General features: G+C 39.8%; 49 protein-coding genes and 1 rRNA gene (1 of these 50 running past the window's edge). 30 read left to right on the top strand and 20 right to left on the bottom strand.

Annotated features, from left to right (window positions below; all coding sequences use genetic code 11):
- The 9 genes from IFO69_RS14450 to IFO69_RS14410 form a co-directional block, all read right to left on the bottom strand.
- Positions 1 to 141 carry the 5' portion of an MbnP family protein gene (locus IFO69_RS14450; RefSeq protein ID WP_192010840.1) on the bottom strand. The gene continues 657 nt to the left of window position 1, outside the view, so only the first 141 of its 798 coding nucleotides appear in the window; its start codon is at positions 139 to 141; its stop codon lies off the left edge, out of view.
- Positions 142 to 260: 119 nt separating this feature from the next.
- Entirely contained in the window at positions 261 to 644 is a 384-nt protein-coding gene (locus tag IFO69_RS14445; RefSeq protein ID WP_192010839.1) for a hypothetical protein, read from the bottom strand.
- A gap of 3 nt (positions 645 to 647) precedes the next feature.
- Complete coding sequence (locus IFO69_RS14440) at positions 648 to 1730, bottom strand: hypothetical protein (RefSeq protein ID WP_192010838.1); 1083 nt, start codon at positions 1728 to 1730, stop codon at positions 648 to 650.
- Between the two features lie 10 nt (positions 1731 to 1740).
- The gene (locus IFO69_RS14435) at positions 1741 to 2763 is read right to left on the bottom strand and encodes a cytochrome-c peroxidase (protein ID WP_225444151.1); all 1023 of its coding nucleotides are present in this window, start codon (positions 2761 to 2763) and stop codon (positions 1741 to 1743) included.
- A gap of 52 nt (positions 2764 to 2815) precedes the next feature.
- A complete protein-coding gene (locus IFO69_RS14430; protein ID WP_192010836.1) occupies positions 2816 to 3562 on the bottom strand; it encodes an MbnP family protein in 747 nt (248 codons plus the stop codon).
- A 7-nt stretch (positions 3563 to 3569) separates the two neighbouring features.
- Entirely contained in the window at positions 3570 to 4694 is a 1125-nt protein-coding gene (locus tag IFO69_RS14425; protein WP_192010835.1) for a cytochrome-c peroxidase, read from the bottom strand.
- A 237-nt stretch (positions 4695 to 4931) separates the two neighbouring features.
- The gene (locus tag IFO69_RS14420) at positions 4932 to 5312 is read right to left on the bottom strand and encodes a hypothetical protein (protein ID WP_192010834.1); all 381 of its coding nucleotides are present in this window, start codon (positions 5310 to 5312) and stop codon (positions 4932 to 4934) included.
- 139 nt (positions 5313 to 5451) lie between these two features.
- A complete protein-coding gene (hemN, locus tag IFO69_RS14415; RefSeq protein ID WP_225444163.1) occupies positions 5452 to 6801 on the bottom strand; it encodes an oxygen-independent coproporphyrinogen III oxidase in 1350 nt (449 codons plus the stop codon).
- Positions 6802 to 6941: 140 nt separating this feature from the next.
- The gene (locus tag IFO69_RS14410; protein ID WP_192010832.1) at positions 6942 to 7226 is read right to left on the bottom strand and encodes a hypothetical protein; all 285 of its coding nucleotides are present in this window, start codon (positions 7224 to 7226) and stop codon (positions 6942 to 6944) included.
- Positions 7227 to 7371: 145 nt separating this feature from the next.
- On the opposite strand from IFO69_RS14410, the gene IFO69_RS14405 reads away from it, so the two are divergent.
- The gene (locus IFO69_RS14405) at positions 7372 to 8745 is read left to right on the top strand and encodes a sulfatase family protein (RefSeq protein ID WP_192010831.1); all 1374 of its coding nucleotides are present in this window, start codon (positions 7372 to 7374) and stop codon (positions 8743 to 8745) included.
- A gap of 202 nt (positions 8746 to 8947) precedes the next feature.
- Here the strand turns inward: IFO69_RS14405 and IFO69_RS14400 are convergent, their stop codons facing one another.
- Positions 8948 to 10315, bottom strand: coding sequence for a Gfo/Idh/MocA family protein (locus tag IFO69_RS14400; RefSeq protein WP_192010830.1), 1368 nt, complete (start codon positions 10313 to 10315; stop codon positions 8948 to 8950).
- 390 nt (positions 10316 to 10705) lie between these two features.
- Between IFO69_RS14400 and kduI the strand changes: the two genes are divergently transcribed.
- The 5 genes from kduI (at position 10706) to IFO69_RS14375 (ending at position 15234) form a co-directional block, all read left to right on the top strand.
- Positions 10706 to 11545 (top strand): 5-dehydro-4-deoxy-D-glucuronate isomerase, encoded by an 840-nt coding sequence (gene kduI / locus IFO69_RS14395; RefSeq protein ID WP_192010829.1) that lies wholly within the window; start codon positions 10706 to 10708, stop codon positions 11543 to 11545.
- 34 nt (positions 11546 to 11579) lie between these two features.
- A complete protein-coding gene (locus tag IFO69_RS14390; protein WP_192010828.1) occupies positions 11580 to 12368 on the top strand; it encodes a gluconate 5-dehydrogenase in 789 nt (262 codons plus the stop codon).
- Positions 12369 to 12710: 342 nt separating this feature from the next.
- The gene (locus tag IFO69_RS14385) at positions 12711 to 13826 is read left to right on the top strand and encodes a hypothetical protein (protein WP_192010827.1); all 1116 of its coding nucleotides are present in this window, start codon (positions 12711 to 12713) and stop codon (positions 13824 to 13826) included.
- A complete protein-coding gene (locus IFO69_RS14380) occupies positions 13819 to 14409 on the top strand; it encodes a hypothetical protein (protein WP_192010826.1) in 591 nt (196 codons plus the stop codon). The genes IFO69_RS14385 and IFO69_RS14380 overlap by 8 nt, the downstream gene beginning before the upstream one ends.
- 69 nt (positions 14410 to 14478) lie before the next feature.
- A complete protein-coding gene (locus IFO69_RS14375; RefSeq protein ID WP_192010825.1) occupies positions 14479 to 15234 on the top strand; it encodes a hypothetical protein in 756 nt (251 codons plus the stop codon).
- An 11-nt stretch (positions 15235 to 15245) separates the two neighbouring features.
- Here IFO69_RS14375 and IFO69_RS14370 read toward each other — a convergent pair whose 3' ends face one another.
- A complete protein-coding gene (locus IFO69_RS14370) occupies positions 15246 to 16274 on the bottom strand; it encodes an endonuclease/exonuclease/phosphatase family protein (protein ID WP_192010824.1) in 1029 nt (342 codons plus the stop codon).
- Between the two features lie 247 nt (positions 16275 to 16521).
- Here IFO69_RS14370 and IFO69_RS14365 point away from each other — a divergent pair, with 247 nt between their 5' ends.
- A complete protein-coding gene (locus IFO69_RS14365; protein WP_192010823.1) occupies positions 16522 to 17943 on the top strand; it encodes a hypothetical protein in 1422 nt (473 codons plus the stop codon).
- A gap of 3 nt (positions 17944 to 17946) precedes the next feature.
- Here IFO69_RS14365 and IFO69_RS14360 read toward each other — a convergent pair whose 3' ends face one another.
- Entirely contained in the window at positions 17947 to 18627 is a 681-nt protein-coding gene (locus IFO69_RS14360) for a 2'-5' RNA ligase family protein (protein ID WP_192010822.1), read from the bottom strand.
- A 58-nt stretch (positions 18628 to 18685) separates the two neighbouring features.
- On the bottom strand, positions 18686 to 19732 hold the full coding sequence (locus tag IFO69_RS14355) for a hypothetical protein (protein ID WP_192010821.1): 1047 nt from the start codon (positions 19730 to 19732) through the stop codon (positions 18686 to 18688).
- 306 nt (positions 19733 to 20038) lie between these two features.
- On the opposite strand from IFO69_RS14355, the gene ygiD reads away from it, so the two are divergent.
- The 5 genes from ygiD to IFO69_RS14330 all read left to right on the top strand — a co-directional run bounded on the left by ygiD (position 20039) and on the right by IFO69_RS14330 (position 23333).
- Complete coding sequence (gene ygiD, locus IFO69_RS14350; protein ID WP_192010820.1) at positions 20039 to 20875, top strand: 4,5-DOPA-extradiol-dioxygenase; 837 nt, start codon at positions 20039 to 20041, stop codon at positions 20873 to 20875.
- 129 nt (positions 20876 to 21004) lie between these two features.
- Positions 21005 to 21508: a DinB family protein gene (locus IFO69_RS14345; protein WP_192010819.1), complete on the top strand. Its 504-nt coding sequence runs from the start codon at positions 21005 to 21007 to the stop codon at positions 21506 to 21508.
- 261 nt (positions 21509 to 21769) lie between these two features.
- Positions 21770 to 22297 carry a hypothetical protein gene (locus IFO69_RS14340; RefSeq protein ID WP_192010818.1) on the top strand — a complete coding sequence of 176 codons (528 nt, stop codon included), beginning with the start codon at positions 21770 to 21772 and terminating at the stop codon, positions 22295 to 22297.
- A gap of 66 nt (positions 22298 to 22363) precedes the next feature.
- Positions 22364 to 22858 carry a glycosyl-4,4'-diaponeurosporenoate acyltransferase CrtO family protein gene (locus IFO69_RS14335; protein ID WP_225444150.1) on the top strand — a complete coding sequence of 165 codons (495 nt, stop codon included), beginning with the start codon at positions 22364 to 22366 and terminating at the stop codon, positions 22856 to 22858.
- A 109-nt stretch (positions 22859 to 22967) separates the two neighbouring features.
- Positions 22968 to 23333, top strand: a complete 366-nt coding sequence (locus IFO69_RS14330; protein WP_192010817.1) for a lipocalin family protein — start codon at positions 22968 to 22970, stop codon at positions 23331 to 23333.
- 59 nt (positions 23334 to 23392) lie between these two features.
- On the opposite strand, the gene IFO69_RS14325 is transcribed toward IFO69_RS14330, so the two are convergent.
- The 5 genes from IFO69_RS14325 to IFO69_RS14305 all read right to left on the bottom strand — a co-directional run bounded on the left by IFO69_RS14325 (position 23393) and on the right by IFO69_RS14305 (position 28646).
- Entirely contained in the window at positions 23393 to 24256 is an 864-nt protein-coding gene (locus IFO69_RS14325) for an endonuclease/exonuclease/phosphatase family protein (RefSeq protein WP_225444149.1), read from the bottom strand.
- Positions 24257 to 24635: 379 nt separating this feature from the next.
- Positions 24636 to 25499 (bottom strand): transglutaminase family protein, encoded by an 864-nt coding sequence (locus IFO69_RS14320; RefSeq protein WP_192010816.1) that lies wholly within the window; start codon positions 25497 to 25499, stop codon positions 24636 to 24638.
- Positions 25489 to 26232 carry a peptidase gene (locus IFO69_RS14315; RefSeq protein WP_192010815.1) on the bottom strand — a complete coding sequence of 248 codons (744 nt, stop codon included), beginning with the start codon at positions 26230 to 26232 and terminating at the stop codon, positions 25489 to 25491. The genes IFO69_RS14320 and IFO69_RS14315 overlap by 11 nt, the downstream gene beginning before the upstream one ends.
- A complete protein-coding gene (locus tag IFO69_RS14310) occupies positions 26232 to 27212 on the bottom strand; it encodes an alpha-E domain-containing protein (protein ID WP_192010814.1) in 981 nt (326 codons plus the stop codon). Before IFO69_RS14310 ends, IFO69_RS14315 begins: the two co-directional genes overlap by 1 nt.
- Positions 27213 to 27218: 6 nt before the next feature.
- Positions 27219 to 28646 carry a circularly permuted type 2 ATP-grasp protein gene (locus tag IFO69_RS14305; protein ID WP_192010813.1) on the bottom strand — a complete coding sequence of 476 codons (1428 nt, stop codon included), beginning with the start codon at positions 28644 to 28646 and terminating at the stop codon, positions 27219 to 27221.
- Between the two features lie 345 nt (positions 28647 to 28991).
- Between IFO69_RS14305 and IFO69_RS14300 the strand changes: the two genes are divergently transcribed.
- The 12 genes from IFO69_RS14300 (at position 28992) to IFO69_RS14245 (ending at position 47989) form a co-directional block, all read left to right on the top strand.
- Entirely contained in the window at positions 28992 to 29672 is a 681-nt protein-coding gene (locus IFO69_RS14300; protein ID WP_225444148.1) for an RNA polymerase sigma factor, read from the top strand.
- A 348-nt stretch (positions 29673 to 30020) separates the two neighbouring features.
- Positions 30021 to 31064, top strand: coding sequence for a FecR family protein (locus IFO69_RS14295; RefSeq protein WP_192010812.1), 1044 nt, complete (start codon positions 30021 to 30023; stop codon positions 31062 to 31064).
- 43 nt (positions 31065 to 31107) lie between these two features.
- Positions 31108 to 34482 carry a SusC/RagA family TonB-linked outer membrane protein gene (locus IFO69_RS14290; RefSeq protein WP_192010811.1) on the top strand — a complete coding sequence of 1125 codons (3375 nt, stop codon included), beginning with the start codon at positions 31108 to 31110 and terminating at the stop codon, positions 34480 to 34482.
- A 12-nt stretch (positions 34483 to 34494) separates the two neighbouring features.
- Entirely contained in the window at positions 34495 to 36126 is a 1632-nt protein-coding gene (locus IFO69_RS14285; RefSeq protein WP_192010810.1) for a RagB/SusD family nutrient uptake outer membrane protein, read from the top strand.
- Positions 36127 to 36158: 32 nt separating this feature from the next.
- The gene (locus tag IFO69_RS14280) at positions 36159 to 37286 is read left to right on the top strand and encodes a SusE domain-containing protein (RefSeq protein WP_192010809.1); all 1128 of its coding nucleotides are present in this window, start codon (positions 36159 to 36161) and stop codon (positions 37284 to 37286) included.
- A 169-nt stretch (positions 37287 to 37455) separates the two neighbouring features.
- Entirely contained in the window at positions 37456 to 38610 is a 1155-nt protein-coding gene (locus tag IFO69_RS14275; protein WP_192010808.1) for a glycoside hydrolase family 76 protein, read from the top strand.
- A 236-nt stretch (positions 38611 to 38846) separates the two neighbouring features.
- Positions 38847 to 40265 (top strand): glycoside hydrolase family 125 protein, encoded by a 1419-nt coding sequence (locus IFO69_RS14270; protein ID WP_192010807.1) that lies wholly within the window; start codon positions 38847 to 38849, stop codon positions 40263 to 40265.
- A 120-nt stretch (positions 40266 to 40385) separates the two neighbouring features.
- Complete coding sequence (locus IFO69_RS14265) at positions 40386 to 42545, top strand: GH92 family glycosyl hydrolase (RefSeq protein WP_192010806.1); 2160 nt, start codon at positions 40386 to 40388, stop codon at positions 42543 to 42545.
- Between the two features lie 3 nt (positions 42546 to 42548).
- Positions 42549 to 43448: an ROK family protein gene (locus IFO69_RS14260; RefSeq protein ID WP_225444147.1), complete on the top strand. Its 900-nt coding sequence runs from the start codon at positions 42549 to 42551 to the stop codon at positions 43446 to 43448.
- Positions 43449 to 43508: 60 nt separating this feature from the next.
- Positions 43509 to 46190: an alpha-L-rhamnosidase gene (locus IFO69_RS14255; RefSeq protein WP_192010805.1), complete on the top strand. Its 2682-nt coding sequence runs from the start codon at positions 43509 to 43511 to the stop codon at positions 46188 to 46190.
- A gap of 206 nt (positions 46191 to 46396) precedes the next feature.
- Positions 46397 to 47008 carry an RNA polymerase sigma factor gene (locus IFO69_RS14250; RefSeq protein ID WP_192010804.1) on the top strand — a complete coding sequence of 204 codons (612 nt, stop codon included), beginning with the start codon at positions 46397 to 46399 and terminating at the stop codon, positions 47006 to 47008.
- Between the two features lie 60 nt (positions 47009 to 47068).
- Complete coding sequence (locus tag IFO69_RS14245; protein WP_192010803.1) at positions 47069 to 47989, top strand: serine hydrolase; 921 nt, start codon at positions 47069 to 47071, stop codon at positions 47987 to 47989.
- Positions 47990 to 48386: 397 nt separating this feature from the next.
- On the opposite strand, the gene IFO69_RS14240 is transcribed toward IFO69_RS14245, so the two are convergent.
- Positions 48387 to 48968 (bottom strand): TlpA family protein disulfide reductase, encoded by a 582-nt coding sequence (locus IFO69_RS14240; protein WP_192010802.1) that lies wholly within the window; start codon positions 48966 to 48968, stop codon positions 48387 to 48389.
- A gap of 238 nt (positions 48969 to 49206) precedes the next feature.
- Here IFO69_RS14240 and IFO69_RS14235 point away from each other — a divergent pair, with 238 nt between their 5' ends.
- Entirely contained in the window at positions 49207 to 51465 is a 2259-nt protein-coding gene (locus IFO69_RS14235; protein ID WP_192010801.1) for a Tex family protein, read from the top strand.
- Between the two features lie 46 nt (positions 51466 to 51511).
- Here IFO69_RS14235 and IFO69_RS14230 read toward each other — a convergent pair whose 3' ends face one another.
- Positions 51512 to 53839: an outer membrane beta-barrel family protein gene (locus tag IFO69_RS14230; RefSeq protein WP_225444146.1), complete on the bottom strand. Its 2328-nt coding sequence runs from the start codon at positions 53837 to 53839 to the stop codon at positions 51512 to 51514.
- 267 nt (positions 53840 to 54106) lie between these two features.
- Here IFO69_RS14230 and IFO69_RS14225 point away from each other — a divergent pair, with 267 nt between their 5' ends.
- The 5 genes from IFO69_RS14225 to IFO69_RS14205 all read left to right on the top strand — a co-directional run.
- Positions 54107 to 54364 carry a hypothetical protein gene (locus IFO69_RS14225; protein WP_192010800.1) on the top strand — a complete coding sequence of 86 codons (258 nt, stop codon included), beginning with the start codon at positions 54107 to 54109 and terminating at the stop codon, positions 54362 to 54364.
- Positions 54365 to 54376: 12 nt separating this feature from the next.
- Positions 54377 to 55144: an XRE family transcriptional regulator gene (locus IFO69_RS14220; RefSeq protein ID WP_192010799.1), complete on the top strand. Its 768-nt coding sequence runs from the start codon at positions 54377 to 54379 to the stop codon at positions 55142 to 55144.
- Positions 55145 to 55516: 372 nt separating this feature from the next.
- The gene (locus IFO69_RS14215) at positions 55517 to 56290 is read left to right on the top strand and encodes a 3-keto-disaccharide hydrolase (RefSeq protein WP_192010798.1); all 774 of its coding nucleotides are present in this window, start codon (positions 55517 to 55519) and stop codon (positions 56288 to 56290) included.
- Positions 56287 to 56895 (top strand): 3-keto-disaccharide hydrolase, encoded by a 609-nt coding sequence (locus IFO69_RS14210; protein ID WP_192010797.1) that lies wholly within the window; start codon positions 56287 to 56289, stop codon positions 56893 to 56895. The genes IFO69_RS14215 and IFO69_RS14210 overlap by 4 nt, the downstream gene beginning before the upstream one ends.
- 710 nt (positions 56896 to 57605) lie before the next feature.
- Positions 57606 to 57671 (top strand): 16S ribosomal RNA (locus IFO69_RS14205); the annotation flags it as partial.

Raw genomic sequence — 57671 nt, 5'->3', positions numbered from 1 at the left:
TTCTTCTCCGAAAGTATGGCTTATTTGAAGGCTTAGGTCTGCACTTCCTTCGATGTTCATTACATCATCTACATTTTCATCACATGATGCAAAACCTACCAGTGTAAAAAGTGCTAATAAAAGTTTATATGTATTTTTCATTTTTTTCTTACTTGTTTTTATGTTTTCCAACTTGTTTCAAATAATCACAAATTTGCAACGGCAACCCTATTCTGTAAAGGTAAAGCCAGAGGGGCTATGATCAAGTTGGGTTTTGTCCCCTAGGAATCCGATACGTTTACTTGAGGAGGCTCATCAATACCTTGTACAAAACCACGGCTTGGATCATGTTCCCTGAGATAACCTGATGATTTGCGCCTTGGTTTATAAAGCGAAAAACTGGGAATATCCTCAATAAAAATCCACTCTTGGTACTTGCTAGTTTTTACTGATTTCTTCTTTTCCTTGGTGTCAGTGGTAAGTTGGATTTTAGTTTTCAACACACAATTTGCGCGGCAAACCGTGATTGTTGCATATCGTTCTATGCATTCTTCTAAAGCCAAGCGTTCCTGCTGGATTTTGAAATCAATAAATACTATAGGAGCTGCCATGATTTTGATCCAAAGTACTGATAGCAGAATCAGTACTTTTAAATCCGTTTTCATTTTCTATAGTTTGAAAGCTTTTATGATACCGATACTCAACCTGCTTTGGTGATGGATTTGGTTGCCATTGAGATCCTGGGTAAGTGGAGTTTGCCAAAGAAAGCTTAAAGTCCACTCTTGCCTATTGATGTCCAGTCCTCCTTGCCCAAAAAGAACTTTTCCTCCTGTAAGGTTTTGTTTTTCACCTTCCCAGATGTCCTTTTTGGATTGTTCATAATAGGTGCCAATATTCGGAACTAAAAGCCAATCATCATTGAGCGAAAATTGGTGAAAACCAACCAAGGAACCATTAATGCTATTGCCAAATTGATAGTTTTGCGCCCCTTCTGTGGATTGCTTATAACTAAACCCGGCATTCAGGCCTGTTTTATTGTAAAAAAGCTGGTAGTTAAACCGAGCGACGTAACTCCATGAACCAGTCCCAGGTTGGATAATAGGATCCATAAGCGTACCGTTTTGGGCTATTCTTCTAGATTGTCCAGTAGGAGCAAGCAGTGCTAAACCTGGACGGAAAGTGTGGCGGGCCTTGGTGTTATAAACATAAAAAATTCGGTCTATGGCTAAGGTAAGGTCGCCCCAGCCATGCACCGAAAGTGTGGTGTCCTGAACAGGATTGGGCAAATCCAACATCTTCTCATAATGTACCCTGTTGGATTCGTAAGGGAGGAGAAAAGTAAAGTTCCATTTATTTTCGAACATAAAGTTACCCCGAAGCTCCACGGTTTCATAGGTTTCCCAGTCTTGGTCAGTTTTGTTAACATACAGACCTGTTCCTTCGGGCTCGTGCATGACGATAAAGTCCGGATTAAAATCCGGGGATGAAATGGTTCTTGCATTGCTGGAATAGGTGGCTGCAGTTCCATTTTTGAAGGCTCCACTCAGGTAAGTACTGGAAGTTTGGGGAGGTGAAGTATAGCCATATTGATCGTAACTTCCGAAAGATCGATGGCGGTAAAAAAGCCCAATATAACTTCTATTTTGGAGTAAGCTGTATTCAAAGAAATTACAACTGTCGCAAGCCTTGGCTTCTTTCGTCACTAAGGATATGGAAGTAATCAGGGATATTAAGAGAATAACTTTTTTCATATCTAATCACTTACTGTTGGTAAGCTTTGTTGTGGATAAATTCGTAATCTGTAAGGGTATTCAGAAAAGCCAAAAGATCACTTCTTTCTTTTTCGCTCAGTTGAATCCCATCTGTCAATTGTGGGGCTAAACTTTCATTGACCTGAACCCCATGGTCATAGTGGTCAAGGACTTCATCTAAAGTATTAAACCGACCATCATGCATATAGGGAGCAGTCAAAGCAATATTCCTTAATGAGGGAGTTTTATACGCTCCCCTATCTTTTTCCTCAAAGGAGATTCGATACCGCCCTAGGTAAATTCCTTCTAGCTCTGCAGGATTTGGGTAAGAAGCATCAAGGCCATTATTATGATAGGATAAATCTGTAAAAAGCCCTTCTGAGTGGCAACTGCTACAGTTTTTCTGATAGACTTGATAGCCTTGAATTTCAGGATCGTCTAGTTCTATTTCATTTCGCTTCCATTGATCGTATTTGCTGTCTTGAGAAATCAGGTTTCTCGTAAACTGAGCAAGAGACCTTCCCACCAAAGCACTGGTGATGCTGTCTGATTTAAATGCAGCCTTAAAAAGGGCTGGGTAGGTAGAGCTCCCTCTTAGGTAATGCAAAACTTCATTCAGGTCAGCTCCCATTTCATCTGGATGAGTCAGCGGGCCAAACACCAAGGATTCAAGGTTTACCGAGCCACCATCCCAAAAGAGACCCTTATGCCATGCTAGGTTGAACAGGGGAGGAGCATGACGGTGCAATGGTTTTCCGGATACTCCCTGATTGGACAAACCCAACCCATCAGTGAAAGACATAGATGGATCATGACAACTGGCACAGGAAACCTTGCCATTCTGAGAAAGTGCTGGATCATAGAAGAGGGTTTTCCCTAGAAGTACACCTTCTTTGCTCATAGGGTTGCGCTCCAATTGAGGAAAGTCATTTTGTCCCAAAGTAGAAGAGAGGACTGGGGTAAAGTACTCCGGCCCTGTCTCTTCATTTGGTGAAACATTGTCCAGGCATGAGGTCAAGATACCTATGCCCAAAAACAATATGTACTTATGTAAGCGCTGGGATTTCACTGGTGGTGACTGTATTTTATTTTAGGCTGAAAAGCCCTTCTTGGTAATTATTGGCAATTTGAATGGCTAGATCACCTCCCATGATACTGGTGCTTTCCAGTTCGTGGATATTCAAAGTATTGGGATTGATAAACAGTTCGCTAAGCTCCGCTTCAAATGAAAGGTTGGCAGTAGCTGAGCTCCCAAGTGATTTTCCAGCATCTTCTAAATCGAAGCTGATGGCTTTGAAATTTTGCTCACTTTCAGGGTCATTGTTTCCAATGTGAACAATCAATCCTTGGCGTTCGCTAGACTGGTACTCCCATTCTCCTTCCAAGACCAAGAATTTGTAGCCCGTGTTCCAGTTCCAAACCATGTCATTGTTGGGGTCTAGGTCTCCGACCTGATCTGTAGAGTGGTTTCTTGATTTGTCAATGCCCACATAAAAGGTCAATTGGTCGTATGCTGCTGTAGGGACTTCCACACTAAAAGAAGTTTTTCCAGCTTGGTCAATTAAGAAATACCCGTCCTCAACCTTATAGCTCGAATTATTGGTGCTATTGGCAAACGTGATATTGGAAATGTAATATTTGAATTTTCTTGGTGTAAAGCTTTCTCCTGATGGTAATGTATAAGCTTCATTTTCAAGCTCAAGAGCTTGTCCATTAAGGCTGTGGGCGAATGAAAAGTTGACTTCCATAGAAGCAGGAAGCTCATCTTTATCATTGTTGTTGCAGGCAGTAAAACCTAATATGGCTATTAATAGAATGGCTATGTTTTTCATTTTTTAATTAGTTAAAAGGATCAGAAAAACGCTGATCCGTAATAAATTTTTCATCTGTTAAGGTGTGGAGGAAAGCCACTATGGCTGTTTTCTCTTCCTCTGAAAGGTGGAGTTTTACAGGTTGACCGGGCACAATGGCTTCATTGCTGGCCTCCAGTATGAGGATGTCCAAATTGCTGTTGGTTTGAACATGATCATTATAATGATCCAACACTTCTTCCAAAGTTTGAAAACGGCCATCATGCATGTATGGCGCTGTTAAGGCAATATTCCTTAAAGTAGGTGCTTTAAACTTTCCTTTGTCGGTATCTTTTCCTGTTATGGAGGACAAGCCATTTTCCAAGTTTTCGTCGGTGTCCAGGCCATTGTTATGAAAACCCAGAAAATCATTGCGATCACCAGAGGTCAGGAAACCCAAATGACAGTCTCCACAGTTGCCTCCTCTGATCTGAAGGGAGGCATCCGGATGGGTAAAGAAAAGCTCCATACCCAACTGTTCTGTCGGTGTCAACTCTGTTTCTCCTTTGATCCAAAGATCAAATTTGGAATCTCCGGAAACCAAAGTCCTCATAAACTGGGCGATGGCTTTGCCAATCAAGTCTGGAGTGATTTGATCTGTACCAAAGGCAAGTTCAAATCGTTCAGGATAATCCTCATCTGCTTGGAGTCTGTCCACCGCCTCTTCAATGGCCAAGTTCATCTCCCTGGCATCAGAGATCGGTTCCAAGGCCTGTTCTTCTAATGTTGCCGCTCTTCCATCCCAGAAAAACCTTGATGTCCAATGCAGGTTGGCCAATGACATGGCGTTTTTGTCTCCCAATGTGCCATTAACCCCTTTACTGAACCGCAGCCCATCTGTAAAGGCTTTAGATTGTTGGTGACATGAGCCACAGGATAGGGTGCCATCTGAGGAAAGTTGCTTTTCATAAAAAAGCATTCTGCCCAGTTCTGTCCCTTTTTCTGTCAAAGGGTTATCCGCTGGCATTGGAATATCATTGGGAAAGTAATCAGGATGCTGCAATGTCAAGGTTGGGTTTTGTGGCTGGGGAATTTCTTCCGAGTCATTACCACAAGCACCTAGCGAAGCACATACCAATACCATCCCTATGTAATAGAGTTTTGAGTACCGCATGATAAGAGATACGCTATAGTTTAGCTTTTGCCAAAACGTAAAATAGAAATCTATGTAAAGCCTTTTGAGCTAGCTGTTTCCAGACTATTGATCACTTGATAGGTGTGACATCAATTGTCCAATTTGCTCAATCAAAGACTAAGAAGGACAAACCATTTCAATAGCTCTTGTCAATTACCTTGGTTGAAGGAAAGTAAGTCTCGAGCATCAATATGATTAATTCTTCACTAAGAAGGTTTAGGCGAAAGATTGAGGGGGATGAAAAATGTCGCTATGGTGAAAGCTTAGATTACGCTCTTTATAAATAGGCTTCCCTACAAAGTAAGGAGGGTAAATGCTGTTAAAAGCTATACTGTTTTCCAAAAGGATGAAGATTCCAAAGTCTCGGTTAAAGTTGATTCCTCCGTTTTTCTGTTCTTGCTGCTCTTTGGCATCTTGAAGCTGTTCTGAAAGAAAGCACTTGCCATCACAGTGCATTTCAGGTTTATCCTTATTGATACAGAAATTTTCAGTTATGTATTCCTTGTTCAGGGCATAATCCATTTGAATGACCGAAAAGATCATGCTGTTTAGCACAATGATCATGGAAAGCCATATATGGAGCAAGGATTTTAGCATTTCGCTGCAAATATAGTACAAAAAGATCGTGCCTTTTAATAAAATTGGTTCTTTCTTGAAAAGAATGAAGGGGCAAATAAATCAAATATTTTGCCCCTTCTGTTGGTGATTTTATGTCTAAATGGTATTTCAAAAGGCTTTAAATGGCTTTGCTGAAAACAAACTTTTTGGCTTCCTGGTTTTTCATCCTATGGTCAAATATTGCGCATATATTACGAATAAAGGCCATGCCCATATCAGTTACTTTGATGGTGCCATTGGTAAGTGTCAATAGTCCATCATTTTGCATTTCACTCATTTGATGGATGGTTTTCATGTCCCAAATAGTGTCTACCAACTTTGTTCTACCATTACAGATGAGTTCTAAAATTGTTTTTCTGGTTTTGATGTCTTCGATGGACATAAGGTGACCTTTGCTCAAAGGGAAATGATCCAGTGCCAATTGTTCCTTGTACAGTTCTATATCTTTGGTGTTTTGGGCATAGGCATAATAAATATCACTGATGGCACTGCTACCCAGGCCAATCAACATTTTGGAAGCCTGGGTGGTATAACCCATGAAGTTACGGTGGAGTTTTCCTGCTATCTTGGCTTGAAGAAGTGGGTCTTCCTTCAGGGCAAAATGATCCATTCCTATTTCTTCATACCCCATTTCCTGCAGGAGTATTTTACCTGCTTCATAGAGGATTCTTTTTCCTTCTTTTTGGGGAAGGTATTGTTCAAAACTCTTTTGAGCAGGGAAGACTGAAGGAACATGGGCATAACTGTAAAAGGCAATTCGCTCAGGCTGTAAACTGGCCACTTGTTTAAAGGTACTTTTAATGCTATCGACCGTCTGGTGAGGCAAACCATAGATGAGATCGAAGTTAATGGCTTCATAGCCTACCAGTCGGGCATTGTCGGTCGCTTTTTTTACTGTTTCAAAAGGTTGCACCCGGTGAATGGCCTTTTGAACATTTTCATCAAAATCCTGGATACCATAACTTACCCTATTAAATCCCAATAACCTCAAGGTTACCAGATGTTCAAACGTAGTATTGTTGGGATGTCCTTCAAAACTCATTTCAGCCTCAGGAAGCACTTCCGCACTATGGATGATGTAGTTGAGCATCTCAAACAAATTTTCAGGTGAGAAAAAGGTGGGGGTTCCTCCTCCTAAATGGATGCCTGCAATTTTTGGTTTTTCGGGTAGGACTTTTAAGTAGTGTTCCCACTCCTTGATGATTGCTTGGATGTAAGGTTTTTCTGTATCGTGATTTTTGGTGATCCGTTTATTACAGCCACAGTAGGTACATAGACTCTCACAATAGGGAAGGTGTAGGTAAAGATTGATTCCTTCATAATTTCCGAAATTCCGATAAGCTTTTTGAACAGTTCTCTTCCAGGTCAGCTCACCTACATTGTTTTCCCAAAGTGGTACGGTCGGATAGGAGGTATACCTTGGAACTGCCACATCATATTTTCGAATCAGGTCTGTAGTACTTGTCATCATCTATCAAAGGTTTATGACAAAACTATTTAACGCGATAGGAAAACTGTTTGACAGCTGTCAGTCCAAAGGCTGATAAAAGTCATGTCTGCCTTCTTCTATTGCTAATCAAGAAAACGGAATGTTGAGATAGAAAAAAATTATAAAAAATAGACTACCAAATCCTTCCATTCTTCCTCTAAACTACAAGAAGGTTTAGGTTTGTTGGCATTTCGGTACCAATAAGAAGCATTCCATTGGTCTCCTTCTTTACGATGGAGATAGGCATGGACATAGGCAGAGTCTTCATCTGTCAGGTCATTGACAAGGTCATGGGCATGTTCCCAATTTCCCTTTCCATCAAACCATAATGATTGAAGCTGAATGTTGAGTTCTTGAGGTGGATGATTGTGATTAAGGCTGTCTTTGAATTCTTCGAATGTCACGGTATAAAGGTGTTTTGTTTAATACCAAAGTTAAAAAATCCCTTGGAATTTGGCTTAAGGACTGAGATGATAAAGTGAAGCGAGAGGGCGGTTTTACTTTTTGATTTTTGTAATATTAGACTTTAACAATAAACCTACCCTTTTAATGTTGAGAAAAATAAAATGTTTTCTGTCCTTCGTTGTTTTGCTGATATTGTTTGATTTATCCGTATTTGCTCAAACCCCTTTTTCACAACCCAATATTATTGTCATTTTTGCAGATGATTTGGGATATGGTGACGTAGGCTGCTTTGGTCATCCTACCATACAAACTCCTTATTTGGATCAAATGGCCCATGAGGGGATTCGCTTTACCCAGTTTTATGTGGGCGCAAATGTATGTACGCCGAGCCGCGCTGCTTTGATGACGGGGAGACTACCTATCCGCTATGGGATGGCGGGACATAAGCGGGGGGTGCTTTTTCCAGACTCATCCAAGGGGTTGCCACATAATGAATTGACCATGGCAGAAATGCTCAAGGAGGCTGGCTATCAAACCGGGATAATCGGAAAGTGGCATTTGGGACATGTACCGGAATTTATGCCCAATCAGCATGGCTTTGATTTTTATTTTGGGATTCCCTATTCCAATGATATGCGCCCTACCCCTAAAAATAACCGGTATCCTCCTTTGCCTCTTTACAGAAATGAGGAGGTGATAGAAAGTGGAATTGATCAGACCACCCTGACTAAAAGGTATACCGCTGAAGCCATCCACTTTATCGAGGAGAATAAGGATAGGCCTTTTTTCTTGTACTACCCCAATAATTTCCCGCATGTGCCCCTATATGCCAGCAATGACTTTGAAGGTAAAAGCGAAAGGGGAATTTATGGAGATGTAGTAGAGGAACTGGATTGGAGTGTTGGACAGATTTTAAGTACACTGAAACAGTTGGGGTTGGATCAAAATACTTTGGTGATTTTCACAAGCGATAATGGTCCTTGGCTGACCCAAAAAGCTCATGGGGGATCAGCTGGTTTACTCTTTGAAGGAAAAGGATCCACCTATGAAGGAGGAATGAGGGTGCCTGCCATTGGTTGGTGGCCAGGAACTATAGAGTCAGGGCAGGTGAGCACATCATTGGTGACCAGTATGGATTTATTTCCCACTTTTGCCTCCTTGGCTGGAGGAAAGCTACCTGAGGGAAAAGTTATAGATGGCTACGATCTGAGTCCTCTATTTAAGGGAGAAGCGAAAGAAGTGAGGGAATTTGTTTACTACTATTTCAGGGATAAATTGCATGCTGTGAGGAAAGGGCCTTGGAAAGCGCATTTTACCACTAAACCATCCTATAGTTCAGAACCCGCCCAAGAACATAAGGTGCCGCTTTTGTACCAAATAGAAAATGATCCTTCAGAAAAATACAATGTGAATGAGGCATATCCGGAAATTGTAGCCGAACTGACCAGGGCCTATGAAGAGCATTTAAAGAGCTTTGAGCCTGCACCTTCTATCATGGAAGCAAGAATCGAAGAATAACATCTTTTAACATGAAAAGCAGTGAAGTTTCATACTTGTTAGATCCAGAATTTCGTTTTGAAAATGAAGGAACTCAGATGAGCTGAGCAAAGAAAGAAATTAAGTCCTACCTTGACTGCTTGAGGAAAACCGAGCTCGTCAAACAGCCAAAGTAGGCACCAACAAAAAGCGGAGATTTCTCAGAAATCTCCGCTTTGTTTTTTTAAACAAGATCATCAAAAGGATGCTTCCAGCCATTCTGGTAGGGACGTTGGAGCAATTGGGTGGCTTCAGGATCATCGAGGATGATTTTTTGTTCCGGATCATAAACCAATGGTCTTCCCAGATACATCGCCATATTGGCCAAGATACAGGAGGCAGAGCTGATATGGCCTTCTTCAATGTCAGCAACTGGCCTTTCATTATTTTCGATGGCACTGAGAAAGTCTCTAAGGTGGTTTCTGGTGGCTGGAGCAGCATGCAGCTCGATCCTTTCTTCTGTGACGTCTTCAGGGTATTTTTCCTTTTCATAAACCACATCGCCATGGATTTTCTCACCCTCTCCATGGGGGATAAAGTCATAGCGCATTACAGACGCCTCCAACGTACCTTTTTCTCCATACAGCTTGAATGCCCATGGATACGTTGAGTCAGCAGGATTTCCCCAAGAGCGGTGTTGCCAGATGCAGTTCAAATCATCGTATTCAAAAATAGCCGATTGTGTGTCCGCAATATTGGATTTGCCTTCTTTTTTCACGTAGATACCACCTGTAGATGATATTTTTGTGGGCCAGCCCAGATCCAACATCCACCTGACGGTATCGAGCATGTGGACGCACATATCTCCCATGATTCCATTACCATACTCCATAAAAGTTCTCCACCAGCTTCCATGGGGAAGTTTGTCGTAAGGCCTTAGAGGAGCTGGTCCTGTCCAGAATTCATAATCCAAATAGTCTGGTACAGGGATTACTTCGGGGCTGCCATTGGCTCGCATATGGTAATAGCAGCACATTTCCACATGAGAAATTTTGCCCAAGAGGCCTTTGTCTACTATTTCCTTTTTGGCTTCGATCAAATGCGGAGTGCTTTTCCTTTGTGTGCCTACTTGTACGACCCTATTGTACTTTCGGGCGACAGCCAATATCGCCTCACCTTCCAGTACATCCACACTAATGGGTTTTTGGAGATAGAGGTGGGCTCCTGATTTGATGGCTTCAATGGCCTGAAGGGCATGCCAATGATCGGGGGTGCCGATCATGACGATGTCCAACTCATTTTCCTTAAGTAACTTCCTGTAATCCTTATAAAGTTTAGGCACATTGCCGGAGACCTGTTTTTGACTGATGATTTTACCGGCTTCAGAAAGCCTGATCCGATCCACATCACATAAGGCCACCACTTCTACTGGGGCTATTTGGAGGAGTCGGTAAAGGTCACTTTTTCCATACCAACCAGTGCCTATCAACGCAACCTTATAGGCTTTTTTTGTAAGACCAATGCTGAAATTCATTGGTCCAAGTGAAGCCAAGGCCATGGTGGCAGCAGAATTTTTGATAAAGTGACGACGATTAATGGGGTTTTTGGGCATATTAGATGAATGGTTTTGCGTAAAAATAAATTGGCATTAATACCACATATTAAGATAGTTTTGATTTGAATAAATCAAAAGCTTCAAATGATCTTTGGTGAGAAATTCCTTTTGACGGTAATGCTTTTTTGATTTTAGGGAAAACGACCCTGTTTCCTGGTTTATTTTCTCGCTAATATTGTTAGTTTTGTTATTCCATAAGCCAATAGGGATAATCCCTTTCCCTGATCAAGCTCCAGCGCTTTGGAAAGCAATAGCAGTTGACTTTTGAAAAATGCCCAAGTGGTTTGTAAAAAGTATTGATCAGGTTTGATTTAGCATTTGGGTAATCGATTGCACAGCTAATTTTAGTAGATTTGAAATACATTCATTCACATAAATAAAACAAACATGCATACAAACATCGTAACGAGACATGCGTCGCATCCTGATGATGTAAAAGGGTATGATACCCAGAAATTGAGAGACCATTTTCTATTGGAAAATATATTTCAGGATGATCAGATTACGGGTGTTTACACGACTTTTGACAGACTTATTGTAGGTGGTATTGCACCGGTGAGCAAAGCTTTGGAGTTGGAAACAGTTGACCAGTTAAAAGCTGAGTACTTTTTGGAGCGAAGAGAATTGGGAATTATCAATGTGGGTGCTCCTACTTTGGTGACTGTAGATGGCACTGACCATAAGCTCAATACCAAAGAAGCCCTTTATGTAGGCAAAGGAGTGAAAGAGGTGATCTTCAACCCATCTGCAGAAGGAAAAGCCCTGCTTTATTTCAATTCAGCCCCAGCACACAAAGCTTACCCAACCAAAAAAGTAGGGTTGGAAGATGCCGAAAAGGTAGAGTTGGGATCATTGGAAAACTCCAATCACAGAATTATCAACAAGTTGATCGTCAACAGTGTGGTAGAATCATGCCAGCTTCAAATGGGGATGACAGAGTTGAAGCCAGGAAGTGTATGGAACACCATGCCAGCGCATACTCACGACAGAAGGATGGAAGCTTATTTTTACTTTGACTTAGCAGATGATGCTACTGTATGTCATTATATGGGCCAACCTCAGGAGACGCGTCATATTTGGATGACCAATCACCAAGCTGTGATTTCTCCAGCTTGGTCGATTCATGCCGGATCAGGTACTTCCAATTACACTTTCATATGGGGAATGGCGGGAGAAAACCTTGACTATGGTGATATGGACAAGGTGGCACCAGTAGATATGAAGTAATCAATCCACCAACAAAAACCACTAATTATATTTTATGAAAGAATTATTTGACCTGACAGGTAAAGTAGCCTTAGTAACCGGTGCTACCCATGGTCTTGGCATGGCTATGGCGAAAGCACTTGGCAAAAGTGGCGCTACCTTGATAGTAAATGGACATACTCCAGCTAAGATGGAATCGGCCATCAAGGCTTATAAAGAAGATGGAATCGAAGCTCATGGTTATCTTTTTGATGTGACCGATGAGGCTGCTGTGGACAAAAATATCTCTGAGATGGAAGCCAAGTTTGGTACTATTGATATTTTGGTCAACAATGCAGGCATGATCCAAAGAACGCCTGCTATGGAGATGGAGGTTGCGGATTTTGCCAAAGTGGTGAACATGGACTTGGTTTCTCCTTTCTTAATGGCGAAGCGGGTTTCCAAGGGAATGAAAGAAAAAGGCGGAGGAAAGATTATCAATATCTGTTCTATGATGAGTGAACTAGGAAGAAACACCGTTTCTGCTTACGCTGCTGCCAAAGGAGGCTTGAAAATGTTGACCAGAAATTTGGCTACAGAGTGGGCCAAGTACAATATTCAGGTGAACGGTATTGGTCCAGGGTATTTTGCCACTGAGCAAACTGCTCCCATCCGTGTGGATGGCCATCCATTCAACGATTTTATCGTCAACAGAACGCCTGCTGGACGGTGGGGAGATCCTGAGGACCTGCAAGGAACAACAATCTTCTTGGCCAGTAAAGCCAGTGACTTCGTCAATGGACAGATTGTCTATGTGGATGGAGGAATCTTGGCTACCATTGGTAAACCTTATGGTGAAGAATAATATTAATTATTAACTGATTGAAAAGCCCTCTTAGGATGAATCCTTTGGGGGCTTTTTGTTTGGTAATCATTTTTTAGCTGGTGTCAAAACTTTAATAAACAAATGCCAGAAATAAAACAAGGAATAAATTGGATATAAACAGTATTTTATTATATTTATTATTGTGCTGAATGCGTGTTTTACCTAAGTTAAAATGCGGTATGGAGGTAGTGATCAGCTACTTAAAAGATATGTGGATTTTTTGCATTACTGTTTATATCTGGACTAATGTTTCAACTGTCCCATCGATTGTTTTTATTCTTTCTGAGCTTTGTTATCTGTGTGAGCAGTAATTTTCAGGCAATGGCGCAACGTCCTCCAACAGGCGGTTCTGCACCAATAGAATCAGAAGATAAGGGGATCAACCCTGTGGTATTTATAGTTGGCGGAATCGCTGTTGGGGCGGCTTCTTATGCTATTGTCAAATCAAAAGGAGCAAAAATCCCTGTAGCGGCTTATCTACCAGAATATTTGCTGACCCATAATATTTTGCCTACTTCTGATGCCTTGAATTTAATGTACAAGCTCAATCCTTCTTTAAATAATCAGCAGGAAATCCCTAAGAAAAGTAAGTTGAAGCTGCCAGAATTTCCTGTTTTAGATGAAGAGATAAGGCCTGCTTTAATATCAGGAGATGAAGTAGCTTTGGCTACCGATCTGAATAGAGAAATGGATCAATTTGAAACTTCGAAGGAAGCTTTGGAAAAGTTAGAAGCTGCAGGGAATATGGCCAGCGTTCAGGTTATAACAAATCAGGTTAATCAGCAATTGACTACTGCAGGTTGGAAGGATTTGACTTCAAGAACCATTTTCGACCAAATGGTTTATGATCTCCTTCGTGTTTTCAACCAGACCCTGGATGAAGTGGTTTTAGCAAAAAGCGCTGATCAAAAGCAACTGATGTTAATGCAAAGCATATCAGATAACCTAACGGAGCTTTTGAATGATGTAAGGACTCTTTCATTAAACCACGATTTTCCTGTGGACCTGAATAAGAACCTGATATTTCTGGCGTCTGTCGAAGAGGTTTCTGTTCGAAAGGTAAAAGTTTCTAATTCGGTGGAGGCCTCTTCTGTTGTTGAAGGTATTTCCAAGGACTTCGCATTTGCTGTTTATAAAATCAATGAAGCGGGAGAATTAATCACTAAAGGGCCAGAGGTAGAGGGAAAATACAAAGTGAAATATGTGTTGCCTGCTCTCAAAGATATTCCAAGTGCCTATCATACCCTCAGAGACCCTGCTACCTATGCAGTAGCGGCTTTGCCACCGGCAAAAATGTACATCATTGTGGAGGATTTTAGCGGAATACCAGTTTCGATACAAGACCCTTTAATTGATTTTAAAGTAGTGTTCAAAAATCCTCAGCTTATCAATGAGGACGAAATGATCATTGTACCATTGTACTTGTCCAATGATTAAATTACTAAAATACCGGGCTGCCCTTTTGGGAGTGCTTTTTGGTCTTTTTGGAGGAGCAATTTCTCAGTTGCTGGCCATTGAAGAAATGACACTGTATTATACAGCATTGGCGAGTATCATTGGACTTGTGGTGAATCTGATGGTGTCATTTATGCTCAAGGGAAGATGGAGTACAAAAATGAAAAATACAATCAAAGTGGTTTGTGTAATTCTCTTTGTAGGTCTGGTGGCGACTTTGTTTTTGCATACCAAATTTTTTATTGAAGGTACTTTCTCCTACAGTGATTTTGAAGATAAGGTGAGCTATTATATCAAAGGAAGTGAATATACCAATGTGGCCAAGAAGTTTAAAGAAGAGAATCCCTATGTAGAGTCTGATGAAGACCTGATCAGTGAGGGCTTTGGTTCTCCTGAAGAAAGAGATAAGGTATGGACACAGGAATCTATCAATAGAAATTGGATGAGATTGCTTACCACTTATTCTTTGATCATCATATTCTTTGTGGCATTGGTTTCTATCCTGATAGAAGTACTGATGGGCAAGTATGGTAAAACCACGAGTAAAATGATAGAGACAGTTTAAAGGTCTTAGTTTGAGGAAGCAAAGTTTGAATTTCTCAAAAAATGATAAAATATCCTAAAGCCATATGGTATGAAAAACATATTGATTTCTACAAAATGGATGATGCTGCAATTGGCCATGGCCAGCTGTTTGCTAGGCTGTGATTTGGATAATGAGATTCCTTCCAATGAACTGATCAATTACGATTTGCCTCAGGAGGTTGCTGATGATTTTTTTACTGGTGAAGTGATGGAAATAACAGGAAGTCTAGAACCATTTTTAGACCGCATTCAACGAAACGGAATGAAAATATATCAAGGGCAAAATCCTCCTTTTATTTATCAAAGCCTCATATTTGATAATCCGGATGGGCCTAAAACTGGTTTGATTTTCGAAATGCAGAATGATTGTATTTATGATGAAAAGTACCCTTCCTATGCTGATTCTGTTTTTGGAAAGAATATAGAATATTTATTTATTTTAAAAGATCAGAATGAAGTATTAGATGTTGAGAGTGGTTACGTTTCAATAGAAAACGAAGACTTTCCTGAATATCCTTATGGTTTTGATCAAGGTAGTGGAGAAGGGATAGCCTCAGGTGACGGAAGTAATTTCACCATTTTCTATAGAGTGGAAAATGGTTCTTATGGTAATCTAACTTACAAAGCTATTTGGATAATATCAGGGACATTTGAGTTTGTAAATAATGAAGAGCCCAGATTAAGTGAAGTTACAAAATGCATGATCATGTTGGATAAAGGGAATGACCCCAATAGAGAGTTGGCGAGTATAGGTACTATTCGAATATTTAGAGGAATTAGACCTGAATGGATAAATATTAATTGAAATAACTTCTTTCAAGCAGGTTTATACTTAAAAATGGCCTTTACCACACCGTGATCTGAGGTGCCTGTTTCTTTGTGGTCTTCATCGACCAAATGGTCATTGAAGATTTGCATCTCTTTAAAGACCCAAACTCTTTTTTTAGAATTGTCATAGAATTCTTGTGAAACCAAGATATGGTCCAAAGATTCCCGGATCTCTTGGTGGATATGGGTATAATAAACATCCCTTAAGCTTCTGTATTCCTGCAAAGTGGCGACAGAGTATAAGTCAGCATCACCGCCACCAGTGGATAGGCCCTGAAGATAGCGAGGTTGTCCGGTCACAATATTGATGGTGTTACTGAGCTGGGCGTCATTCATATCTCCAATGACGATGACGGGCAAATCATTACCCTTGGTTTTGTCCACAATGATCATCCGCATGGCACAGGCCTCCGCGGTCCTTCTGATGGTTGAAAGGGTGGCTCCCAAGCTTTCATTATGGTTAATATAATAGTCGTAGTCGTCCCGGTACCAGCCCTCTCGATAAACAGCAGTGGGGGCTTTGGATTTAAAGTGGGAAACAAAAATGGATACTGGGTCACGGTCTTCCCTGATCTTTACTTTAAAGCTAAGAACTGGTCTGGAAAAGCTATGGATATTGACACTTATGTCAGGTGTTTGGGCATCATCACCTGAGCTTTCTAGGGTGAATTTATCTGGAAAGTCGGTGATCCATTCTGGTTCACCTTCCAATAGACCTTTTCTTACAGCCGCAGCACAGACAATTTTATTTCCGCCATGGTCTGGAGGACTGAGTAGGTCATAGTCTGCCTCCAAGCCTGTAAGTGCAAATGCTTCTTTTAAGGCATCAACATTCCAAAGTTCCTGAAACCCAAAAATATCTGCTTGGGTTGCTTTCAAAATATTAGCGGTCCAAATGATTTTTTTGGTGTATTGTTCAGTGGTCCAGCCATCATAATCACGGTACATGGGCTTCCCTGGAAGGTTGAGGTTGTAAAGGTTGAAAGTAACCAGACTGAGTTCTCTTAGATTGGGCATGATATTTTGCGTTGAAGTGAAAAGAGTATGTGTGAAAATCAGAAAAGTTGGTGCTTTTGTCAAAGCAATTTACAAAATAAACAGTCCAAATTAAATACCGTGTTTCAGGTATTTCGATATTAAATTATTGTTAATCAGTGATTTGTTTAAAGATGTAGTATTTGATCTGAATTTAATATTATTATTAGTGTAGTTATATAGAATGTAATTATATTTATATGATTTGTTTGATATAAATACTTGCCATATGCGTATACTTAGCCTCTATTTTGTGTTATTCGTATTTTTATTTGGTTGTAACGGCGAGGATGAATTTGGTGTGTCAATTCCTGAAAAGTTCGAATTGGTCACTAATAAAAATATCCTTTGCTTAGGAGAAAGCATCACGTTTTATCTTAGTTCTGGAGACTCTATAATCAATTCTGAAAAGGTTCATTTTAGTATAGAACCATCAATTGGTTTGATTGATGAGAATGGGGTGTATACAGCTCCTGTATCACTTGAAGAAAGTGTTCAAATATCAGTTAGAGCCAATCTAGGGCAAGAGGGTGACTTTAGAGAGGCAGTTTTGCAACTTGATGCAAATTCCTTGGAGGATCAAATCATTTTTGCAAATAAGTTTTCAAACTTACTGATTGGAGGAAAGGGTTTTTTGGTTCCGTTTGGGGAAGGGATTGCCTTTTCCAATACCCAAAAAAAATATGATAACAACTCCGAATTAAAGATTTTTCTTGGAAATGACTCAGGGAAAGAGTCTTTCGTGCTTTCTGAAGAAGGAGCTGGTTTTTATGAAACAGCAGTAAAATTTAAAGAGCACCTGTTTGTTGGAGGAATGACGATTGTTAACAGTCAGATTCAAGGGGTGGTGAGGAAAATTGATAAGTTGGGAAATATAAATTGGGAAAAATTGATGGTTGATAGAAGCATTCAGGATATTTATATTGATAATGGTGGTGTTATTCATGTCCTAAGTTCCGGCGTGGCTGAAAATGAAGAAGATGGTAGGGTAGTAAACCTGATGAAGTTGGATCAATTTGGAAATGAATTGTACCAAGCAAATTTAGATCAGCCAATATTGGGCATGGCAATTGGAAAATCGGGAGAGGTCTTCAAGCTTTATAACAATGATGGAGTTTATCTCTCCAAAGTAGATCAGGATTTAAAAGAAGAGTCTTGGAAAATAAAGGTTCACGATCATAGGGAGTTTTCTCATTACCGAATGGTTCAAGTAAGTAAGAGTGGAGAAATATGGGTGTTTACGGGTAAGAACCCTGCTAATAAATATTCTTGGGCATTAAATCGATACTCTGTAGAGGGGGAATTAATTACCAAAAAGGTATATAGCTCTAATGGTAGATATAGGGATGTTCAATTGATAGATGTTAATATCTTGGAAAATGGAGATGCGCTATTGACAGGATGGGGAGAAGCTCATAATGATAATCTTATTACTTGCCGTGTAATCTTAATAGACTCAAATGGAGATATCAAATGGGAATGGAAGAATAATGGAGCGGATGGAAGTTGGGTATCAGGGATCGCTGCAATAAAGAATGACAATGGCTATTTGATCTATGCCAATGTAGTATCTGAGGAGGCAAGTACAGATTTATTTTATCAGTTGAATGAAGAAGGGAAGTTAAGTCCTTGCGCTCAAGAAGCTAGCTAAAAGCTAAATTAAAAGCTTTGTCAGTAACTTTACTTTGCTATCCCTTTGGTACCAATCATTGTATACCAATTCCAGAGAATCAACCGTGAAACTTCCGAAATCATGATCCTTGTATTGCTCGATCTTAGCAATGAGTTGCTCTTTACGCAGAAGCGGAGAAGAGAAGCGCATAATGGTAGAATGGGCTGTTTGTATGGCGTACCTTTTGTCCAGACTTTGTTCTAGGTCAGCACCTTTAAAATTATCACGTAACTGATTTCTAAGCTGCTGTAAGGTATTGTTTTCAGGGTAGCCTTTAACCAAAATTCCTGCTGGACTAAAGGTACCCCCCTTAAGTTTAATCTTAAATGGCTGAACACCTTTCAGACTTTTTTGTACTAATTCAATATAATCTGGAACGCGAATATTTTTAAGTTCAAACCCAACGTAGCAGGAAATAATGGACAATACGGTCATATGAAGATCTGAATCCGGGTAGTAGTATTGATCTGGTTCCAGACCTTTTAAAATAACTAAAAACTTTTGGATCTGACCTTTGGTTTCCAAACTTGGTCGGGCAAGCAAGGTTAATCCCCTGCGACTGTCGGACGGGGATTGTATTTGCTTATCGATCTCATATTGGTCAGTTTTGACTTTGATCAGGGAATTTTCAAAAAGTTGGTCGTAATGTTTGTTCAAATCCATAATGGTCCACTTTCCGAATTGCTAGATTGATTTCAATCCAAAAGGTAAGTGAAATAATTTATTCTATAAGTTTAAAGGTCTCGAACATTTCTTTAAGTTCTTCCCAAATGCTAATGGCTGCTTTAGATTGAGGACTCCATTGGATTTGCAATTGGTAGAAGTGCTTCTCATTTTCAAATAATCGGTTCATCCTATAGATAGAGATGTGTTGTGTTTCTCCACTGATGGCAATGTTTTTAATTGAATTGGTAGAGCTCCAAAGGATAGAGTCTTTTCCGCTGACAAGTTGATCCAACCCCTCGCCGAGTGTTTTTTGAATGGAATTATATAGGTTGGGTAAATTTGGCTCAAAAAGCGTATCGAGACTTTTTTTCTTGTCCATTACCTGGATGATAAAGCTATTGGAAAACATCATGTTCTGGACTTGAAGCTGTCCATAAAACAAGTCATACCGGAGCTTTTGTTGTTCTTCTTCGGTGAGAGGATTTCCGTCATTGGCCTTTTGAAATTCAGAAAGCCTAATGATGTATTTTTCGATCATATCTGTGGTGGAGGCATCTGTAAAATTGATTTCTAAAGGCTCTCCATACTCAAACATCACTGTTTCTGATTGGATCAACATATTTCCAAAGGGCATCAAGGAGCTGTTGGCTTCAATTGTGGGCCACTGCTCTTCTTGTATTGCTCCTAATTTCAATAGGTATTCTTTATTGCTGAGGTACAACGGATCTTTCCAGTTTTTGAGTTGGGGGCGTTTTAAAGAAAACCCCAGTTTGTTGTCCACGAAATTCAGCTCTGTGTTTTCCGGAGCAGGTGCAGTAGGTGGTTTGTGGGTGTCTATATCAATAACCTTGGAGCCAAACTTAATTTCTTCTTTGGTGGTGTCTGAATTTCTTTGGTGGTAGCGATCGATAAAAACGCCTATTACGATGATGACTAAAAAGATCAACATAAAAACCGGATACCAACTCGACATCGGGTGATCTTTTGGAGTCAGGTTCATTGCCAAAATGATGATGGCTTCTCCGACCAAAACCACCAGGCCTAAAAGTTTGAGCCAGTCACTAATTTCTGACAAAATGGAAGCTCTTTTTTCCTTTTCCATAGCTTTTTATTTTGGGTAAATTAAAATTATAATGGCGTGCTAAGATAAAAGTTGGTTAACTATAGTTTCTGAAAATGAGGTTTTTAACTATTTAGTAAATATAATTAATTCAAAGAAGAAAAAATATTTGTATATACACGTATTAGGGGAATTTTCTGATGGATAATTTGTTTGAAATATGACATCAAGGTATTACCATTCATATAAATCATTTAAAGTAATTTTGGTTTATGAAATATTACCGTTTGTCTAGATGTAGAAATGGATAGGTCCCAATGATTTCCTAAAGGATATTTAACATTGATCATGAAAAATTTATCTGACTTTAAGTACTTTACCGACACACTCGATGAAAATGGCCAGTTGATGCCGGTTCTTTTTATCGGACATGGTTCACCGATGAACGGTATTGAAAGCAATACATTTAATGATTATTGGAGTAGGTTAGGGCAGGAGATTCCGACCCCAAAAGCAGTCTTGGTTATATCGGCTCATTGGCTGAGCAAGGGGACAAGAATTACGGCGATGGATTTTCCTAAAACCATTCATGATTTTGGTGGTTTTCCCCAGGCCCTTTTTGATGTTCAGTACCCGGCACCTGGAGACCCTGATTTGGCAGAGTTTACGGCAAATCAAGTTCAATCTACAAAAATAGATTTGGATCATGAGTGGGGCTTGGATCATGGCACTTGGACGGTTGTTCGCCATATGTATCCAGCAGCAAATATTCCTGTTTTGCAGTTGAGTATAGACTATTACCAATCTCCAAAATATCATTATGAGTTGGCCCGAGAACTGTATCAGCTAAGAAAAAAAGGGGTGTTGATCATCGGAAGTGGTAATATGGTCCATAACCTAAGAATGGTTGCATGGAACAAATTAAACGAGCCAGAATACGGTTATGATTGGGCAATAGAGATGAATGATACGTTTAAGAGTTTGATTTTGGAAGGAGATCACAGCGCTTTAATTCAATACGAGAGATTAGGAAAATCAGCTCAGCTGGCCATTCCAACACCAGACCACTATATTCCTTTGCTGTATATCTTGGGGCTAAAAGGAAGTCAAGATGAGCCCCAATTCTTTAATGATAAGGTGGTTGGGGGATCCTTGACCATGACCTCGGTGATGTTTGGGAAGTGATTTAAAAGAGCGGTTTTCCAATAATTTTTCAACCATTAAAAATTCTTAATCCCTACTGACATAGGGCTGTCACTGTGTGATGTTTTCTTTGTAATAGATCTTGATTTTAAATCTTTTAACAACATCATTATGAAAACGCAATCAGTTACAGTAGAGCAATCATTATTTATTTCCACAGAAGCCATGTTGAAACACTGGCAAGGCCACAGAAATTTGACCAGGAGGGTAATTGAAGCTTTTCCCGAGGAAAAACTTTTCAGCTATAGTATCGGTGGAATGAGATCCTTTGCAGATTTGGCCATGGAAATGATCGACATAGCAGTGCCAGGTGTAGAGGGCTTGGCCACAGGTAATTGGGAGAAAGTAGAGGAGTTTGATCATTCCAAATCGATGCCAAAAACGAAGGAAGGACTTTTGGAACTATGGGATAAGGTAACCCAAATTATTGATGAAACATGGCCTAAAATTACTTCTGATAGGTTCCAAAAGGTAGAAATAGCATTTGGTCAATATGAAAATACCAATTACAATACCTTGCTCTATTTTGTTGATAATGAAATTCACCATAGGGCACAAGGCTATGTGTATTTGAGGTCTTTGGGCATTGAACCTCCATTTTTCTGGGAGAGGTAATTTGCAGGAGTAATGAGTATTAAGTAATTAGTCTTGAGTTAAAACATTTTGCTTGCCTCCAATATCAGGAGCAAGCAAATGTTTTTTTGATTAATTAGTCCTGAATAATCAGTAGTGAGTTTTGAATTACATTTGTTTGTCTCTTCCCTGTAGAAAGGAGACAAATGGATTTATATATTTTGTTTAATGGTCAAACAAAATGCTACTTTTTGATTTATCTTAGTCAATTAGTCAAATTAACATAAGTAGATTATTTTTAAAATGAATTTAGCACAGCACTGCAAACTTTGTGACTACAGTCAATATGATATTGAAAAAGGATTTTTTTGTGGAATAACCCAATCAAAACCTGATTTTAAAAAGAAATGTGCTGAAATAAAGTTTGATGAAAAATACAAACAGCTGATTCGTGATATAAATATTGAACACCATTTGGTCAAATCTTCCAAGGCTTTGACCATTGGGAATTTGATTGTTTTCCTACTTATTGCTATTGCCTTTTTGGCTGCTGGCTTTTGGTATGGGACAATGGCCTGGGACAAAGGAATTGTTGCAACAGTTCCTTTTATTATAGGAGGAATAGGTTTTTTGGTACTACCTCTTGCCACAGGTCCTGTCTACAAATACAAGAGGGATATGGCCGTTGCAAGGGAGAAAAAGGAAAGATTGGATCGTTTACTAGGAGTGTATAATATTTCTTACGAGATTGAAATTACAGTTAGGAAGGATTTACATGGAAATAAAGAGTTCGACACCAAACTGGAATTTACAAGAAAACACTACAGATAGCTGAAAACCCTGAAGAAAATACTGTTCACTCTATTTTCTCTTTTTCTATTTTATAGAACAGGGGATATGATGCAGCAGTTTATGGGAGATCCTACCATTCTTTATTCTTTGACGGAATCGGTTATTTTGGCTTTTCTATTGACCTTGTTTGTCACTGGAGGTTTTGCATTTTTGGGCTTTGTTTTTACCACCAGTAAACTTTTGCCCGAGCAGTACTATACCATCAAACGACCTAAAAAACTGACAAGAATTTATCACAAGTTAGGGGTTCGGCATTTTAGATTGATTATTGTATTGGCCTTTTGGGGCACTACAAAAAACAAGAAAAGATTTTTTGATGGCACAAAATCAGGCTTAAAACACTTAGTTGTGATGTCCAAGCAAGCTGAGTTTGGGCATTTTGCTGCTTTTTGGTTAATCTTTTTGTTATCCATCCTGTTGCTGTGGAAAGGCTATTATTTGATAGCCGTAATAGCCAATCTGATCAATGTGATTGGAAATTTGTATCCAGTGATTCTTCAGCGCCACCATAGAATGAGGTTAGATCGACTTAATGGCTAAATGAAAATTCAATAATGGGAAAATTATAATGTAGCTCAAGCTTAGCTTTGTTTTTACAAATGCTTATATTACAGAGAAATAGGTTCTACCAAATGCAAGCAAGTTTGATATGAAAAAGATTATTTTAATTTCCATGGTTCTTTTTTGGGCTTTCTCGGCCCAGGCACAAACAGAGGAGTTGTTGATCGGTAAGTGGAAGTTGGAAAAATGGACGAAAAAAGGAGAGGAGCAAGATATTGTTTCCAAATTTAAGACTGATGAGGTTTATCAAGTATTTGAAGGGGATGCTAAATTTAAGAGCCTTATAGGAGACAAGGAGACCAAAGGTAGTTGGAAGCTTTCCAAAGATGAAAAATCGCTAACGATTTCCGTGATGGTCGTTAAGGCAAAATTTGATATTGAATACATTGATGACAAAAAAAGGGTGATCTCCTCGAAACAAGGAACTTTTGAATATAAGAAAGTTGAAGATTAGCATAGTCAAAAAATGTAAAAAACGAAGCGCCAAAGTTTTAACTGTGGCGCTTCGTTTTTTTATTGCCATTCAATAACAGCCATCACAGGGAAATGGTCTGATGGATAGCGGTTATGGTAGGTGTCCGTTAAAACCCCGTACTTTTTGACATGAAGGAATTCGCTTACAAATACATGGTCAATCCTTCTATCAGTTGTTTTGGAAAGGTCAAAACTATTGAAGGTACCATTATTGGCATAGCGTAGGTCAGTTGCTTCATAGCAGTCTTTAAGCTCTTTGGAATCTCTCAAAAGCAGGTAAGCCGGATTGTCCTGATCCACATTGAAATCCCCTGTCAACATTACAGGAATTCCAGACTTATCCGCCTCCTTGATCTTGCTAAGAATCAGTTTACCACTTTCCTGACGAGCTTCCACTCCTACATGGTCAAAATGGGTATTGAAGAAATAGAACTGTTTGCCGGTTGCCTTATCTTCCATTTTGGCCCAAGTGCAAATTCTAGGAAGGGCCGCATCCCAAGCTTTATTAGGTTTGCTGGTGTCTGTTGAAAGCCAAAAAGTATCACTTTCTAACACTTTAAATTTTTCTTTATTGTAGAATATGGCAGCATATTCACCTTTTTCCTTTCCATTATCTCTTCCCACACCAACATAGCCGAAATCTTTTAAATTTTCATTAAGGTATTCCACTTGATGGTGAAGTCCTTCTTGGATTCCGAAAATGTCAAAGCCATGAAATTGGATTAAGTTAACGACTACTTCTTTACGGTTGTCCCAGTTATTAGGAGCATCTCCAGGATTATCATAACGAAGGTTAAAGGTGGCCACAGTGAGGTCATTGGTTTGGGCTTGGGCAGAGAAGGTAGTCATCAGGATTCCCAGCATAATTGCTACTAGAAATGGTTTGGTTTTGAAGAAATTCATTGTTTAGTTTAAGCTTTTTAGGTTTCAATGATTTGATATAATTGGGAGCAATAATGCTCAGTTTAACAAGAGAATAAATACAGGTGACTTCCTTGAACACCAGTGTTTATTCCAATTTTTAACGACGAATTACCATCCGGGATTTTGTCTCAGCCCAGGATTCATCAAAAGATCGTTTTTTCTTTCCATTCTCTAGGTAGGTGGTTTAGCCAGTGTATTTCACCTTTGGTTTCCGGATAGTTACATTTGGGGACAATTGATCAGCGATGAGGATGATTAGATGATGGATTTTTCATCAAATGTAAAACGAAGTAAAGGAATCTGGAGTGGAAGAGGGGTTAAGAAAATGTTAATAATAATTCCTGGTCAGGTGTTAGGACTAAACTTCTTTAATTTCCACATAGCTTTCCAGTTTTGAGCTGGTGGCCCCAATGAAGCTGCCGACTACTGGTAAAGTAAGTTCTGGAAGGAAACTGGCAGCCAAAGGTATATAAAAGGCATCAGTCAATAGGCCCAAGCTAGGATCCAAGCCAATCCAACCAGCTCCCGGACAGAATGCTTCTACCCAAGCATGGAGTTCATGGTTTTCCTCCAATTTAGGATTATAGGCATAGCCGCTGACGAATCTGCTGGCCAAACCTTCGCTCCTCAGGATATTGATGAGCAGCCAAGCCAAGTCCCTGCAGGACCCTTTGGCTTCATTGAGGGTTTTTTCCGGTGCCCAAATACCAGGAGCCTCTCGAATAATGTGTTTGCAAAGTTGATGTACATAGGCTGTCAAATCCACTAAAAAAGAAACTGTGTCCTGACTTTTAGACTTGAATTCCTTGGCCACTTCATTGATTTCAGGTTTGTCGGCATTGTTGAGAAAAGGAAGAAGAAAAGGCTGCTTTTCGGGAGGGTAGTTGAAAGTAATTTCCCCTACATTATTTCTCAGCTCAAAAGTTTTATCGATAATAAACTCAAACGGATTGAAGTCAGCAGTACTGATATTGGTTTCAATGTCTATTTCCAACTTATTAGTGGGTTGGGAAAACCAAACCTGCTGGAATAGGTTACCTTCCATGTCCAAACGATTGTTTTCTCCTTGTGGCTGAGGAAACACTTGGGATTCGTAAGATAAAATGTGAAAATACCTTCTTAAGGAAGGGGAAAGCAATATTTTTTGCGGACTGAGCAAGGCATTGTTGTCATAGGTATAGACAGTTTTGTGTCGGATATTTAGTTTTTTTTCAGTACTCATCTATCTGCGCCTCATTTTTTAGAAATGCCTTATTCAATACCTCAGCAGGAAGTTCAGTAATGGCTTTTCTGAGTCTGTTATTCCAAAAATCAGAAATATGTATCAATTCATTTTGTTCAAATCGCTGTTCCTTGATGTAAAATCCATCATTTTCCATCACTACCGTATCTATTGGAAAATCAACATCATTGGCAGAAATCCTGGTCGCATCAAAAGCCAAAAAGGCACTTTTGATAGCAAAATCCAATGTTTCGTCATAGGAGAGGGATCTTCTCAATACTGGGTTTCCAAAGCCAGTATTCCCGATGATGACAAATGGAGTTCCTTTTTTTATTTCGATCCAATTTCCTTGAGGGTATAGCAGGTACAGTTTGGGCTCTGAATCATCCTCCAGTTGCCCGCCAATAATGCTATGAAGGTTAAAATGAAGGCCTGATTCCTCCAGACTGTCCTTGTCCTCTTTGGCCACCCTTTTAATTTGATTGCCCAGTTCATTAACAGTCTTATAAAGTTTGTTGAAGTTGTCATCTTGCTGTTCAATAACCTCGTTAAAGTAGGTAATGGCCTTGTCTCTAACAGACCGCAAGCCTGAGGTCATGATGAAGAACGAATGTTTTTTTTTGTTAACCACAAATACCTTCTTGGAAGTAGTGGTTTCAGATCCGCTGGTAATACGTGTGTCGGATAGTCCCACAATACCGTGCTTTGTTTTTATCCCTAAACAAAATGTCATTATTCCTGCTGTTGTTGTTGAATATTATAATCCTTATTAATTTGGAAAAAAATTGACTGAATTTCGTCAGAAATATTATTTATTTTTTGTTGTAAATCATCAATGGATTCATGAAGCCCTATTCCTATGATGTCTGAAACCTCACTAAACCCCAGCTTGGACCGGAGCGCACCGATGGCTTTTTCTGCCTTATTATGAAACTCGTTGTCCTTTGAGCCAGAGATCATATGTAGGCAATCTTCTGCTTCTTTGAGACAAAAGTAAATGGAACGGGGAAATCTTCTGCTAAAAATCAAAAAATCCACTACACCGTTAGCCTGGATCTTTCCATGAATCCTTCTGTATGTATTAAAGCCAGTAACTGATTTTAGTAAGGCTGTCCAGTGCAGGAAATCTAATGGAGAGCCTACTTCTTCTGGGGTAGGGAGCAACATATGGTATTTCACGTCCAAGATTCTACTGGTTTTATCTGCCCGCTCAAGATACATGCCCAGTTGTTTCCAGTACCAACCTTCGGTTCGGGCAACAGTACTTTCGGTAAGGCCATAAAGAAGCTGAATTTGGTTTTTGATTTTATCAAAAAAGCTTCTGGGGTCTTCTTTGTCCCAAATTTTTCGGGGTGTTGCTTTTTTAATAAAATGGTAAAGTTCATTGATTTTTTCCCATGTTTCTTTACTGAGGTTTTCCCTGACTATACGGGCATTTTCCCTGGCGTAGGTAATAGAAGAGATAATCGAGTTTGGATTGGAAGTATCCAGCGTAAGAAAATGAATGACACTTTTTTTGTCATATTCTTCATATCTCCCTGAATAGGATTCATGGTCACCTGTAGCAAAAACCAAAGGTTCCCATTGGGTCTTTAAGTCTGGAGGTAAGTCCAGCATGAGGTTGAAGTTTACATCGATAAAGCGGGCATAGTTTTCAGCCCTTTCCAGGTATCTGCCCAGCCAGTAAATTGAGTTAGCAACGCGACTTAACATAGAGAATTATTTATAGAGTACCCAAGTGTCTTTACTTCCGCCTCCTTGTGAGCTGTTGACCACCAGTGATCCTTTTTTTAGGGCGACTCTGGTCAATGCTCCAGGGACCACATCAATTTCCTCACCATAGAGAATGTAAGGTCTTAGGTCCACGTGTCGACATTCAATGGTGTTTTCGGTAAGTGTTGGCACGGTAGAGAGGGAAAGTGTAGGTTGGGCAATGTAGTTATTGGGATTGGATAAGATTAGTTTTTTGAATTTTTCATGCTCCTCAGGAGTTGATTTTGGTCCGATCAGCATTCCGTACCCTCCTGCGGCGTTGGTTTCCTTGATTACCAATTCTGCAATATTGTCCAAAACATATTGTCTTTCATCTGGCCTTCTGCAGAGGTAGGTAGGTACATTGTTGAGAATAGGTTCTTGATTCAAATAATATTTGATGATATCAGGGACATAGGCATATACTGCTTTATCGTCTGCGACACCAGTTCCCGGAGCATTGGCAAGGGCAATATTACCTGCTTTATAAGCTTCAAAGATCCCAGGAACTCCCAATAGAGAATTGGGATTAAAAATATTAGGATCAAGAAAAGTATCATCTATCCTTCTATAGATCACATCGATTTGCTGGTAACCATGAGTGGTTTGCATGTACACTTTATTGTTTTGAACAACAAGGTCCTCTCCTGTGACCAATTCAACACCCATTTGCAAAGCAAGGTAAGAGTGTTCATAGTAAGCAGAATTATATATTCCCGGAGTAAGTACGCCAACAACAGGCTTTTCCTTGTTACTCAGGTTTTGCAGCATTTGAAGCAATCGGACGGGATAATTGGAAACAGGCATTACACCTGTTTTATCCAAAATATCTGGGAATGCCCTTTTGATGATCTCCCTGCTTTCTAGCATATAGGAAACCCCAGATGGACAACGTAGATTATCTTCAAGGACAAAATACTCACCGCTTTTGTCTTTTATAAGGTCTGTTCCTGTAATGTGACACCAGATGCCCTTAGGGGGAGTAAGTCCAATACAAGGTGCCAAAAAATCCTTACTGTTAGTGATCAGGTCTTCTGGAACAATGCCATCTTTAAGGATAGCTTGTTCATTATAGATGTCCTGAATAAAATGGTTTAAGGCATTTACCCGCTGCTTAAGGCCAGCTTCTAATTGAAGCCATTCTGACTTGGGTATGATTCTCGGAATAATATCTAGATGAAGTATTTTTTCAAGTCCTTGGTCGTTGTCATAAACATTGAAAGTCATCCCCATGGACATTTGAGTTTTATTGGCCGAAAACTGGAGCTGTTTTAATTTTCGAGGTGCAGTCTTCTTTAGCAGTTTCTCAAAAACCTGATAATGGGCTCTACATTCTCCATTTTGAGTAAACATTTCATCAAAAAGGCCTGAGCATTGATAATTGGCTAAATCCATGGGTGTTTCGTGTTTAAATCTGTAAAAAATGGTTTAATAATTTACTAAAAATGCAACAGAAAACAAAATTCCTAAAAACTAAGCTTGCTAAATAACCCTTATTTTTTGAAAAATATGTTTTTTTTAAGAAGAATAGAATCAGGTGTCTACATATCGGAAAATGTATTTTATATTGTTTGAATTAGTAAAGAGTTGTTAGTTATATGGTGTAACTAAAATGGTTTAGCATTTTTAGTTTAGAAAATGAATTCTTATGTTTAGCGTTGTTTGTTCATAAATGGGAATGGCTAGTTAAATAGCTCTCTTAGAACAAATGTATCCAATAACAATAATCCTAAGCCTGAAATGATAGTTAAGAATACAGATGAAGATTTTCCAATTCCGGAGAATCAAATGCCATCTAATCATAAAAATGAGAAGATTAAACCTTATACTGATGAGGAAGTAGATGCATCTGTTTGGAAAGAGTTTCAACAAGGGAGTGAATTGGCTTTGGCAACTATTTTTAAAGTGTATGCAAACAAATTGTTTAATTACGGTCGGCAATTTACTCCTCATGAAGATGTTATTAATGATGCTATTCAAGACGTTTTTTATCAGTTGATCAAAAGCAAAAATCGAATCAGTGCTGCTAATTCCGTTCGCTATTATCTTTTTAGCTGCTTTAGAAGAAGGTTATTGCGTCTGCTAAAGCAACGAAGAAAACTAGCATGTGAAGAACTTTCAGATAAGGAAGGGAAGTTCTGGGTAAGTATTGACCCGGATTATCATTCCATACAGACGGTATTTACTATTGATCAGAAAAAGCTACTTGAGGAAGCATGCAATGAACTCCCTGAGAGACAAAGAGAGGTGCTTTCGTTATATTTTTTTGAGGGTTTGTCCTATAAAGAAATTGCAAAAATAATGGGGTTTTCTCAAGTGAAGTCAGCAAGAAAAATATTATACAGAGCTTTGGATAATCTTTATACTCGCTTAAGTAAGCATAAAGATTTAATAAAAATCATATTAGCTTTTTGGGGGTAGATGCTATTACTGTAATTAATGGAGTTTCTTTATAAAGGCCGTCTCAAAATAATTATAGGACTCGAAAAATACAATAAAATCAATTACGGCCTGAAATAGCTCTTAAATCAGTCGTTTTGCTAGTGTTTATGACTCTTCCAGATGGAAGACAGGTTCACCAAAGCGTTAATATGCCTCAGGCGCCAAACAGTCTGACTTTAGTGGACTTTCAAATCTCACTACAAAGCTTATTGCATTATATGTGTTTATTTTTTTAAATAAAGTGTTCACTACATGGGGTCACATTTTTAGGCATGGTCTCTTTTTAATTACAAGCATAAAAAGAACCTGAAATAAGCTATACAACAAATGAGTTTTGTCCCAAAAACGGAAGCAGACTTTTTGAAGCATCCACTTTTTCTTAAGTGGATAAAAAGTCCAAATGAGGAACTGGACAGATATTGGACAGTTTGGTGTGAGAAACATCCCGATAAAAAGGAGATGCTTTTAGCTGCAAAAGAGCTGTCCAAGTCTATAAAATGGAAAAACCAATATTCCATAAGCAGTGTGGATTATGACCGGATCTTGGATGATTTGATTCTTTTTAATGCGAAATGGGACCACCAAAAAAAAATAAAAAGAATTAATGACGATAGGAGTTTAGTTCAGGTAAAATGGTGGCTAACTGCTGCGGCTTCTGTGCTGCTTATCGGAGTGCTTGTATTCAATTTTTTCCATTGGGGCCAACCTTCCAAAGACCAAAGGTCTGAAATAACCTGGGTCAGTAAATCTGCTTCCAAAGGAGTGAAAAAAAAGATAGGATTACCGGATGGTTCTGAAGTAACCCTCAACTCAGCAAGTATTCTTCGCTATCCTTCCAATTTCAATGAAAACCGTATTGTTCAGCTAGAAGGCCAAGCCTTTTTTGAGGTGGTGAAAAATCCCGAATTGCCTTTTACAGTGGAGAGCGGAAAATTGAAGACGACTGTATTGGGTACCTCTTTTGATGTAAGTGCTTATCCGGAAGATTTGGGGTTTCATGTCGCAGTGGTTACGGGGAGGGTAAAAGTCGCGACTGAAAATGGTATGTCAGCTATCATTGACCCCACTGAAGCAACTTATTTTGATGTAAGAGAAATGTCACTTACAAAGGGGGCTTACGACTATAACCATTTGATTGGATGGAAAGACCGAATCCTGAAATTCCAAGAAACTCCTTACAACAATGTATTTGATCGCTTATCTAGGTGGTATAATGTGGATTTTGAATTTATAAACGGGACTGGCTATGATGGAAAATATAGCGGGGAATTTAAAAATGAAACGCTGGAGAACGTACTTAAAGGGATGGAATATTCGCTAAACTTTAATTATAAAATCGAAGATGGAAAAGTAATCATCAACAATAAATAAAATGAAGTATTACCAATTTTAATAACTAAATAATCCCAAAATAATGAAACAAAAAATACTCATTTTCAGGAGGAAGCTACTGTTGCGGTATATGCTCAGCCTGTACTTTTTGTCAGTTGGAGCATTGCAAAGCCAAGAAGCTTTTGCAAGTCAGCAGAAAGACCTAGAGAGCGTCTTTGTCACGATTGCTATGGATGATGTTCCTTTAGAAAAGGTGCTAAAGTCTATCGAACAAAAAACAGAATTTAGATTTGCCTATGATCTGGATCAAGTAAGGAACACGCCTTCTATAAGTATAGCTGCTAAGAACCAGTCTTTACTCTCAATTTTAGAAGATATTTCTTCCAAGACACGCTTGAAGTTCAAACAGATTAATAATACCATTCATGTATCAAGATCGATGCCTTTTGCGCAAAAAGATGATAGCCCATTTCAAATGGAAGTTATACAAGTGAGTGGAAGGGTAGTGGATGATAGTGGTGAACCTCTGCCAGGAGCCTCAGTAGTGCTAGAAGGAGAGCCAAATAAGGGCACAGTTACTGATTTAGAAGGAAACTATTCGATAGAAGCTTCCGAAGGGGCCACATTGGTATTTTCTTACATAGGTTTTGAATCGAAAAAGGTAGTCGTAGGATCGATGAATACCATCAATGTAACACTAAGTATGAGCACTTCATCACTTGAAGAAGTAGTGGTAGTGGGCTATGGCACTCAGAAAAAGCTCAGTGTGGTAGGGGCTGTAGACCAAGTAGGTCAAGAAAAACTGGAAGGCAGACCCGTAGCCACTATGAGTCAAGCATTGCAAGGAGTATCGGCGAACTTGATTGTTCAGCAACGAAATTCTGAGCCTGGAGCAGGGATTAACTTGAATATCAGGGGAATCAGTACATTGGGAGACAATAGTCCGCTGATCGTGATCGATGGCGTGATAGGTGGGGATATCAATCTGCTCAATCCGTCTGATATAGAAAGTGTATCGGTGTTGAAAGATGCAGGCAGTGCAGCAATTTATGGCTCTAGGGCCAACAATGGTGTGGTACTGATCACCACGAAACAAGGAAAGAAGAATTCTAAACCCAAAGTGACCTATAATGGTTTGGTGGGTGTCAATACCCCTAAATTCTTTACCGATCCTGTTCACGGCTATCAAAATGCCATGCTTAGAAATGAGTCTGCTTTTAATGCAGGTAGAAGTGAGGCGGTATTCAGTCCGGAAGAAATCCGTCAAATCAGGGAAAATGGGGATACGGAATGGTTTGCCAAAGAAATATTCAAAAATGCCCTACAGCAAAACCATAACTTATCGGTATCTGGAGGTAGCGAAAATTCGACCTACCTTGTTTCGGCAGGATATACTGATCAACGCAGCAATTTTGTTGGGCCTGAAAAAGGCTATACGAGATATAATTTCCGTATGAACCTTACCAATGAATTTGGAAGATTCAAGATGAGTTCAAGGTTAGCGTATACCAGAAGGTTGATCAAAGACCATTCTTTTTCCAGCGGTACACTCATGGCAGATGCGAACAGGGTTCCGCTTTATTACAACCAAAAAGACTCATTGGGGAGATATTTGACCAATGATATCCTTCAGGAGTTTAACCCGCTGGGCATCTTGGAAAAAGGAGGCTTCAGAGAACACACCGATGATAATGTATTTGGGAATATCAGTGGGGAACTTAAGCTGACCAATGACCTGAAAATGCGCGGGGTGTTTGGCTTTAATATGTATTCAAACAATATGTATGCTAGGACCTTGCAGGTAGATTTTTATCCTAGAGGAGTATATGGAGGAGATAGAAATACCACGGATGAAAACCGAAAAGGACTTGATCTCAATACACAGCTGATGATGCAGTACGATAAGGTCTTTTCCGAGTCTCATGAGATTGGAGCTTTGGTAGGTGTGTCCAATGAAAACCACAGTGATCGAGGGATTGGAATATATAAGCGTTTTACCGATCCTGAATTGGGAACGCCGGTTACAGAAACAGTCATCAATCCTGATTCTTATAATTCCAATCAAAGTTCATCTGAAAACAGTTTGAATTCCCTGTTTGGAAGGGTTTCATACGATTTTGAGAAAAAATATTTCGCAGAGTTAAGTTTCCGCTATGATGGTTCTTCCAAGTTCAGGGAAGGTAAGCGATGGGGCTTTTTCCCTTCAGCATCCCTCGGCTATCGTCTTTCAGAAGAGGCTTTTATGAGCGACTATCGAAATCGTTTCGGCGAGGTGAAGATTAGGTCTTCCTACGGGGTGTTGGGTAACCAAAACGTGGGTAATTACCAATACCAGACTACTTTCTTTACCTTCCAAAATGCCTATGGCTTTAACAATACTGCAGTGGGAGGTACAGGTTTTAATTATGCCAATCCAAATATTCAGTGGGAGCGGGCATCTACTTTCAATATCGGTGCTGACCTGGACTTCTTGGATGGGGCCTTGACCTTGAGTTTGGATTATTTTGATAAAGTAACATCTGATATTTTGGTGCCCCCAGCCGTACCAGGAGTGTTTGGGACATCCTTACCGGACTTTAACAGTGGAAAAGTGGGCAACAAGGGTTGGGAAATTACCACTACCTACAGACACCGAGGGGATTTGTTTGAGCATACTTTCTCATTTAATCTGGCCGATTCCAAAAACAAAGTATTGGACTTCCAAGGAGAAGAAAGACTGACAGGAATAGAAGAACTTCAAGTGCTGTTGAAGGAGGGCTATCCTTTCAATTCTTACGTGGGATTAAAGCGGGATGGCTATTTCCAGAATATTGATGAAGTTGAAAATGGAGCCAAGCCAGAAGGCCTGAACGTACAGCCTGGTGACAACCGCTATGTGGATGTAGATGGCAATGGTATCATCAACGATGATGATAAGTATGTGTTTGGCAATCCTTTCCCAAGAATGACCTTTGGATTGACTTATAATGTCCGTGTGAAGGGTTTTGACCTGAATGTCTTTGCGCAAGGTGTGGGGAGCAGAACTATGATGATCCGTGGGGAAATGGTGGAACCTTTCCATTATAATTACGGCATGACGATGTATGAGCACCAGTTGGATTACTGGACGCCTCAAAATCCAGATGCACGTTTTCCAAGATTGGCGGATAATGGTAGCCAGTCCAATACCAACAATTTCAGAAGAGGTTCTGACATGTACTTGTTTGATGCAGCCTACCTCCGTTTGAAAAACATACAGCTAGGTTATACGATTCCTAGGGGCTTGGCCGAAAAGCTGGGAATGCAAACTTGCCGTGCATACGTCTCTGGTCAAAATCTGTTTACCCTTTCCAAGGTGGATTTTGTGGATCCTGAATTGTCGGAATTTGACAACAGCATGAGAAGCGGTGGCGCCAATAGTGCCCGTGCTTACCCTACCATGGTGTATTACGGTTTTGGATTGGACATCACATTTTAATGAGCTCAAAAGATGAAAAAAATCAATAACTATACAATCATTCTATCGGCATGCTGTACCCTGTTTTGGACAGGTTGCAAAGAATTGGATTTGGCACCCGAAAATACCTTTACCGATTTGACTTACTGGACTTCGGAAGCCAAAGCACAAAGTATGCTGAATACAGCCTATTCGCAGATGTTTGACAGCAACCGCTTTTTTTATAATGAAGGAGCTTCAGACAATGCCTTTAATGGACGAGGAGACAATGCAGGAGCGGCTTCATTGGCCGCAGGAACCTACGACCCTTCACTGGGTCGTCTACAAAGCCAATGGGACAATAATTACAGCGCCATCAAAACCTGTAATATTTTATTGGAAAATATAGATAAGGTAGAAGACATGGATGAGAATGTGCGGGAGCGTATGAAAGCCGAAGCTCGTTTTATCCGTGCTTATCAGCATTTCCAATTGATGACCTGGTTTGGGGATGTGCCTTTGGTAGAAAGGGATATTACCATTGAAGAAGCCCAGACGATTAGCAGGACTCCCAAAAGCCAAGTGTTGGATTTTATCGTTAATGAACTGTCTGAAGTAAGTGGCATTCTTCCTACGCAACAGGAATTGCCTGCGGAAGAAAGAGGTAGGATTACCAGTGGTGCAGCGATGGCCCTTAAGGCCAGAGTACACCTTTATGAAGGAGAATGGCAGCAGGTCGTGGAAGCGACAGAACCATTGATCTTTGGTGATGATTTTGGCAGCTATGGTTTGTTCCCCTCTTATGAAGGCTTGTTTATGCCCGAAAATGAATACAATCAGGAAGACATCCTGAGTATGCAATATGTGCCACAGTTCCGCACTTGGGGGCAGTTTTTTGACATGGCTCCTTTATCTGCGGGAGCCCGTCTCAATGCCTTGGCTCCTACTCAGGAATTGGTCGATAGCTATTTGATGGAAAATGGCCTTCCAATTAATGATCCTAACTCAGGCTATGATGAAGGGAATCCTTATGTCCGTCGTGACCCAAGGTTGAAGGCTACTGTTGTCTATCATTTGTATGAATGGGAAGACAATGGAGAAACGCATACCATTTATATCGAGCCTGGAACTGATCCTGATGCATCTGCACCCGATGAGTATGTCCCTGGATCCTCGTCTACCACGACCGGTTATTATACCAGGAAGTACTTTGACCCTTCCCGTATCACACAGTTTGCCTCAGGGTTAAACTTGATGCTGTTCAGGTATGCGGATGTATTGCTCATGTATGCGGAAGCCAAAAATGAGTTGAATCAAATGGATCAAACTACTTGGGATGAGACCATTCGGGCCTTGCGGGAAAGAGTCGGTTTTGAAGCTTCGGCTGCCTTGGATTTTGATGCTGATTTGGGTCAAAATGGATGGAGAGAAGCGATCCGAAATGAGCGAAGGGTAGAATTGGCCATGGAAGGCTTGAGGATATTTGATATCAGGAGATGGCGCATAGCAGAAGAGGTGCTAAATGGTTGGGCACATGGTGCGCAATTTGGACCGCCCGCTGAAGATAATGGCTATCTCCGTGTCAATTTGAGATCTTTTGATCCTTCCAAGCATTACTTATGGCCTATTCCGCGTGATGAACGTAACCTTAACCCTAATTTGACCCAAAATACTGGTTGGGAATAAACCTGAACAATAACCTGAAAACAACAAGAAAAATGAAAAATATAAGTTATCAATTTCTTTCCTTAATAATGGTACTGATGGCCGTTTGGAGCTGTCAAGAAGACACAGAGATGCATACAGAGGTTAGTCCTGTAAAGACTTTGTATTCACCGGAAAACAATGCCTATATGAACTTGGGCGCACAGAGTTCAGCCATATTTGAGTGGGAAGCAGCAAAGGCAGCAGATAATGGTGTGGTACTTTATGATGTGGTTTTTGATGAAGAAGGAGGGGATTTTACCGAACCGCTTTTTGTGATGCCATCAGATGGCAGAGGAATGCAAAGAACCCTTACTTTGCCTTTTTCGGAATTGAATAAGATCGCAGAAATGGCAGGGATCCAGCCTGAGGGTGTGGGCAAGCTGCAATGGTCTGTCCAGTCTTCCAAGGGAATCAATGTGCAGGAAATTATGGATATCAGGACCATAGAAGTGGAAAGACCAGCTGGTTTCCCTGCTCCGGATGAACTATATCTTAGCGGTTCGGCCACAGAAGCAGGAGAGGATCTTTCCAATGCCATTTTGATGAAGAAGACGAGTGCCAATACCTTTGAAGCTTATACTTCTTTGAAGGCAGGATCCTACTTCTTTGCAGAGAGAAATTCAGGTGAGCCTGGTACTTATTATATCGAGGGAGAAAAGCTGAAAGCTGAAGGTGAAACAGAATACACGGGAGAAGAAAAAGTGTACAGAATCAGGGTGGATTTTTCAAACGGAACCACTGAGATCCATGAGATCGGCAATGTAGAACTTTGGTTTGCACCTGATGGGGCGTTTATTACCCAGTTGCCTTATGTTTCCAATGGTACCTGGTCAGTAGAGGATTTTCCTGTGGTATTTAAACAAGAAGGTTGGGGGAGAGATGAAAGGTACAAGTTCCGCTTTATGGTGACTGATGCAGAAGGCAATAGCTCGGAAGAATGGTTTGGCAGTACCAATGGTGATAACCAACGCCCTAATGAGTCCACAGGACCCGCATATTGGTACATGGTGCCCGTGACCAATGACCGTTGGAACAACTGCTTTAAGTTTGCTACAGAAGTGGACAACGCATCAGCAGATATTCAGATCATTTTCAATGCAGAAGTTTCTAACTATACCCATTCCGTGACCGTGGAATAAGTTTAGGGGAACTCAATAAACCGTCTTTGCAAAAAAATGACGAATCCATCCCGTGCACTAAAAACAGGATGGATTCACTTCACTATTGTTCCGTTCTCAATGACAAACAATGTGGATTTGATGTAGAGAAGGAATAAAACCTAATTATTGATTTGATAACAGCAAGAAAATGAAAACATATAAAATAGCCATATCGATACTGGCACTGAGCGGAATATTGTCCGCTTGTGTGGATAGTGATTTGGGGCCTTTGCGAAAGGATTTTGAACAGAATGAAGAGATCAGTTATGATTATGCGGCAACAGCTGATTCTATGCAAAACAGCACCTATTCGCTCTATATTGCCCAAGATGGTACCTTTAACTTTAATCCAGGAGGTGCCTATGGAAATTATTGGCCCAATGCCCACGCCCTGCATGTGTATGTGGATGCTTATACCCGAACGGGAAATGGTGCTTATTTGGACAAAATGAAGAAATTGCTTCTCGGCATCAAAGCTAGAAATGGCGGCACCTACTCAAATGTATTCAATGATGATATGCTTTGGCTAGGAAATGCCTGTGTCCGAGCGTACAATGCGACCGATGATGCTGAATATTTGGAGGTGGCAGAGTTCCTTTGGGATGATGTGCTCGAAAGTTACAGTGAAGTTTTTGGCGGAGGAATTACTTGGAAAAAGGACACGCCAAATCTTAAGAATGCCGTATCCAATGGTCCTACAATCGTCTTGGCTACAAGATTATATAATGTGACCCAGGACGAAAAATACCTGACCTGGGCGAAGGACCTGTACGAATGGCAAAAAGCCAATTTGGTAGATCCACAGACTGGTTTGGTTTGGGACCATATCGAACTACTGCAGGGAACGCCTACTGTCAAAAAGGATTGGATCTTTACCTATAATGCAGGAACTTGGATTGGGTCTGGACTTCGTTTGTTCCAAATTACCGGAGAAACAGGTTATTTGACTGATGCGCTTCAAACGGCCAAGTCGTCTATGAACAGGTCAGAACTGACCACGGACGGTGTTTTGAAGAGTGAAGGACAAGGCGATGGAGGTTTGTTTAAAGGGGTTTTTGTTAGGTATTTCACAGAATTGATTCAGGAGCCAGCAGTATCTGATGGCGATAAAGGGAATTTAGTGAATTTCCTGAAGTTCAATATTGAGACTTTCTATAAAAAAGGCTTACGCCGTCCAGATATGCTTTGTGGTCCAAACTGGAGAGCGCTCCCCAGTGATCAAACAGACCTATCCACACAGCTTTCGGGCATGATGCTGATGGAAGCAGCGGCCCTATTACAAGAAGAAGGTGTTTTGGAATAATTGGTTGAGCGATATCAAATCAAGCAACATGAGCTAAAATTAAAACGGTCGTCAGGCTTCCCTAAACACTTTATGGCAAGCTTGGCGACCTTTTAGCATCGTTACGATGATAAAATTGCTTGTATTGTTAAGCTAAATCGATTAATTTACCAGCCAATTATAAATTATCTCCAAAATAGGATAGTATTTATAAGCTTGTTTTTGGAGAAAAATAACCGACATAATTAGAATATCACATGATCAGAAGGGATTTTATAAAGACCGGTGCGGCAGCCACATTTGGGCTGGCCATGGGGCCAGCAGTTTCCATCGCTGGGAATTTGGCCATACGAGAAACTAATCGTCCAAAAATGGCGGAGCGAAACTTTACCAGTAAGGCGGTAGAAAATACAATTAAGGAAATTAAAAAGAATATCAAAGATCAGGAATTGGCATGGTTATTTGAAAACTGTTTTCCAAATACCTTGGATACTACAGTGGAGTATTCAGAGAATAAAGGCAAGCCAGATACTTTTGTCATCACTGGCGACATCCACGCCATGTGGTTGCGTGATTCGTCAGCCCAGGTTTGGCCTTATTTGACCTTGGTCAATAAGGATAAGCAACTCAAAAAACTTATCCAGGGAGTGATCAACAGACAGAACGAATGCATCATTATCGATCCCTATGCCAATGCCTTTAATAAAGGGGCAGAAGGAGGAGAGTGGCAGACTGACCATACGGATATGAAGCCGGAGTTGCACGAACGCAAATGGGAAATTGATTCTTTATGCTATGCCGTTCGATTGGCCAATGGCTATTGGAAAGAAACAGGGGATGCCAGCATTTTTGATGATCGATGGGAAAAAGCCATGAAGCTGGTATTGAAAACTTTCAAGGAACAGCAGCGTAAAGATGGCAATGGTCCGTATCATTTTCAGCGAACCACTTCCCGTGCTACAGACACGCTTTCAGGAGGAGGCTATGGTAATCCAGTAAAACCTGTAGGCTTGATTTGTTCTGCCTTCAGGCCTTCAGATGATGCGACTATTTATCCTTTTCTGATTCCTTCCAACCTTTTTGCGGTACAGTCATTAAGACAGTTGGCGACCATTTATAAGGAGGTGAAAAAGGATACTGCCTCAGCAAAAGCCTGTAAGGACTTGGCCAATGAAGTGGAAGCGGCCATCCAAAAATATGCCGTAGCTGAGCATTTGGATAATGGAAAAATCTATGCTTTCGAGGTGGATGGGTATGGCAACAAACTATTCATGGATGATTCCAATGTGCCTTCATTGTTAAGTATGGGCTATTTGGGTTGCTTGGAAATTGATGATCCTATCTATCAAAACACAAGAAACTTTGTATTGAGTGAGGACAATCCTTATTTCTTTTCCGGTAAAGCGGCCAAGGGAATAGGTGGGCCACATGTGGGAATGGATTATATCTGGCATATGAGCATCACCTTACAGGCCATGACAGCAACTGACGACGAAGAAATCAAACAATGTTTGGAATGGATCAAGACCAGCCATGCAGGAACAGGGTTTATGCACGAAGGATTTCATAAAGATGATCCGAATGACTTCACCCGTAGCTGGTTTGCTTGGGCCAACACTTTGTTCGGAGAGTTGATTTATACGCTTTATAAAGAAAAGCCACATTTGCTGACATAGAATAGTAAGAAAGATTTCATTAAATCGAAACGGATATTAAGCTCGTCGAAATACCCGTTTCGATTTGATTAAAATTTAACTGACAGACCTATTAACCTACTCATTTAACCTGAAAGACCCATGCGATTATTGTTCCTATTTACTTTTATTATTGTTTCAATATCTTTTTTTGGTTGTGCCAAAGCACAAGAAGAAAAAACTGACCTCACCCAATTTGTTAATCCTTTTATTGGCACTGCTCCTTTGACCGATCCTTCCCAAATCGGCTATACACCTCCAGAAGGTTGGAGAGTTTGGGCAGGACTGACCTATCCGGGGACTTCACTTCCCAATGCCATGGTACAGCTGAGTCCTATTACCGAATTTGGTTCTGGAGCTGGATACGAATATGAGGATACTGAAATACTGGGTTTTACCCATACCAATAAAGGTCATTGGAATCTCTGTAATATCCCAATTTTACCAGTAAATAGAAATTCTAAAAAGCCATTTAAGTCGGCTTTTAGCCATGACCGAGAAAATGCTTCCCCAGGTTATTATGAGGTTTATCTAGAAGATTATAAAGTACAGGTTAGATTGACCAGCACCCTTAGGGCAGGTATCCATGAATATACCTTTGATCAGGCTTCAGAAAGGACGATACTTTTTGACTTAGGAAAAGCCAATAACAGGGTGTCTGATTGGAAAATAACCAATTCTTCTGAAAAAGTATTGGAAGGGTTTCAGCGAGTGGGAGGAGATAAGGTACATTTTTATGTGAAGTTGAGTCATGAAATAGAAACTGTCAATATCATTGAGGAAGGGAAGCGAGATGGCTATGCCACGGTGGATATAAAAGACGGTGGAGACAGTCCTGTTGTATTGCAAATTGGACTGTCCTATGTAAGTGAGGCCAATGCTAAAGAGAATTTGGAAAAGGAAGTGGCAAATAAGTCATTTGACCAAGTGCATGAGGAAGCAGTGGATACATGGAACAACCTGCTCTCCCATATCACTGTCAAAGGGGGCACGCCTAAAGAGAAGGAAATGTTTTATTCCTCTTTTTACCGGTCTTTCCTATGGCCAGCTTTGAGAAGTGATGTAAATGGTGAATTTAGCGACGAAACAGGTGAAAAACGTAAAGAGGACTTTAACTATTATACCTTGCCTTCACTTTGGGATACTTATCGTAACAAGGTGGTACTGCTGAGTATTGTACGGCCAGAGGTTACTGCTGATGTGATTCAATCATTGGTAGATAAAGGGCATCGGACAGGCTTTATACCTACATTCTTTCATGGTGATCATGCTGCATCCTTTATTACTGGATCATATCGAAGAGGGATCAAAGATTTTGATGTAAAAAAAGCGTATGAGTACCTCCTGAACAATGCCTATAAAGAAGGTGGCACAAGACCATATATCAACGAGTATATTGAAAAGGGCTATATCTCTGACCCGCACGTCGAGAACCCCCATGTGGAGACCAAAGCCAAAGCAGGGGTCTCCAAAACTTTGGAGTTTGCATACGATGATTATGCATTGGCACAGTTGGCCAAAGAAATGGGGGATGAGGAGCATTATAATGACTTGATGAAAAGGGGGCAGAATTACCGCAATGTATTTGACCCTTCAGTGAACTTTATGCGTGGAAGACTGGAAAACGGTGATTGGATCAGTCCTTTTAATCCCGAATATCCTTATTATGAATACATGTACCGGGAGGCCAATGCTTGGCAAGTTTCCTTTTATGTCCCTCATGATATGCCCGGTTTGGTAGATTTATATGGAGGAAAAGATAAATTTGAAGCCAAACTTGATGAACTATTTACCAAGCCATGGAATCCTGAATATATTGCCAGAAACGTATCCGGTTTTATGGGGCAATATTGCCAGGGCAACCAACCTGATCATGAGGCCCCTTTTTCCTATTATTTTGTAGATAAGCCTGAGAAGTCACAAAAGGTAATCGATAAGCTCTTAGCTGATTACTTTGGAATTGGAGAACATGGGCTGGCGATGTCCGGGATGGATGATGCTGGTGAAATGTCATCTTGGTATACTTGGACTGCTATGGGGCTTTATCCATTAAGTCCAGCAGATACAGATTATTTGGTGACGGTTCCAGTTTTTGATGAGGTACATTGGAAATTAGGCAACGGGAAAATGTTGAGCATTTATAATCCATCAAAGGGCAGGGAACTAAAGGAAATCATAGTAAAGGATAAGAAAAATAGCAATTATTTTATTTCCCATGACCTCTTCAAGGAAGGGGGAGAAATAAAACTGGTGACAGAATAAAACATGAGCATCATGAATGAAAACTATGCGATAGGCGTAGATGTGGGGGGATCACACATTACCGTGGGAAAAGTCAACTTATTAAATGGAAACCTTGTCCACGATAGATTGATTAGAAAAGAAGTCAATTCAAAAGGTTCGACAGAGGAAATAATAAAGGCTTGGGCTCAAGCAATAAAAGAGATTGCTGGGGATGGTCTTCCAACTTGTAAAATAGGAATAGCGATGCCAGGTCCTTTTGATTACCAAGACGGCATCTCATGGATTGACAGTACCCAAGATAAATATGAAGCTCTGTACGGTAAAAATGTAAAAGAGCTTCTAGCTGAGGAGATGGGTATAATGGCAGCTCAAATTCGTTTTAAAAATGACGCTGCGTGTTTTTTACAAGGAGAAGTTTTTGGGGGAGCTGCCAAAGGAGAAAAAAGAGCAATTGGAATCACTTTGGGAACTGGTGTTGGTACCGCTTACTTTCATGGAAAGGAAGCGGAAGATGCTGCTAGATGGGGGGATGAATTTGGAGAAAGTATTGTGGAAGAATATTTTTCTACTCGGTGGTTTGCTCGAAAATATTTGGAAAAAACAGGTCTGAACCTGAACGGCGTGAAGCAATTGGTCGAAATGAAGTCCAATGATTGGGTAAATGATATTTTTGATGAATTCAGTACTAATTTTTCAAAATTCCTTGAAAGGTTTATTAGTGAAGAAAAGCCAGAAATAGTGATCTTGGGAGGTAGCATTTCACAGTCCTCGGACATGTTTCTCCCTAAAGTTGAAGCTTTGATTTTTGAGTCATTTAAGAATGTTAAAATCGCCATCACTGAACTGGGGGAACAGTCAGCACTGATAGGAGCTGCCAGTTGCTGGTATAAAGAGGGGGTAGATGTAAGGGCACAAAATTAAAGAGGAAGTTTCTTCCCAAAGAACTGTTTAGGCCCATTTGTTTATTGAAAACAACCTGACATGAAAAAACTCAAAAACCTATTATTCGTTGCTGCATTATTTTTTACGATAGCTAAGCCTGCATTATCACAAAAAGCCTTGCGATGTGAATATTTAGAAAATCCAATAGGATTAGATACACCAATGCCAAGGATCACATGGCAATTGGATGATGATCGGCAAGGGGCTGAACAGACAGCTTTTCGAGTGACTGTCAATAAGGACTCTATTGCGCTAAAGAATAATTTAGATTTGATCTGGGATACGGGAAAGACATTTGGAGACAGGCAAATGATAACGTATGGGGGAGAGGAATTGGAGCCATTTACTACTTATTTTTGGGCAGTAGAAACTTGGGATAAGGATGGTAAAAGCTTAGGCTTATCCAAGGTGGCCAGTTTTGAAACTGGTATGATGAAGGTGAAAAACTGGCAAGGCGCTTGGATCAGTGATGGTCAGGGTAAAGAAGTCAAGCCGGCTCCTTACTTTAGAAAAAGTTTTAACGCTTCCAAAAAAATTAAAAAGGCTAGGGCTTACATTGCTGTGGGTGGACTTTATGAATTGTCCATCAATGGTCAGAGGATCGGAAATCACCAGTTGGATCCAGTTTACACGAGGTTTGATAGGAGACTGCTGTACGTGACCCATGATGTAACAAATGCCCTTCAGGAGGGAGAAAATGCCATAGGTGTATTGCTAGGAAATGGCTGGTATAACCATCAGTCTACAGCTGTATGGTTTTTTGACAAAGCTCCATGGAGAAATCGTCCTACGTTTTGTATGGACCTAAGAATCACTTATGAAGATGGAACAGTGGAGACCATAGCTACCGGGAAAGAATGGAAGACAGACTTGAGTCCTTTGATTTTTAACAGCATTTATACAGCTGAACATTACGATGCTAGATTGCAACAACCGGGCTGGGACAAACCTGGCTTTGATGATAGCCAATGGAAGGGTGTGATTTATCGATCTGCGCCAGCACAAAACATTACTGCCCAGGCAATGCCTCCAATTAGGCATAATGTGGAGATTGCTGCAAAGTCGGTCAATAAAATCAATGACTCTACCTATGTGTTTGATTTAGGGAGGAATATTGCCGGTGTAAGTGAGATAAGGGTAAAAGGTGAAGCAGGCACGGAAATCAGGCTTAAGCATGGGGAAAGGTTGGCTGATAATGGTAGAGTAGACATGTCCAATATTGATGTGCATTACCGTCCAACAGATGACAGTGACCCTTTCCAGACTGACATTTTTATTTTAAAAGGAGAGGGAGAGGAGACATTTGTGCCAAAATTTAACTATAAAGGGTTTCAGTATGTTGAGGTAACTTCAAATCAGCCATTGGTACTTTCCAAGGAAAGTTTGAAAGGTTACTTTATGCATAGTGATGTATCCAAAGTAGGAATGGTGAAATCCAGTAACCCTACCTTGGATGCTATTTGGAGCGCCACCAATAATGCTTATTTGTCAAATCTTTTTGGTTATCCCACCGACTGCCCCCAAAGGGAAAAAAATGGGTGGACAGGGGATGCCCATATTGCCATTGAAACAGGGCTTTACAGTTTTGATGGAATCAAGGTATATGAGAAGTGGATGGATGATCATCGGGATGAACAGCAGCCAAACGGTGTGTTGCCTTCCATAATTCCGACTTCAGGTTGGGGTTATGAGTGGGGAAATGGCCCTGACTGGACGAGTACCATATGCCTTATTCCATGGAATATTTATTTGTTTTATGGCGATCAAAGAGTTCTTGAAGAGAACTATGAAGCCATGAAAAAGTATGTGGATCATATTACTGAAATCAGTCCAAGTGGTTTAACCACCTGGGGTTTGGGTGATTGGGTTCCTGTCAAATCAAAATCACCTGTAGAATTTACCTCTTCAGCTTATTACTATGTGGATGCCAATATATTGGCCAAAGTGGCTGCTTTATTGGGGCATGATGATGAGGCAGAGCAATACAGTGCCTTGTCCAAAAAAATTAAAAATACTGTAAATGATAAATACCTAAATAAAGAAACAGGTATTTATGGTAGTGGCTACCAGACCGAGTTAAGTGTGGCATTGCATTGGGGGTTGGTACCTGATGATATGAAGGAGCTTGTTGCTAAGAATTTGGCTGAAAGGGTCGCTGCCGACAACTTCCATTTGGATGTCGGCCTTTTAGGGACAAAATCCATTCTCAACGCATTAAGTGAAAATGGCTATGCAAATGAAGCTTACCAAATCGCCGCCCAAGAAACCTATCCTTCATGGGGATGGTGGATTGTCAATGGAGCCACTACACTGTATGAAAACTGGGATATTGAATCCCAAAATGATATTTCTCTGAACCATATTATGTTTGGTGAAATTGGGGCGTGGATATATAAGGGACTGGGAGGTATAAAGCCTGATCCTAACAATCCAGGTTTTAGAAATGTGTTGCTAGAACCACACTTTGTTAAAGGATTGGAAGAATTTGAAGCTACCCACCAAGGACCATATGGAGAAATCAGATCATCTTGGAAAAAGACCAAAAAGGGAATGGTAAGCTATATGATTGAAATACCTGCCAATTCGACTGCAAGTTTAATTTTACCAATATCGGCGAAGTTTAAGGCGAATACGCAATTTAAGCAAACAAAAGACGAGAGCGGGAGTAAAGTAGTCTATGAACTATCTTCAGGAAGTTATGAACTGGAAATAGAACCATAACTAGCTGTTGCAGGTACAATCATACAATTTGGACTAAAAACCAGTTTTGTAAAATATCCTTCTGCTAAATTGTTTAGCATTAAATTAAATGTTGGCAAGTTTGCTTTTCTAAAAACATTTATGTTCTTTTAAAAATAAGAGGCTATAAAGCCTTTTATTTTAAGTAAATAGCTAAACCGTTTTAGTTTGTTTATTGAATTTTGTAAATGCAACAGCCTGACCCAATAACCATAGAAAAGGAAGACGCTTATTTGGTGCGTAAGATTAAGCAGCATGATGAGCTGGCTTATTATCGTTTGTACCAAAAGTATTCTTCCAAAATTTATAGGATTTCCAGAAAAATGGATCTATCTCATCATGATGCTGAAGAAATCGTGCAGGATGTTTTTTTGCATATTTGGAAATCCAGAGAGAGGTTGGATGAAAGTCTTTCGATTAATGCTTATATTTTTACTATCGTCAAGACAGGGGTATTGAAGAAGTACAAGAAGAGGGCTCGCTTTGTCGCTTATCAGCAGTACGCTGTCCCCATGAGCCAGGAATTTTCGACCAACACTGAAGACAAGGTGATCTTTGAGGATCTTCATGATTTTGCCACTGAAGCCATCAATAACTTACCTGTAAAACAAAAGGAAGTATTTGTAATGAAGAACATTCAGCACATGACTGCAGAAGAGATCGCATCTCAGCTTAATCTTTCAGTGCGAACTGTTGAAAATCAGATATACAGAGCGACGAAATCCTTGCGCAAGAAGATTGAAACCAGCCAAGGTGTTTCTTATAGCCTGGTGACTGTTTTAATAGGTTTGCTTAATTGAGCTTAGATATAGATATTGAAGTTCAATATCTAAGATGCATCAATCAGTCCTCCTGTTACCATGAGAAAACTATTTTCACTATTTGCTTTGGGTTGTATATTTTTTTTATCATGTAATTCTTCCAACAAGGAAGATGATGACTCAGTGATCAAATTGAAAGAAAAAATTAAGGAACGCTTTGGAGGTGTGGAAGGTGATTTCGCTATTGCTTTTAAATCCTTAACCTCAGATTCTACAAGTCTTTTTCTCAAGGAAAAAGAGAACTTTCATGCGGCCAGTACGATGAAGACTCCAGTGATGATTGAATTATATAAGCAAGTGGCAATTGGTAACTTATCCTTAGAAGATTCTGTGGAAATCATAAATGAATTCAAGAGTATAGTAGACGGAAGTCCATATGCAATGGACCTAAACGTAGACAGCCAAGAAGGTCTGTACCATAAAATAGGTCAGAAAACCACATTCAGAGAACTCAATTATCAGATGATCACAATGAGTAGTAATCTGGCCACTAATATTTTGATTGACCATTTGGATGCAAAGAAAGTTACTCAGACCATGAGGGATATGGGAGCAGCGGACATTTTGGTTTTGAGAGGAGTGGAAGACCTTAAGGCCTATGAATTGGGTATGAGCAATACAACTACCGCTGTTGATTTGATGATCCTTATGGAGTCCATTGCTACTGGAAAAGCAGTTAGTGAGCAAGCCTCTGATGAAATGTTTAAAGTCCTATTGGATCAGCATTTTAATGAGCTGATCCCCGCTCACTTGCCTGATGATGTCATTGTTGCCCACAAGACAGGATCAATTACTGGTGTTCAACATGATTCAGGAATTGTGAGATTACCCAATGGAGACCAATATGTTTTGGTGATCTTATCTAAAAACTTGTCCAGTATTGATGACGGAGTAAAGGCCATAGCTGATGTATCCAAAATGATCTATGACTTCGTGACGAAAAATGAAAAGAGCAACTAAAGGGTAATTTCCAAATGGGAAGAAAGCCTTTCAAAATTAACAACTAAAATAGCCATTTGTCAAAAGGTTTAACTTACACTAAGAGCAGATTTATTTATATTGGATGATTAAACCTAAAGTCACTCTTTTTAATTGACTGAATTAATGAAATTGGGTATGTTAATTGACTAAAGCTGAGGCTAAGAGAAAAAAATCAAATAACCTCAATATAAATAAAAACGAATTTCAAATATTCATTAATGCTTTTTGTTATTGAAACAAAGTTATTTTATTATTTGGTAAATCAAAATTTTTGCTAAGCAAATGTTGTTTTTTTACAAAATAAATAATGTTGAACAATTATTGATGTTTTGAAAATTATGCTTTGAGTGGATGTAGGGCCAAATTTCTTTTCGTTTTATGAGCTCTTCTGTTTCTTCAAGAATTCCCGAAATTCGTCTGTATCAAAATTACTCATGCCTTCTTGTCTAAATATGATCTTTCCTTCTGGACTAATTACCAAGGTAGTGGGGATCGACTGATGTTTCAGAGAGGCATTAAGTCCATAGCTTGCATGTGCAACGGGAAAAGTGAAAGCTTGATTATCGATGTATTTTTTTGCCTTTTCAGCATCTTTGTCAAGACTTACCATTAAAAAAGCTACATCCTTTTCCTCTTTCATTTTTTCATAGAGAGAAGAGATATGTGGCATCTCTGCACGACAAGGGGGACACCATGTCGCCCATAGATTGATAAAAACTGTCTTTCCTCTATAGTTTTGCATATCCACTAGTTCACCTTGCAGATTTTTGAATTTGGCAGAATAATCAAAGTCTTTCCCTAATTCATTTTTCTTTTCAATATTAGGTTTGATCAATCCTGTAGAAAGCACTATCGATTGGATTTTCCCAACAATGGGTGCGTACCAACCCATGGCGTAAATAAATGCAAATACGCCAAGAATGATGGCCCAACTCTTGATTTCTTTTTTCCAGTTCATATGCTGCTGTAATAGATTTTTTGTGAAAAATATGTATAGCAAAGAGATGTGGCAAAGTTAGTTTTTATGCCATTAAAAATGGCTATTAGTTTTTCTTACGACCTTCGAGATATCAAAGTTATAATTTGATTTACAATCCGTTAGTGATAAGTGTCACAATAAATCCAAAATCCCTTCAGAAAACTGTTTGATAAACTTTAAATTGCGAGCCTATAGCATAGCCATATTTTAAAAGTTTATGAATATCAATCATTATCTAAAGATCGCCGAAGAGCTAAATGTCAGGCAAAAACAAGTGTCAGATACCATTGAATTATTGGATGAGGGAGCAACAGTGCCTTTTATTTCAAGGTATCGTAAGGAGGTTACCGGTTCATTGGATGAAGTACAAGTAGCAGCTATTAGGGATCGTGTGCAGCAGCTTCGCGATTTAGATAAAAGAAGAGAAGCAATTTTGAAGTCCATAAAGGACCAAGAAAAACTTACTCCTGAATTGGAAGAAAAAATCAATGGGGCAGAGACGATGTCTGTTTTGGAGGATCTTTATCTACCGTATAAGCCAAAGAGAAGAACCAAGGCTACCATCGCAAGAGAAAAGGGCCTTGAACCATTGGCTACCAAGATTTTTGAACAGGAATCCATTGATTTGGAGACTGAAGCGAATGCTTTTGTCGACGAAGAAAAAGAAGTGGCCAATGTGGAGGATGCACTTCAAGGAGCTCGGGATATTATCGCGGAGTGGGTGAATGAGAATGCTGAGTTGAGAAAGAAAATGCGTGATTTATTCATCAATGAAGGTAAATTTGTATCTAAGGTCATTCCTGGAAAAGAAACTGAAGCTATCAAATACAAGGACTATTTTGAATGGACTGAGCCAATCAAAACAGCTCCTTCCCACCGGGTTTTGGCCATGAGAAGAGGTGAGAAGGAACTGTTCCTGATGTTGGATTCTTGTCCAGAAGAATTGGATGCTGTCGGACTGATGGAAAACATGGTAGTAACAGGAAACAATACCAGTTCGGAGCAAGTGAAGTTGGCTATCATGGATTGCTACAAAAGGTTGATGAAGCCTTCGATGGAGACTGAAGTGAGGCTCTATACCAAGAAAAAGGCAGATGAAGATGCCATTAAGGTTTTTGGAGAAAACTTGCGTCAGTTGTTGCTAGGAGCGCCATTAGGGGAGAAATCTGTTATGGCTATAGATCCAGGGTTTAGAACAGGATGTAAGTTAGCCTGCTTAGGCCCACAAGGCCAGTTGCTGCATTATGATGCCATTTATCCAAATGAACCTCAAAGAAAAACTGCTGAATCGGCAGCTTTGGTCAAGCATTTGGTAGACCTGCATAAGGTTGAGGCAATTGCCATAGGAAACGGAACTGCCAGCAGAGAGACAGAACAATTCTTTAAATCAATAGGCTTGCCTAAAGAAGTTTTGATCGTGATGGTGAATGAAAGTGGGGCATCTATTTATTCTGCTTCTGATGTAGCAAGGGAAGAATTCCCTGATCTGGATTTGACCATCAGAGGAGCAGTATCTATTGGACGAAGATTGATGGATCCATTGGCCGAGTTGGTAAAGATCGATCCTAAATCAATTGGTGTTGGGCAATATCAGCATGATGTGGACCAGACTGCATTGAAGAGCTCTTTGGATGATACTGTAATGAGTTGTGTGAATGGTGTAGGGGTAGAGGTCAATACGGCTTCCAAGCAGTTATTGACTTATGTTTCTGGACTTGGACCATCATTGGCCCAAAATATTATCAATTATAGAAATGAAAACGGACCATTTAAGAGCCGTGAGGATATCAAAAGTGTTCCGCGTTTGGGGGACAAAGCCTATGAGCAGGCTGCAGGCTTTTTGAGGATTAATAATGGTCAAAATCCTTTGGACCGCAGTGCGGTACACCCAGAGAGTTATGCATTGGTACAAAAAATGGCTTCGGACATTGGCACCAGTGTGACCGACCTGATGAAAAGTGAAGAATTGCGTTCTAAAGTGGTGTTGAAAAATTATGTCACCGAAACGGTAGGACTTCCGACGTTGAAGGACATCATGGATGAATTGGCCAAGCCAGGACGTGATCCTAGAGAAACCTTTGAAATTTTTAGCTTTCAGGAAGGCGTCAACGAAATGAAGGACCTTAAGACAGGAATGAAACTTCCAGGTATCATCACGAATATTACCAATTTTGGGGCTTTTGTTGATATTGGAGTTCACCAAGATGGATTGGTGCATTTGAGCCATTTGGCAGACCGTTACATTTCTGACCCTAATGAAGTGGTTACGGTTAACCAAAAAGTAGAGGTAACCGTGATGGAGGTAGACTTAAATAGAAAGCGTATTGGGTTAAGTATGAAATCTGATCCGTTTGCAGAGAGAGGCAAAGGTAAAACAGGTGGTGGAAATAGAGAGAAAAGGAGAGAGCGGGAAAAAGAACCAGAAGGAGATTTGGCTGCTAAACTGGCCATGTTGAAAGGTAAATTTGGCAAATAAGAATAGAAAGCCGGTCGTTTTAAAATCGACCGGCTTTTTTGTTCTTTTAGAAATTATATCGAGCGCTGAAAAGCGCGATCCTACTTTCCCATTCTGCCCTGAATTCTTGGTAAAAGTCATCAGATTGATTGTAGCCCCCGAAATTCCTAGTGTTAAAGACGTCTCGAACACTTACCGATAGGCTGAGTTTGTCTTCAAGGAAGTTTTTGAGCAATGTGGCATCCATGCTGTACCTTGCAAAATCCCTCCCTTGTGCTTCTATTTCGGGTGATTCATAATCTCCGACCAATTGTAAAGTAAGATCTAGAGGTAGTTTAAAATCCGTAGTCAATTTGGAATTCCAAGCAAAGCCTTTGCTTACAAATTCCTCTCCTAAATTAGATCCATCTACTCTACTTTGGAAGAGTGAGATACTTCCGTTGAGGTTCCACCATGGGGTAATGTCAGCTATTCCTATAAATTCCAATCCATAAGATTGGCCTGAATTTAGGTTCTCAGGTTGCTGATAAGAAATACCATCTTCCACCATGGTAATGTAATCCAATACACCATCTACATAGCGATAGAATAAATTGGTTGTAAGGCTGGCATTTTCAAAATTTACCATATGACCCAATTCAAATGAATCAATCATTTCAGGCTGTAAATTGGGATTACCTCTTCTCACACTCAAAGAGTCTGTGATGTCAGGAAAAGGGTTTAATCTCCATGCCGTTGGTCGGTCAATTCTCCGGCTATAAGTAAACTTGAATGAATTTTCATCATCAAGTTTATACAATGCCTGGACACTTGGGAAAAGATTAAGGTAATTTTGCTCATTAAGCTCATTTGTATTGTAAAGCAAACCTTCTACATTGGTTTGCTCAGCCCTTGTGCCTAAAGTGAAATCAAATTTTTCTGAAGTCCTGGAATAAATAAAATAGGCAGCATGAATCTGATCTTTGTATAGAAAATGATTGCTGATGTCAGTATTTTCTACAAAATCATTCTCACTTTCCGAAAACTGATAGTATTGGTAGTCATTATCAAACTTTCTAAAAGTTGACTTAAGTCCCATCTCAAGTTTTACGTTCTCATTTATAGGATGAACATAGTCTGCTTGTATCACTGTGGTGTAGCGCTTCTCGTCAGTAAATGCCCTTTCTTGACCATTCAGGTTTTCGGGCAATGGCTCAGTAGCATTTCTAAAAATGTCGATGTTTTGGATTTTGTACTGGTTCTGATAGGAATTATTGGCACTTATCTTAAGTTCCCGGTTCTTATCATCGAAGGTTCTTTCATATATCAAGGCATTGTCATACCCATCATCGGATTCCGACTCGATATTTCTTCTGACATATTGTAGGATCAAATCATCAGTGATGCCATCTGAAAGGTTGGAATATAAGGTGTTGTTTTCATAATCATCACCGGTATTGTATACCCCTTGATAGCTCAATACGTTTTTACCGAAATAGTAGTCAGCTCCATAATTGAAATTATGGTTTTGGCTATTTTCATTGGATTGATTGGTTTGGTTGAGGATTTCATTGTCCTCGTAAATTTCCCTGAAAGTGGTTCTTTCCCCTTGTCCTTTCCAATCCCTATAATTATAGCCTGCATAGACACTGTATTTAGCTGTGGTATGATTGACGCGTGCTCCGGTATTTAGTCGGTTTCTGGTGCCATAGGTTAATTCAACACCACCGTGTGTTCCCATGTTTTCCCCCTTTTTCAAGATAATATTGATAACTCCACCTTCCGCTTCAGCATCATATCGAGCATTGGGATTATTGATAACCTTAATTTGTTCAATAGCACTGGCCGGGATTTGGTCCAAATTTTGGGTCAAGGAAGAATTACGTCCATTTATAAGCACATTTGTTCCTGAACTTCCTCTCAGGGAAATTGAGCCATCGTCAGAAACGCTAATGGAAGGAGTGTTTCTCAAAATGTCCAAAAGGGTACCACCAACATTGGCCAAGTTTTGTTCAGGAGTAATCACGATGCCTTCCACATCGGTTCTCATTGGAATAGTGCTGGACTGAACTACCACTTCATCAAGCTCTTCTTGTTCAGAAACTAGAGCAATTTGCCCTAGGTCTTTGTCCTCATTGATTGCCAGGTTTTCCAACTTCTTGTTTTCATATCCAATCAGAAATACCCTGATGTCATAATTACCACTTTTGGTGTCAAGTGTGAATTTCCCGTTTTCATCAGATTGAGTATAAGTAATTGTGTTTTCACTGCCAGCCTCGAAAAGCGCTACTTGGGCAAACAATAGAGGTTCTCTGTCCTCTTCGTTCACAATCTGCCCGCTAATGTTAATCTGAGCTTGTGTCCAAAATGGTGTCAAGAAGAAAAATAAAAGTAAGAATCGTTTAATAGGCATCATTAATTAGTTGGTTATATTATTATTAACCAATATTAGGGCTAATGGGTTTAGTAAAAAGGATGCTTTTAGACTAATGGGCGTATGGGCTGATTTACGGTAACAAGAGAGGCTTTGTCATCCTAATGAACATGAATAATTAATGATCAATCCATTTTAGTAATATTTGAGACAATTGGTGTCGTATAAAAGTTGTTTTTGAAAACTTAATTTTGTTTGTTATATAAACATTCTTAAATTAGTGTAAGAAATTCAAAAGCAGATAAGTTAATGGAAAAGGCCCCAAAAATTAGAATCGTTAGCAAGCAGTTGGCATCTGGAAACCACCAAGTAAAATTCTTTGTAGAGGATCAATTGCACCCAAGATATGGGTATTTATTGGTAAGCGGTGATAGGGCAGTGGCAGATGTGATTCAGGAGATCAGGGAAAGGATGGATATGATGGAAAGATCCCGAATGGACCTCAACCGGTTTTCTTTCAAAAGCCAATGGAGAGATGATCATAATTTTTACCTTTATAGTGCATAAAAACTTTTAGAGATGTTACTAGGGAAGAACTTGAAGTACCTGAGGAAAGGCAAGCAAATGACACAAGAGAATCTTTCTGATCAGCTTGGGATCAAAAGAACCATGATCTCTGCTTATGAAGATGGAAGGTCTGAGCCCAAATTGTCGACGTTAAAATTGATCGGGGATATTTTTTCAGTTTCTTTGGATGAGCTGCTCTATCATGACATAGAAAAAAAGGGTCGTAAAGCCACTCAGAAGAAAGATATAAAAATTTTAACCGTTTCCTTGGATAACGAGGAAAATGAAAATATTACGATGATTCCCCAGAAAGCATCCGCGGGCTACCTTAATGGCTATGCTGATCCGGAGTTTGTTCAACAACTTCCTCAATTCCACTTGCCCAACCTTTCTAAAAATGCTACCTATAGGGCCTTCGAAATCAATGGGGACAGTATGTTGCCTTTGCCTTCCGGAACTGTTGTCATTGGCGCCTATGTTGAGCAGCTGACAGATATTAAGAGTGGGAAGACGTATATTTTGGTTTCAGAAACTGAAGGGGTGGTTTATAAGCGGGTTTTTAATTATTTGGAAGAAAACGGAAAGCTTTTTTTGGTCTCCGACAACGATATGTACAAGCCTTATGAAATACCAGGAGAAGATGTCAAAGAAGTATGGGAGGCCAAAGCTTTTATTAGTACTGACTTTCCAAATCCTAAGGATAGGAACAAGCCTGTGACTTTGGAGGATATTGCTGACATGATTTCTGAACTGAAGAATAATATTGTTAAGTCTAAATAAGCAGTTTGTTTTTGGTTTGGCAGGGGTATTACTGAAAATGAGCCCTTAGTTAAGGTTAAGCTACCTATATTGATATGGGTAGCTTTTCTTTTTTAAATATTTTGTGTTTTGACCATAAGGCAAATACAACCACTTATCAAATTATTAATTCGAAAAATTAAATAAACTCTGATTATATAATTAAAAATATTATATTTATGAGTCTAGATATTCAATATTATGAGGTTCGATCTTGGTTTGGTTTCACCTGTTCTTAATTTGATGGGGTCTTTTTGAGTGATTTAGCAGATAGGTTTGGGGGATAGGCACTTTATTAAGTAAGAATAAGTATCAATTTATTTTAGAATGACACATGATTAATTAACAGCAAATATGAAAAAGAGAACACTAAGTATTTTTGCTTTGGTGGCTATAATGGCAGCCTGTGATAGTGGTAAAAAAGAAACCACCTCGGAAGAGACTGTTGAAGTCACCGCTCCAGAAGTGGAGGTGCCAAAAGAGAATTCCTTGACTTCAGAGGAAGAAGCAGAAGGATGGCAATTACTATTTGATGGGGAGAGTGCAGATGGCTGGAGAGGTTATAACCAGGATGTCTTACCTGAGGGTTGGATTATTGAAGATGGCCTTTTTGTAGCTTTAGGAAAGGGAGGGGATATTGGAGGAGATGTGGTTTATGGGACGGAGGAGTTCGGAGAATTTGAGTTGAAATTGGAATGGAAGATAGCAGAAGGAGGGAATAGCGGTATCTTTTATCATATAGTTGACGAAGATACTCATGAGGCACCTTATTATACAGCTCCGGAGTATCAGGTTATAGATCAAATTGGTTTTCCTCAAAAACTGGAAATGTGGCAGTCAATTGGTGCAGATTATGGAATGTACACTCCGGATTTTGAAGGGGCGGTTAAACCTGCCGGCGAATGGAACACAACAAGGATTGTTTTTACTGAAGACAATGCTGAATACTATTTAAATGGTAAGAAGACAGTTTCTTTCGACCCTTGGTCTGAAGATTGGGAGAAAAGAAAGACTGAAGGAAAATGGAAGGATTATCCTGATTACGGTGTAGCGAAGACTGGTTACATTGGACTTCAAGATCACGGTGCAAAGACCTGGTATAAAAATATTAAGATTAGAAAACTATGAAAAACCTAAAGTATTACCTATTACTAATTCCAATTGTGGTTGTCTTGACAGCCGGTGGCTTTGATGCAAAGAAAATTAAGCTTTTTAATGGCAAAGATTTGAGTGGATGGACAATCTACGGTACTGAAAAATGGTACGTGGAAGATGGCCTTTTGATTTGCGAAAGTGGTCCAGATAAAGGTTATGGCTATTTGGGAACAGATGAGCATTATAAGGATTTTGAACTGGAGTTGGAATTCAAGCAAAGTGCAGATGGAAATAGTGGTGTGTTTATTCGTTCAACAGTAGAAGGTACAAAAGTATCAGGTTGGCAAGTTGAGGTAGCACCTCCTGGTCACGATACGGGTGGTATTTACGAATCCTATGGAAGGGGATGGTTAGTGAAACCAGATCCGGAGAAGGACAAAGCCTTGAAATTTGGTGAATGGAATAAGATGAAGATCCGTGTAGAAGGAGATAGGGTGATCAGTTGGTTGAACGGAACAGAGATGGTTGATTTTTCTGATGCTAAAATCGGAGCAGGTGAAGGAGGTATTTGTTTGCAGATTCATGATGGTGGCGGAATCAAAGTGGCTTGGAGAAATATTAAATTAAAAGAACTTTAATATATAAAGGTCCCAAAAATGGGGCCTTTTATTTTTTTGCTATTTTTTCATATTCAACATCAGCGCTTTAACGCTTTTTAAGTTTCAAAAGTGCTTCTTCCTATTGTATTTAATTAATCTCTTCTTACCTTTGTCATCCTGTTGGACGGACAGGGGAGGTTTTGAGAGGTATTTTGGACGGTTTTTCTGTTGCGTGGAGTTTGGGTTTTGGTTTGGGAAAACATTTTGAAAAAAGTGTTTTTTAAGAACGAAAAAGCTTTTAACTTTGCAGACCCAAAAGAGGGGATCGGAAGCCTGGATGTCCCGAAAGGGGCTCAAAAAACTTTCGCAAAATTAATTATAAAAAAGTTGTTGCGAAACGGAAAAAAATCCTCACCTTTGCAGACCCAAAAGGGGGATCGGGTTTCGGAAAGACGGAACAAAGCGGAGGTTTTGCAGTGAAAAGGTTTCAAAAAAATAATTGAAAGATTGTTTTGCGAAACAGGATTCTTTTTCGGAGCTTTGCACAGCGAAACGGAAAAGAGGCCGGCCTGAAAGCAGGCGGGCAAAAACATAGGGGATTGGGACGGTAAAATGTCCGGTTTCACAAAGATGGAAAAAGTTCCATCGGAGAAGTTCATTGAAGTGTTGTAAGACGAAACAAAGATAGACAGGTCGGTAAGGAAAAGAAGAGTTGCCTATATTATTATAGGCACGTCAATAGAAACTTTACAATGGAGAGTTTGATCCTGGCTCAGGATGAACGCTAGCGGCAGGCCTAATACATGCAAGTCGGA

This window comes from Echinicola arenosa, assembly GCF_014841125.1.
GTDB lineage: Bacteria > Bacteroidota > Bacteroidia > Cytophagales > Cyclobacteriaceae > Echinicola > Echinicola arenosa.
The sequence above is the reverse complement of the archived record's forward strand: the minus strand, read 5'-3'. Positions and strand labels throughout refer to the sequence as shown.

Bases quoted from the DNA above. Each gene is read 5' to 3' on its own strand.
- IFO69_RS14445 (WP_192010839.1), bottom strand. From the start codon at position 644: ATGAAAACGGATTTAAAAGTACTGATTCTGCTATCAGTACTTTGGATC.
- IFO69_RS14440 (WP_192010838.1), bottom strand. From the start codon at position 1,730: ATGAAAAAAGTTATTCTCTTAATATCCCTGATTACTTCCATATCCTTA.
- IFO69_RS14430 (WP_192010836.1), bottom strand. From the start codon at position 3,562: ATGAAAAACATAGCCATTCTATTAATAGCCATATTAGGTTTTACTGCC.
- IFO69_RS14425 (WP_192010835.1), bottom strand. From the start codon at position 4,694: ATGCGGTACTCAAAACTCTATTACATAGGGATGGTATTGGTATGTGCT.
- IFO69_RS14420 (WP_192010834.1), bottom strand. From the start codon at position 5,312: ATGCTAAAATCCTTGCTCCATATATGGCTTTCCATGATCATTGTGCTA.
- hemN (WP_225444163.1), bottom strand. From the start codon at position 6,801: ATGACAAGTACTACAGACCTGATTCGAAAATATGATGTGGCAGTTCCA.
- IFO69_RS14405 (WP_192010831.1), top strand. From the start codon at position 7,372: ATGTTGAGAAAAATAAAATGTTTTCTGTCCTTCGTTGTTTTGCTGATA.
- IFO69_RS14400 (WP_192010830.1), bottom strand. From the start codon at position 10,315: ATGCCCAAAAACCCCATTAATCGTCGTCACTTTATCAAAAATTCTGCT.
- kduI (WP_192010829.1), top strand. From the start codon at position 10,706: ATGCATACAAACATCGTAACGAGACATGCGTCGCATCCTGATGATGTA.
- IFO69_RS14390 (WP_192010828.1), top strand. From the start codon at position 11,580: ATGAAAGAATTATTTGACCTGACAGGTAAAGTAGCCTTAGTAACCGGT.
- IFO69_RS14385 (WP_192010827.1), top strand. From the start codon at position 12,711: ATGGCGCAACGTCCTCCAACAGGCGGTTCTGCACCAATAGAATCAGAA.
- IFO69_RS14380 (WP_192010826.1), top strand. From the start codon at position 13,819: ATGATTAAATTACTAAAATACCGGGCTGCCCTTTTGGGAGTGCTTTTT.
- IFO69_RS14375 (WP_192010825.1), top strand. From the start codon at position 14,479: ATGAAAAACATATTGATTTCTACAAAATGGATGATGCTGCAATTGGCC.
- IFO69_RS14370 (WP_192010824.1), bottom strand. From the start codon at position 16,274: ATGCCCAATCTAAGAGAACTCAGTCTGGTTACTTTCAACCTTTACAAC.
- IFO69_RS14365 (WP_192010823.1), top strand. From the start codon at position 16,522: ATGCGTATACTTAGCCTCTATTTTGTGTTATTCGTATTTTTATTTGGT.
- IFO69_RS14360 (WP_192010822.1), bottom strand. From the start codon at position 18,627: ATGGATTTGAACAAACATTACGACCAACTTTTTGAAAATTCCCTGATC.
- IFO69_RS14355 (WP_192010821.1), bottom strand. From the start codon at position 19,732: ATGGAAAAGGAAAAAAGAGCTTCCATTTTGTCAGAAATTAGTGACTGG.
- ygiD (WP_192010820.1), top strand. From the start codon at position 20,039: ATGAAAAATTTATCTGACTTTAAGTACTTTACCGACACACTCGATGAA.
- IFO69_RS14345 (WP_192010819.1), top strand. From the start codon at position 21,005: ATGAAAACGCAATCAGTTACAGTAGAGCAATCATTATTTATTTCCACA.
- IFO69_RS14340 (WP_192010818.1), top strand. From the start codon at position 21,770: ATGAATTTAGCACAGCACTGCAAACTTTGTGACTACAGTCAATATGAT.
- IFO69_RS14335 (WP_225444150.1), top strand. From the start codon at position 22,364: ATGATGCAGCAGTTTATGGGAGATCCTACCATTCTTTATTCTTTGACG.
- IFO69_RS14330 (WP_192010817.1), top strand. From the start codon at position 22,968: ATGAAAAAGATTATTTTAATTTCCATGGTTCTTTTTTGGGCTTTCTCG.
- IFO69_RS14325 (WP_225444149.1), bottom strand. From the start codon at position 24,256: ATGAATTTCTTCAAAACCAAACCATTTCTAGTAGCAATTATGCTGGGA.
- IFO69_RS14320 (WP_192010816.1), bottom strand. From the start codon at position 25,499: ATGAGTACTGAAAAAAAACTAAATATCCGACACAAAACTGTCTATACC.
- IFO69_RS14315 (WP_192010815.1), bottom strand. From the start codon at position 26,232: ATGACATTTTGTTTAGGGATAAAAACAAAGCACGGTATTGTGGGACTA.
- IFO69_RS14310 (WP_192010814.1), bottom strand. From the start codon at position 27,212: ATGTTAAGTCGCGTTGCTAACTCAATTTACTGGCTGGGCAGATACCTG.
- IFO69_RS14305 (WP_192010813.1), bottom strand. From the start codon at position 28,646: ATGGATTTAGCCAATTATCAATGCTCAGGCCTTTTTGATGAAATGTTT.
- IFO69_RS14300 (WP_225444148.1), top strand. From the start codon at position 28,992: ATGATAGTTAAGAATACAGATGAAGATTTTCCAATTCCGGAGAATCAA.
- IFO69_RS14295 (WP_192010812.1), top strand. From the start codon at position 30,021: ATGAGTTTTGTCCCAAAAACGGAAGCAGACTTTTTGAAGCATCCACTT.
- IFO69_RS14290 (WP_192010811.1), top strand. From the start codon at position 31,108: ATGAAACAAAAAATACTCATTTTCAGGAGGAAGCTACTGTTGCGGTAT.
- IFO69_RS14285 (WP_192010810.1), top strand. From the start codon at position 34,495: ATGAAAAAAATCAATAACTATACAATCATTCTATCGGCATGCTGTACC.
- IFO69_RS14280 (WP_192010809.1), top strand. From the start codon at position 36,159: ATGAAAAATATAAGTTATCAATTTCTTTCCTTAATAATGGTACTGATG.
- IFO69_RS14275 (WP_192010808.1), top strand. From the start codon at position 37,456: ATGAAAACATATAAAATAGCCATATCGATACTGGCACTGAGCGGAATA.
- IFO69_RS14270 (WP_192010807.1), top strand. From the start codon at position 38,847: ATGATCAGAAGGGATTTTATAAAGACCGGTGCGGCAGCCACATTTGGG.
- IFO69_RS14265 (WP_192010806.1), top strand. From the start codon at position 40,386: ATGCGATTATTGTTCCTATTTACTTTTATTATTGTTTCAATATCTTTT.
- IFO69_RS14260 (WP_225444147.1), top strand. From the start codon at position 42,549: ATGAGCATCATGAATGAAAACTATGCGATAGGCGTAGATGTGGGGGGA.
- IFO69_RS14255 (WP_192010805.1), top strand. From the start codon at position 43,509: ATGAAAAAACTCAAAAACCTATTATTCGTTGCTGCATTATTTTTTACG.
- IFO69_RS14250 (WP_192010804.1), top strand. From the start codon at position 46,397: ATGCAACAGCCTGACCCAATAACCATAGAAAAGGAAGACGCTTATTTG.
- IFO69_RS14245 (WP_192010803.1), top strand. From the start codon at position 47,069: ATGAGAAAACTATTTTCACTATTTGCTTTGGGTTGTATATTTTTTTTA.
- IFO69_RS14240 (WP_192010802.1), bottom strand. From the start codon at position 48,968: ATGAACTGGAAAAAAGAAATCAAGAGTTGGGCCATCATTCTTGGCGTA.
- IFO69_RS14235 (WP_192010801.1), top strand. From the start codon at position 49,207: ATGAATATCAATCATTATCTAAAGATCGCCGAAGAGCTAAATGTCAGG.
- IFO69_RS14230 (WP_225444146.1), bottom strand. From the start codon at position 53,839: ATGATGCCTATTAAACGATTCTTACTTTTATTTTTCTTCTTGACACCA.
- IFO69_RS14225 (WP_192010800.1), top strand. From the start codon at position 54,107: ATGGAAAAGGCCCCAAAAATTAGAATCGTTAGCAAGCAGTTGGCATCT.
- IFO69_RS14220 (WP_192010799.1), top strand. From the start codon at position 54,377: ATGTTACTAGGGAAGAACTTGAAGTACCTGAGGAAAGGCAAGCAAATG.
- IFO69_RS14215 (WP_192010798.1), top strand. From the start codon at position 55,517: ATGAAAAAGAGAACACTAAGTATTTTTGCTTTGGTGGCTATAATGGCA.
- IFO69_RS14210 (WP_192010797.1), top strand. From the start codon at position 56,287: ATGAAAAACCTAAAGTATTACCTATTACTAATTCCAATTGTGGTTGTC.